The organism is Streptomyces albidoflavus, assembly GCF_000719955.1.
Lineage (GTDB): Bacteria > Actinomycetota > Actinomycetes > Streptomycetales > Streptomycetaceae > Streptomyces > Streptomyces albidoflavus.
In genome coordinates this window covers 1-44,322 of record NZ_JOII01000040.1, presented here as the reverse complement: position 1 = coordinate 44,322, position 44,322 = coordinate 1, and the positions used below count along the sequence as shown (strand labels likewise).

41 protein-coding genes are annotated in these 44,322 nt (G+C 73.2%); 29 read left to right on the top strand and 12 right to left on the bottom strand.

Going from position 1 to position 44,322, the window contains the following annotated elements; all coding sequences use genetic code 11:
- Positions 1-40 precede the first annotated feature (40 nt).
- From IF45_RS0127805 to IF45_RS0127780, 6 genes are all read left to right on the top strand, one after another.
- Positions 41-976: a J domain-containing protein gene (locus IF45_RS0127805; protein WP_030310199.1), complete on the top strand. Its 936-nt coding sequence runs from the start codon at positions 41-43 to the stop codon at positions 974-976.
- A 43-nt stretch (positions 977-1,019) separates the two neighbouring features.
- Positions 1,020-1,367 carry a rhodanese-like domain-containing protein gene (locus IF45_RS0127800; protein WP_003949330.1) on the top strand — a complete coding sequence of 116 codons (348 nt, stop codon included), beginning with the start codon at positions 1,020-1,022 and terminating at the stop codon, positions 1,365-1,367.
- Positions 1,368-1,477: 110 nt separating this feature from the next.
- Positions 1,478-2,488 carry a DUF5819 family protein gene (locus IF45_RS0127795; RefSeq protein WP_078842943.1) on the top strand — a complete coding sequence of 337 codons (1,011 nt, stop codon included), beginning with the start codon at positions 1,478-1,480 and terminating at the stop codon, positions 2,486-2,488.
- The gene (locus tag IF45_RS0127790; protein ID WP_030310196.1) at positions 2,485-3,702 is read left to right on the top strand and encodes an HTTM domain-containing protein; all 1,218 of its coding nucleotides are present in this window, start codon (positions 2,485-2,487) and stop codon (positions 3,700-3,702) included. The genes IF45_RS0127795 and IF45_RS0127790 overlap by 4 nt, the downstream gene beginning before the upstream one ends.
- Before the next feature lie 10 nt (positions 3,703-3,712).
- Complete coding sequence (locus IF45_RS0127785) at positions 3,713-4,498, top strand: TrmH family RNA methyltransferase (protein ID WP_030310194.1); 786 nt, start codon at positions 3,713-3,715, stop codon at positions 4,496-4,498.
- Between the two features lie 115 nt (positions 4,499-4,613).
- Positions 4,614-5,315 carry a TetR/AcrR family transcriptional regulator gene (locus IF45_RS0127780; RefSeq protein WP_003949326.1) on the top strand — a complete coding sequence of 234 codons (702 nt, stop codon included), beginning with the start codon at positions 4,614-4,616 and terminating at the stop codon, positions 5,313-5,315.
- Positions 5,316-5,504: 189 nt separating this feature from the next.
- On the opposite strand, the gene IF45_RS0127775 is transcribed toward IF45_RS0127780, so the two are convergent.
- Positions 5,505-5,969 (bottom strand): Lrp/AsnC family transcriptional regulator, encoded by a 465-nt coding sequence (locus IF45_RS0127775; protein WP_008413264.1) that lies wholly within the window; start codon positions 5,967-5,969, stop codon positions 5,505-5,507.
- A 204-nt stretch (positions 5,970-6,173) separates the two neighbouring features.
- On the opposite strand from IF45_RS0127775, the gene pdhA (IF45_RS0127770) reads away from it, so the two are divergent.
- From pdhA (IF45_RS0127770) to IF45_RS0127725, 10 genes are all read left to right on the top strand, one after another.
- Positions 6,174-7,370: a pyruvate dehydrogenase (acetyl-transferring) E1 component subunit alpha gene (gene pdhA / locus IF45_RS0127770; RefSeq protein ID WP_030310192.1), complete on the top strand. Its 1,197-nt coding sequence runs from the start codon at positions 6,174-6,176 to the stop codon at positions 7,368-7,370.
- Complete coding sequence (locus IF45_RS0127765; protein WP_003949323.1) at positions 7,367-8,416, top strand: alpha-ketoacid dehydrogenase subunit beta; 1,050 nt, start codon at positions 7,367-7,369, stop codon at positions 8,414-8,416. Before pdhA (IF45_RS0127770) ends, IF45_RS0127765 begins: the two co-directional genes overlap by 4 nt.
- Positions 8,416-9,846, top strand: coding sequence for a dihydrolipoamide acetyltransferase family protein (locus IF45_RS0127760; protein WP_030310190.1), 1,431 nt, complete (start codon positions 8,416-8,418; stop codon positions 9,844-9,846). Before IF45_RS0127765 ends, IF45_RS0127760 begins: the two co-directional genes overlap by 1 nt.
- A 103-nt stretch (positions 9,847-9,949) precedes the next feature.
- The gene (locus IF45_RS0127755) at positions 9,950-10,867 is read left to right on the top strand and encodes an NTP transferase domain-containing protein (RefSeq protein WP_051720744.1); all 918 of its coding nucleotides are present in this window, start codon (positions 9,950-9,952) and stop codon (positions 10,865-10,867) included.
- Positions 10,864-12,561, top strand: a complete 1,698-nt coding sequence (locus IF45_RS0127750; protein ID WP_030310186.1) for a molybdopterin molybdotransferase MoeA — start codon at positions 10,864-10,866, stop codon at positions 12,559-12,561. The genes IF45_RS0127755 and IF45_RS0127750 overlap by 4 nt, the downstream gene beginning before the upstream one ends.
- The gene (locus IF45_RS0127745; protein WP_003949319.1) at positions 12,558-13,664 is read left to right on the top strand and encodes a potassium channel family protein; all 1,107 of its coding nucleotides are present in this window, start codon (positions 12,558-12,560) and stop codon (positions 13,662-13,664) included. The genes IF45_RS0127750 and IF45_RS0127745 overlap by 4 nt, the downstream gene beginning before the upstream one ends.
- A gap of 146 nt (positions 13,665-13,810) precedes the next feature.
- Complete coding sequence (locus IF45_RS0127740; protein WP_030310185.1) at positions 13,811-14,794, top strand: NAD(P)H-quinone oxidoreductase; 984 nt, start codon at positions 13,811-13,813, stop codon at positions 14,792-14,794.
- Between the two features lie 182 nt (positions 14,795-14,976).
- Positions 14,977-15,363: a hypothetical protein gene (locus IF45_RS0127735; RefSeq protein ID WP_003949317.1), complete on the top strand. Its 387-nt coding sequence runs from the start codon at positions 14,977-14,979 to the stop codon at positions 15,361-15,363.
- 228 nt (positions 15,364-15,591) lie between these two features.
- The gene (locus IF45_RS0127730; RefSeq protein ID WP_234479279.1) at positions 15,592-16,416 is read left to right on the top strand and encodes a hypothetical protein; all 825 of its coding nucleotides are present in this window, start codon (positions 15,592-15,594) and stop codon (positions 16,414-16,416) included.
- A 19-nt stretch (positions 16,417-16,435) separates the two neighbouring features.
- Complete coding sequence (locus IF45_RS0127725; protein WP_003949315.1) at positions 16,436-16,984, top strand: bacterial proteasome activator family protein; 549 nt, start codon at positions 16,436-16,438, stop codon at positions 16,982-16,984.
- 81 nt (positions 16,985-17,065) lie between these two features.
- Here the strand turns inward: IF45_RS0127725 and IF45_RS0127720 are convergent, their stop codons facing one another.
- Positions 17,066-18,715: a protein kinase domain-containing protein gene (locus tag IF45_RS0127720; protein WP_018896046.1), complete on the bottom strand. Its 1,650-nt coding sequence runs from the start codon at positions 18,713-18,715 to the stop codon at positions 17,066-17,068.
- Positions 18,716-19,114: 399 nt separating this feature from the next.
- Between IF45_RS0127720 and IF45_RS0127715 the strand changes: the two genes are divergently transcribed.
- On the top strand, positions 19,115-20,686 hold the full coding sequence (locus IF45_RS0127715; protein ID WP_003949313.1) for a protein kinase domain-containing protein: 1,572 nt from the start codon (positions 19,115-19,117) through the stop codon (positions 20,684-20,686).
- A 102-nt stretch (positions 20,687-20,788) separates the two neighbouring features.
- Here the strand turns inward: IF45_RS0127715 and IF45_RS0127710 are convergent, their stop codons facing one another.
- Positions 20,789-21,451, bottom strand: coding sequence for a response regulator (locus tag IF45_RS0127710; protein ID WP_003949312.1), 663 nt, complete (start codon positions 21,449-21,451; stop codon positions 20,789-20,791).
- Between the two features lie 341 nt (positions 21,452-21,792).
- On the opposite strand from IF45_RS0127710, the gene pdhA (IF45_RS0127705) reads away from it, so the two are divergent.
- Genes pdhA (IF45_RS0127705) through IF45_RS34315 form a run of 3 tightly spaced genes read left to right on the top strand, consistent with a single transcriptional unit; the run spans position 21,793 to position 25,561 of the window.
- Positions 21,793-23,142, top strand: a complete 1,350-nt coding sequence (pdhA, locus tag IF45_RS0127705; protein WP_030310176.1) for a pyruvate dehydrogenase (acetyl-transferring) E1 component subunit alpha — start codon at positions 21,793-21,795, stop codon at positions 23,140-23,142.
- A 2-nt stretch (positions 23,143-23,144) separates the two neighbouring features.
- On the top strand, positions 23,145-24,125 hold the full coding sequence (locus tag IF45_RS0127700) for an alpha-ketoacid dehydrogenase subunit beta (protein WP_003949310.1): 981 nt from the start codon (positions 23,145-23,147) through the stop codon (positions 24,123-24,125).
- A gap of 20 nt (positions 24,126-24,145) precedes the next feature.
- Positions 24,146-25,561, top strand: coding sequence for a dihydrolipoamide acetyltransferase family protein (locus tag IF45_RS34315; protein ID WP_030310174.1), 1,416 nt, complete (start codon positions 24,146-24,148; stop codon positions 25,559-25,561).
- Positions 25,562-25,730: 169 nt separating this feature from the next.
- Here the strand turns inward: IF45_RS34315 and IF45_RS0127690 are convergent, their stop codons facing one another.
- On the bottom strand, positions 25,731-26,672 hold the full coding sequence (locus IF45_RS0127690; RefSeq protein WP_018470213.1) for a D-alanyl-D-alanine carboxypeptidase family protein: 942 nt from the start codon (positions 26,670-26,672) through the stop codon (positions 25,731-25,733).
- 283 nt (positions 26,673-26,955) lie between these two features.
- Between IF45_RS0127690 and IF45_RS0127685 the strand changes: the two genes are divergently transcribed.
- The gene (locus IF45_RS0127685; RefSeq protein WP_003949307.1) at positions 26,956-27,624 is read left to right on the top strand and encodes a GntR family transcriptional regulator; all 669 of its coding nucleotides are present in this window, start codon (positions 26,956-26,958) and stop codon (positions 27,622-27,624) included.
- On the top strand, positions 27,621-28,973 hold the full coding sequence (locus IF45_RS0127680) for an MFS transporter (RefSeq protein WP_003949306.1): 1,353 nt from the start codon (positions 27,621-27,623) through the stop codon (positions 28,971-28,973). Before IF45_RS0127685 ends, IF45_RS0127680 begins: the two co-directional genes overlap by 4 nt.
- 105 nt (positions 28,974-29,078) lie before the next feature.
- Here the strand turns inward: IF45_RS0127680 and IF45_RS0127675 are convergent, their stop codons facing one another.
- Positions 29,079-29,903, bottom strand: coding sequence for a maleylpyruvate isomerase family mycothiol-dependent enzyme (locus IF45_RS0127675; protein ID WP_030310172.1), 825 nt, complete (start codon positions 29,901-29,903; stop codon positions 29,079-29,081).
- A 383-nt stretch (positions 29,904-30,286) separates the two neighbouring features.
- Here IF45_RS0127675 and IF45_RS0127670 point away from each other — a divergent pair, with 383 nt between their 5' ends.
- Positions 30,287-31,090, top strand: a complete 804-nt coding sequence (locus IF45_RS0127670) for a carbon-nitrogen family hydrolase (RefSeq protein ID WP_030310170.1) — start codon at positions 30,287-30,289, stop codon at positions 31,088-31,090.
- A 51-nt stretch (positions 31,091-31,141) separates the two neighbouring features.
- On the opposite strand, the gene IF45_RS0127665 is transcribed toward IF45_RS0127670, so the two are convergent.
- The 3 genes from IF45_RS0127665 to IF45_RS0127655 form a co-directional block, all read right to left on the bottom strand.
- Positions 31,142-31,633, bottom strand: a complete 492-nt coding sequence (locus IF45_RS0127665) for an LURP-one-related/scramblase family protein (RefSeq protein ID WP_003949303.1) — start codon at positions 31,631-31,633, stop codon at positions 31,142-31,144.
- Between the two features lie 111 nt (positions 31,634-31,744).
- Positions 31,745-32,320, bottom strand: a complete 576-nt coding sequence (locus IF45_RS0127660) for a phospholipase D-like domain-containing protein (RefSeq protein WP_030310169.1) — start codon at positions 32,318-32,320, stop codon at positions 31,745-31,747.
- Entirely contained in the window at positions 32,321-33,427 is a 1,107-nt protein-coding gene (locus IF45_RS0127655) for a helix-turn-helix domain-containing protein (protein ID WP_030310167.1), read from the bottom strand.
- 140 nt (positions 33,428-33,567) lie between these two features.
- Between IF45_RS0127655 and IF45_RS34115 the strand changes: the two genes are divergently transcribed.
- Positions 33,568-33,765: a hypothetical protein gene (locus tag IF45_RS34115; RefSeq protein WP_030310165.1), complete on the top strand. Its 198-nt coding sequence runs from the start codon at positions 33,568-33,570 to the stop codon at positions 33,763-33,765.
- 86 nt (positions 33,766-33,851) lie between these two features.
- Complete coding sequence (locus tag IF45_RS0127645; RefSeq protein WP_030310157.1) at positions 33,852-35,693, top strand: NHL domain-containing thioredoxin family protein; 1,842 nt, start codon at positions 33,852-33,854, stop codon at positions 35,691-35,693.
- A 9-nt stretch (positions 35,694-35,702) separates the two neighbouring features.
- On the opposite strand, the gene IF45_RS0127640 is transcribed toward IF45_RS0127645, so the two are convergent.
- The gene (locus IF45_RS0127640; RefSeq protein WP_003949299.1) at positions 35,703-35,933 is read right to left on the bottom strand and encodes a DUF6458 family protein; all 231 of its coding nucleotides are present in this window, start codon (positions 35,931-35,933) and stop codon (positions 35,703-35,705) included.
- Between the two features lie 197 nt (positions 35,934-36,130).
- Positions 36,131-37,423 carry a M18 family aminopeptidase gene (locus tag IF45_RS0127635; RefSeq protein ID WP_030310156.1) on the bottom strand — a complete coding sequence of 431 codons (1,293 nt, stop codon included), beginning with the start codon at positions 37,421-37,423 and terminating at the stop codon, positions 36,131-36,133.
- 514 nt (positions 37,424-37,937) lie between these two features.
- Between IF45_RS0127635 and IF45_RS0127630 the strand changes: the two genes are divergently transcribed.
- Positions 37,938-38,552 carry a DUF6083 domain-containing protein gene (locus IF45_RS0127630; RefSeq protein ID WP_018470207.1) on the top strand — a complete coding sequence of 205 codons (615 nt, stop codon included), beginning with the start codon at positions 37,938-37,940 and terminating at the stop codon, positions 38,550-38,552.
- Positions 38,553-38,564: 12 nt separating this feature from the next.
- Here the strand turns inward: IF45_RS0127630 and IF45_RS0127625 are convergent, their stop codons facing one another.
- Positions 38,565-39,542 carry a zinc-binding dehydrogenase gene (locus IF45_RS0127625; protein ID WP_030310153.1) on the bottom strand — a complete coding sequence of 326 codons (978 nt, stop codon included), beginning with the start codon at positions 39,540-39,542 and terminating at the stop codon, positions 38,565-38,567.
- 137 nt (positions 39,543-39,679) lie between these two features.
- Between IF45_RS0127625 and IF45_RS0127620 the strand changes: the two genes are divergently transcribed.
- A complete protein-coding gene (locus tag IF45_RS0127620; protein WP_030310151.1) occupies positions 39,680-40,207 on the top strand; it encodes a GNAT family N-acetyltransferase in 528 nt (175 codons plus the stop codon).
- A 179-nt stretch (positions 40,208-40,386) separates the two neighbouring features.
- On the opposite strand, the gene IF45_RS0127615 is transcribed toward IF45_RS0127620, so the two are convergent.
- Positions 40,387-42,213, bottom strand: coding sequence for an acyl-CoA dehydrogenase (locus IF45_RS0127615; RefSeq protein ID WP_018470204.1), 1,827 nt, complete (start codon positions 42,211-42,213; stop codon positions 40,387-40,389).
- A 140-nt stretch (positions 42,214-42,353) separates the two neighbouring features.
- On the opposite strand from IF45_RS0127615, the gene IF45_RS0127610 reads away from it, so the two are divergent.
- Both IF45_RS0127610 and IF45_RS0127605 read left to right on the top strand, forming a co-directional pair.
- A complete protein-coding gene (locus IF45_RS0127610; protein ID WP_003949293.1) occupies positions 42,354-42,848 on the top strand; it encodes an SseB family protein in 495 nt (164 codons plus the stop codon).
- Positions 42,849-43,252: 404 nt separating this feature from the next.
- Positions 43,253-44,209, top strand: a complete 957-nt coding sequence (locus IF45_RS0127605) for a pirin family protein (RefSeq protein WP_026282572.1) — start codon at positions 43,253-43,255, stop codon at positions 44,207-44,209.
- Positions 44,210-44,322 lie beyond the last annotated feature (113 nt).

Genomic DNA, 44,322 nt, shown 5'->3' with positions numbered 1-44,322 from the left:
TTTAAAAGAGACAGCCCCCAAAAGGGCCTACGCTGGACGAGTGACGAGCCCGGAAGCCGAATCTCTGCCCGCCGACCCCGCCCCGGAAGAGCCTTCCCAGGGCGCGCCCTCCGCAGCGAAGCCCGCCGCCGAACCCCCCGCCGACGCCCCCGGCCCCGCCGATGCGGCCGCCCCCACCGACGCGGCCCCCGCCGACCCCCCGCCTCGCCCCGAGGAGCGCCTCGAGAAGGCGGTCCGGGCTGCGGAGCAGGCGTTGATCGAGTTCGAGATCGCGGTGGAGACCTTCCGGGTGGAGGTCGAGAACTTCTCCCGGCTGCATCACCAGAAGCTCGGCCCGATGTACACCCGGCTCGATGAGCTGGATGCCCAGATCGCCGAGGCGAAGGCGGCGCGGACCGGGGACGCCGAGGATCTGCGGCTGGCGCGGGAGGCGAGGGCGCGGGTCATGCCGATGCCGGGGGTGGAGGAGCTGTTCCACGGCTGGATCGACTCCGAGGGACTCTCCCCCGAGGGCGCCTCCATGCTCAACGACCAGCCGGTGCGCCCGCCGCAGCGGGTGCGTCCCAGCGCGGACGCCCGCCGGCTCTACCGGGACCTGGTCCGCAAGGCCCACCCCGATCTGGCGCAGGGGGAGGCCGAGCGGACGCGTCGGGACGCGTTCATCGCCCGGGTCAACCACGCGTACACCCTCGGTGACGAGGAGGCGTTGCGGGCGCTGACGGCCGAGTGGGAGGCGGGACCTGCTTCCGAGGAGCAGCCGCCGAGCCGGAGCGAGGAGCTGTACGCGCGGCTGGAGTGGCTGGCCGAGCGCAAGGAGATGCTGACGCTGGTCGCGAAGAGGCTGGAGGACGGGGCCATCGGCTCGATGCTGCGGGTGGCGCAGGACGACCCCGACGGGCTGCTCGACCAGATCGCCGAGCAGCTTCTGGCCGAGGTCGCCGGGCGTGAGCGGGAGCTGGCCGCGCTGCTGGAGTGAGCGGCGCCGGTCCGGGCGGAGGGCGTCCGGTAGCGTCGGGGCCATGCATTTCGGATCTGCGGTACCCACGGTCGAGGTCGGAGCGTTGTCCGGCGAGGACTTCCTGCTGGACGTCCGGGAGGACGACGAGTGGAACGCGGGCCACGCCGCCGATGCGCTCCACATCCCGATGAGCGCCTTCGTGGAGCGGTACGGCGAGCTGACCGAGGCGGCGCCGCAGGACGGCCGGGTCAACGTGGTGTGCCGGTCCGGGGCCCGGTCGGCGCAGGTCACGATGTATCTGCGGCAGCAGGGGATCGACGCGGTGAACGTCGAGGGCGGCATGCGGGCCTGGGAGATCGCGGGCCGGCCGCTGGTCGACGAGAAGGGGCAGCCGGGCTTCGTCGCCTGAGGCGGACACCGGAGTCGTCCGTGGCCCTGCGGCCCGGCCCGTGCCGTGAGTACGGTTTCTGCGCGGGGCGGCCCTTGAGCGCCGCCGTTCGGTGAACGGGGACGGTTCGGATGGACGCATACGGCGGCGCCGGGGACGCGGAGGCGGACCCCGAGGAGGAGACGCGGGGGCGCGACGAGGACCGTACGCCTTCGCGGCGGCCGGGGATCGGCGCCCAGCGGGCGGCGTCCCCGGAGCACCTTCCCGACCCTTCCCCGCCTGCCGGCCGGACCGCGCACACGCTCGGTTCCGCGCCCGGTCTCGCAGGCGCCGCCCCGGTTCCGGCCGGGTCCCGGCCCGCTCCCCCGCCCGTCGCGGCGGACCCCGCCGCCGATTCCGCACCCGCCCCCGGCTCCGCAGAACCGGACCTCGTCCCTGTCGTCTCCCCGGGCGCCGTGGGCCCCGGTATCGGGGCGTTGCGGGTGGGGAATCAGGTGGTGGCGGCTGTGGTGATGGCGTTGGTGGCGGCGGGGGTGGGGGTGCATCTGCTGATGGTGTTCCTGCATGTCGCGCCGGCCAACACGGTGACCAAGCAGCACGGGCAGGCGGTCGACGACTACATCTACCCGGAGTTCGAGCAGAACTGGAAGCTGTTCGCGCCCAACCCCCTGCAGCAGAACATCGCCGTGCAGGCGCGCGCCGAGATCCTGGCGGAGGACGGGACGCTGGACCGGACCCGCTGGGTCGACCTGTCGGCGCTGGACGGTGAGGCGATCGACGGGGACCCGTTGCCGAGCCACACGCGGCAGAACCTGCTCCGCCGGGGCTGGGACTTCTACGTCAACTCGCACGACACCGCCGGGGTGCCGAACGGCATGCGCGGCGACCTCTCCGAACGGTACGTGCGCCGGATCGTGCTGGCGCGGCTGGTGACGGAGCTGGAGGGCACGCGGGACGGGGTGATCGACCGGATACAGGTGCGCTCGCGGACGACGCCGGTGCCGCCTCCTCCGTGGAGCGACGAGAAGGTGAGCCGGAAGCCCGTCGACCGCGAGCTCACGTGGTGGTCGGTGACGGATTCGGATGTTCCGCTCGACGGGAGCCTCCAGTTGCGGCGCGACGGCGAGGGGGGCGCGCGGTGAAGGCGTCCCTGGGCCGGTGCGCGCGGGGCGTGCAGCTGGTGACCTCGCGGTCGCTGGGCCCGTACCAGACGGCGGCGGTGCGGATCGGGCTGGCGGGGACGTGGCTGCTGTTCCTGCTGCGGGAGTTCCCGCACCGGCAGTTGCTGTACGGGCCGGACGGGCCGTGGGGCTGGTCGATGGCGCGGCGGCTGATCGCGGGGAACGACGCGTTCACGCTGCTCATGTGGTCGGACGGGCGGCTGTGGTTCGAGGCGGTGTACGCGCTGGCGGTGGTGGCGAGCGCGCTGCTGCTGTTCGGCTGGCGGACGCGGACGATGTCCGTGCTGTTCATGGTGGGCGTGCTCTCGCTGCAGAACCGGAACATCTTCGTCGGCGACGGCGGTGACAACGTCGTCCACCTCCTCGCGATCTACCTGGTGCTGACCCGCTGCGGCCAGGTCTGGTCGCTGGACGCGCGCCGGGCGGCGCGGGCCGGCGCGGCGGGGCGGGAGCCGTGGGCGGACCGTGCCGGGCCGGTGCTGTGGGCGGGCGGCGCGGCGGCGCTGGCGGCGGTGACGGTCCTCGGGGTGGCCGGGTGGGGCTGGCTGCTGTTCTTCTGGACGCTGCTGACCGGGCAGGCGCTGTGGTGGTGGCTGGGCCGGCGGGCGCCGGACGGGCAGGCGTACCTGCTCAGTGACGTGGTGGCCCATCTGGTGCACAACGGGGCCCTGCTGGTGATCATGGTGGAGACCTGCCTGATCTACGCGACGGCCGGCTGGTACAAGATCCAGGGCAGTCGTTGGCAGGACGGCACGGCGGTCTACTACCCGTTGCAGCTGGAGTCGTTCTCGCCGTGGCCCGGGATCTCCGGGATGCTGGCCGGGCAGGGGCTGCTGGTGCTGGTGGTGACGTACGGGACGGTGCTGACGCAGGTGGCGTTCCCGTTCGCCCTGCTCAACCGGCGGGCGAAGAACGTGCTGCTGGCGCTGATGATGGCCGAGCACCTGGCCATCGCGGTGCTGCTGGGGCTGCCCTTCTTCTCGCTGGCGATGATCGCGGCCGACGCGGTCTTCCTGCCGACGGTCTTCCTGCTGTGGGCGGGCGCCCGGTGCGCGAGGGCGCGGGCCGGGGTGGTGCGCCGGGCGCGTGCGGTGTTCGGGCGGGGCGCGGACGGCGTACCCGGGGACGAGGAGCCCGCCGGGCCGGCGCGGAAGCTGCCCGTCCGGCCGTCGTAGGCTTCCCGCCATGGACGTGTACGAGGCGCTGGAGCGCTGGCGGGGGCTGGCCCCTGAGGCGGGCTCCGGGAGCGCGGGCGCGCCCCGGTACGTCCTGCTGGAGGGGTTCCACGCGCTGAAGCACGCGCTCCGGTTCGGGGCGGTGGTGCCGGTGGCGCTCTGCGCGGACCGCGCGGCGGCGCTGGAGCTCGCGGCGGAGCTGGCGCCGGACCTCGAAGGGGTGCTGGCGGGGCTGCTGGTGGAGGTGGACGCGGAGACGCTGCGCGGGCTGGTGGCGCGGCCGCATCCGACCGGGGTGGCGGCGCTCGCGGAGCGGCCCGCTCCGGTGGCGGTCGAGGCGGCGTTGCGCGGGGCGCGGCGGACGCCGGTGGTCGTGCTGGACCAGCCGCGCCATCTGGGCAACGCGGGGGCCGTGGTGCGGCTCGCGGCCGGGTTCGGGGCGAGCGGGGTGGTGACGACCGGGCCGCTCGATCCGTGGCATCCGACGGTGGTGCGCGGTGGCGCGGGGCTGCACTTCGCGACGGCGGTGGCGCCGCTGGAGGTGCCCGAGCTGCCGGACGGGCCGCTCTTCGCGCTGGACCCGGAGGGCGCCGACATCCGGGGTCTCACCCTGCCGGACGACGCGCTGCTCGCCTTCGGCTCCGAGCGGCACGGGCTGACGGCGGAGCTGCGGGCCCGCGCCGACCACCTGGTCGCCCTGCCGATGCGCCCCCAGGTCTCCAGCTACAACCTGGCGACCAGCGTCGGCATGACGCTCTTCCACTGGGCCTCGGCCTCGGGGGCGGCGCCCGCCTGAGGGTTCCGGGTGGGCCGTGGGGCGAGGATCGCGTTAGATTGCCCGAACGATCGGTCGGTTCGGCGGGGGCACCCCGTTGCCGGGCCGCCGGTATCCGTACGGGAGGATCGCGGGCATGACAGCACACCAGGGCGGCGGCTCGCCGGGCGCGGCCACGGCCGGGCAGCGGGGGCGGGGCGCGGGGCGCGCCCCACGGAGCGGGCGCGACACGTACACGCCCCAGACGCTGCTCTCGGTGGCGGTGCGCGTCTTCAACGAGCGCGGGTACGACGGCACCTCGATGGAGCACCTCTCGCAGGCGGCCGGGATCTCCAAGTCCTCGATCTACCACCACGTCTCCTCCAAGGAGGAGTTGCTGCGCCGGGCCGTCAGCCGGGCCATCGACGGGCTCTTCGCCGTCCTGGACGAGGAGGGCGCGGTCACCGGGCGTCCGCTGGAGCGGGCCCAGTACGTCACCCGCCGGACCGTCGAGGTGCTCGTCGCCGAACTCCCCTACGTGACGCTGCTGCTGCGGGTGCGCGGCAACACCGACACCGAGCGGTGGGCGCTGGAGCGGCGCCGCGAGTTCGACCACCGGGTGGCCGGGCTCTTCGCGGCGGCCGTGCGGGAGGGGGAGCTGCGCGGGGACGTGGAGGTGCGCATGGCCACGCGGCTGCTCTTCGGGATGATCAACTCGGTGGTCGAGTGGTATCGGCCGGACGGGGTCCGGCAGGGGGACGGGGGGTCGCCCTACGAGGAGGGGCCGCTCGGGAGTGGGGCCGAGATCGCCGATGCGGTGGTGCGGATCGCCTTCTCTGGGCTGCGCGCCCAGGGGTGACCTCGGCTTGGCCCGGGCCTCAGCCGGCCGGGGTGCCGTGGTGAGGGGCGGCTGCGGGCCGTCCCGGCGGCCGGTCAACGATGGCCTCAAGCGCCGGCCGGGCTGGAGGTGTGGCCTCGAACGCCGGCCGGGCTGGAGATGTGGCCTCAAGAGCCGGCCGGGCTGAAGGTCACTGCGGCCCGGTTCGCGTCACCCCTCCGGTGACAGTTCCTCTTCCTCGAAGACCAGGAGGGTTCTGGTCGAGAGGACGTCGGGGATGGACTGGAGGCGGGTGAGGACGAGTTCGCGCAGGGCGCGGTTGTCGGCGGCGTGGATCATGAGGAGGACGTCGAAGTCGCCGCTGACCAGGGCGATGTGGGCGGCGCCGGGGAGCCGGCGGAGTTCCTCGCGGATGGTGCGCCAGGAGTTCTGGACGATCTTCAGGGTGATGTAGGCGCAGGCGCCCTGCCCGGCGCGCTCGTGGTCGACGCGGGCGCCGAACCCCCGGATGACGCCGTCCTCCATGAGGCGGTTGATGCGGGCGTAGGCGTTGGCGCGCGAGACGTGGACGGTGTCGGCCACCGACCGGATCGAGGCGCGGCCGTCCGCCTGGAGCAGTCGCAGGATGTCCCTGTCGACGGCGTCCAGTGGTCTGGGTGCCGGCTGTTCGGCCATTCGTATCGCTCCCCACTCCCGGCGGGCCCGCCCTATGGACGACCTGTGCCCGGTCCGCGCCGTGCAGAACCGTTCGTCCACATCCTGGGGCCGCCCGTAGCCAAAATGCCTCGGCGACCGAACAATCGGTAGGTGAGGCGCGTCACAGCACGCCGTGCGGACGCTCCTTCCCTGTGTGACCGTTCGTGACAAGGAGGAGGCGACGTGTCGAAGAAGCGGCAGAGTACGCCGGTCGTCGACCGGCGCCGGCCCACCGGCCCCGAGGACGTACCCGAGGCGGCGGAGCACACCGTCACGCCGCCCGCCTGGCGCCCGCGGGTCGACCCGGGGCCGCTGCTGCCCGACGAGTCCCCGTTCCGCCTGCTCGGGACCGAGGCGGCCCAGGAGGCCGATCCGGCCCTGCTGAAGCGCCTCCACCGCGAGCTGGTCCTCGGCCGCCGCTACAACACGCAGGCCACCGCCCTGACCAAGCAGGGCCGCCTCGCCGTCTACCCCTCCTCCACCGGCCAGGAGGCGTGCGAGGTCGCCGCCGCCCTGGTGCTGGAGGAGCGCGACTGGCTCTTCCCCAGCTACCGCGACACGCTCGCCGCCGTCGCCCGGGGCCTGGACCCGATGCAGGCGCTCACCCTGCTGCGCGGTGACTGGCACACCGGGTACGACCCGCGTGCCGTGCGGATCGCGCCGCTCTCCACGCCGCTCGCCACCCAGCTGCCGCACGCGGTCGGCCTCGCCCACGCGGCGCGGCTCAAGGGCGACGACGTGGTGGCGCTCGCCATGGTCGGCGACGGCGGGACCAGCGAGGGCGACTTCCACGAGGCGCTCAACTTCGCCGCCGTCTGGCAGGCGCCCGTCGTCTTCCTGGTGCAGAACAACGGCTTCGCCATCTCGGTGCCGCTCGACAAGCAGACCGCCGCGCCCTCCCTCGCCCACAAGGCCGTCGGGTACGGGATGCCGGGCCGCCTGGTCGACGGCAACGACGCCCTCGCCGTTCACACCGTCCTCGCCGAGGCGGTGGCCGGGGCCCGCGCGGGCGGCGGCCCCACCCTGGTCGAGGCGATCACGTACCGCATCGACGCCCACACCAACGCCGACGACGCCACCCGCTACCGGGGCGCCGAGGAGGTCGAGGCGTGGCGCGCCCACGACCCGGTCGAGCTGATGGAGGGCGCGCTGCGGGCCCGGGGCCTCGCCGACGAGGCGGCGTTCGCGGCGGTCCGTGAGGACGCCGAGCGGTTCGCCGCCTCGCTGCGCGAGCGGATGAACGCCGACGCCGAGCTGACCCCCGCCGACCTCTTCGACCACGTCTACGCCGAGCCCACCCCGCAGCTGCGGGAGCAGGCCGCGCAACTGCGCGCCGAACTCGACGCCGAAGCCGCCAGCCACGGGGAGGACCTCCGATGACCGCCTCCGCCCCCGAGACCACCGGCACGGCCCGCCCGGCCCGCCGCGCCAAGGCCGCCAAACCCGCCACCATGGGCCAGGCCATCGGCCGCGCGCTGCGCGACGCCATGGCCGAGGACCCTGCCGTCCACGTGCTGGGCGAGGACGTCGGCACGCTCGGCGGTGTTTTCCGGATCACCGACGGCCTGGCCGCCGAGTTCGGCGACGACCGCTGTACGGACACCCCGCTCGCCGAGGCCGGCATCCTCGGCACCGCCGTCGGCATGGCCATGTACGGCCTGCGCCCGGTGGTGGAGATGCAGTTCGACGCCTTCGCCTACCCGTCGTTCGAGCAACTCGCCTCGCACGTCGCGAAGATGCGCAACCGCACCCGGGGCGCCATGCCCCTGCCGATCACCATCCGCGTCCCCTACGGCGGCGGCATCGGCGGCGTCGAGCACCACAGCGACTCCTCCGAGGCGTACTACGTGGCCACGCCCGGCCTGCACGTGGTCACCCCGGCGACCGTCGAGGACGCGTACGGGCTGCTGCGTGCCGCCATCGCCTCGGACGACCCGGTCGTCTTCATGGAGCCCAAGCGGCTGTACTGGTCGAAGTCCGACTGGTCGCCCGAGGCGCCCGCCGAGGTCGAGCCGATCGGGCGGGCCGTGGTCCGCCGCGCCGGCACCGACGCGACGCTGCTGACCTACGGGCCCTCGCTCCCCGTCTGCCTGGAGGCGGCCGAGGCGGCGCGCGCCGAGGGGCGGCAGCTGGAGGTGGTCGACCTGCGGTCGCTGGTCCCCTTCGACGACGAGACGGTCTGCGCCTCGGTGCGCAGGACCGGGCGGGCCGTGGTGGTCCACGAGGCCACCGGCTTCGGCGGGCCCGGCGCGGAGATCGCCGCCCGGGTCACCGAGCGCTGCTTCCACCACCTGGAGGCGCCCGTGCTGCGCGTCACCGGGTTCGACATCCCCTACCCGCCGCCGATGCTGGAGCGGCACCACCTGCCCGGCGTCGACCGGGTCCTCGACGCGGTCGAGCGGCTGCAGTGGGAGGCGCGGAGCTGATGGCCGAGGTCAAGGAGTTCACGCTGCCCGACCTCGGTGAGGGGCTGACCGAGGCGGAGGTCGTGCGCTGGCTGGTGGAGGTCGGCGAGGTCGTCGCCGTCGACCAGCCGGTGGTCGAGGTCGAGACGGCCAAGGCGATGGTCGAGGTGCCGTGCCCGTACGGCGGTGTGGTCACCGCGCGGTACGGCGCGGAGGGCGAGGAGCTGGCCGTCGGGGCGCCGCTGCTGACGGTCGCGGTCGGCGCGGACGCCTCCGCCCCGGCCGCCGCCGAGGGTTCCGGTTCCGGCGGCGCGGACGGTGTCGTGGCGGAGGCCGACGGTGCGGACGCGGCCGAGGACGGCGGCGCGGGGGAGACCTCCGGGGCCGTCCTGGTCGGCTACGGCACGGGCGCGCCGCCCGCCCGGCGCCGCCGGGTCCGGCCCACGCCGGTCCCCGCCGCCGCTGCCGGTCAGGTCAACGGCGTGGCCTCCGGTTACGGGCGCCACGCGGTCACCCCCGAGGTGCCCGTACGGGCGGAGGCGGCCGAGCCCGCGCCGGGGCCGGTGCCGGTCATCTCCCCGCTGGTACGGCGGCTGGCCCGGCAGAACGGGGTCGAGCTGCGGACGCTGACCGGGTCCGGCCCCGACGGGCTGATCCTGCGGGCCGACGTCGAGCGGGCGATCGGGGCGGCCGGCGCTCCCGCCGCCGCCGAGCCGAGTGCCGCCGCTGCTTCGGCCCCGGCCGCCGACGCCGGTGAGGTGCGGATTCCGCTGCGCGGGCTGCGCGGGGTCGTCGCCGACAAGATGAGCCGGAGCCGGCGGGAGATCCCCGAGGCGACCTGCTGGGTCGACGTCGACGCCACCGAACTGCTCGCCGCCCGGCGGGCGATGAACGCGGCCGGGGGCCCGGACGCCCCCAAGATCTCGCTGCTGGCACTGCTGGCCCGGATCTGCACGGCCGCGCTGGCCCGGTACCCGGAGCTGAACGCGCGGGTCGACACCGAGGCCCGCGAGATCGTCCGGCTGGAGCGGGTCCACGTCGGCTTCGCGGCGCAGACCGACCGGGGGCTGGTCGTGCCGGTGGTCCGCGACGCCCACGCGCGGAGCGCCGAGTCGCTCAGCGAGGAACTGGGCCGCCTCACCGGGGCGGCACGGGACGGGTCGCTGACGCCCGGGGAGCTGACCGGCTCCACCTTCACGCTCAACAACTATGGCGTCTTCGGGGTCGACGGCTCGACGCCGATCATCAACCACCCCGAGGCCGCGATGCTCGGCGTGGGACGCATCGTCCCCAAGCCGTGGGTGTACGAGGGGGAGCTGGCCGTCCGCCAGGTCACGCAGCTCTCGCTCACCTTCGACCACCGCGTCTGCGACGGCGGCGTCGCCGGGGGGTTCCTCCGGTACGTGGCCGACTGCGTGGAGCAGCCCGCGATGCTGCTGCGGGGGGTCTAGCCGCAGGCGCCGGCCGGGCTGAGCTGGCCGGCGCCGAGCGGGTACGCCCGGTCGGCGGTAGTCGGGGGTCGGGCGAGGCGCGGGGCCCCGCATACTCGGGGCCATGAGTTTCGGGTCTGGTGGTTCTGGGGTGTCCGGGCGGGGTGTGGGGGTGTTCGACGCCGTCGTGCTCGCGGGGGGTGGGGCGCGGCGGCTCGGGGGCGTGGACAAGCCGGGGTTGCGGGTCGGGGGGCGGGCGCTGATCGACCGGGTGCTGGCGGCGTGCGGCCAGGCCCGGACGACGGTGGTGGTGGCGGCGCCGAGGGAGGTGGCGCGCGAGGTGGTGTGGGCGCGCGAGGAGCCCGCGGGCGGGGGGCCGCTCGCGGCGCTGGCGGCCGGGATCGCGGCGGCGGGCGGTGCCGAGGGGGCGCCGGCCGTGGTCGTGGTCTCGGCCGATCTGCCGTTTCTGGACGAGGCGGCGGTGCGCGCGCTGCTCGCCCGGCTCGCGGAGGGCGGCGCGGACGCCGTGCTGGCCCGGGACGCGGAGGGCCGGGACCAGCCGCTGGTCGGCGCGTACCTCAGGGCGCCCCTGGTACGGGCGCTGGCGGAGATCCGGGCCGGGGAGGGCGAGCTGACGGGGCTTCCGCTGCGGCGGCTGACCTCGCGCCTGACACTGGACCACCTGGCCGAGGAGGCCGGTGCGCCGGTCTCCTTCGACTGCGACACCTGGGGGGACCTCGCGGCGGCCCGTGCGCGGATCAGGGAGCATGGACACGTGTTGAACGAATGGATCTTGGCAGCCAAGGAAGAACTCGGTATCGACCTGGACGTCGACATCCGTGTCCTTCTCGACCTCGCCCGTGACGCCGCCCACGGCGTCGAACGCCCCGCGGCCCCGCTCACCACCTTCCTGGTGGGATACGCGGCAGGCCGTGCGGGCGGCGGGCCCGAAGCGGTGGCCGAGGCGGCGCGCAAGGCCGCCGCCCTCGCCGAGCGCTGGGCGGCCGAGGTACCGCCCGAGCCCGGGGCAGGCACCGGGTGAGCGGCTCCCCGGCCCCCGACCCGGACGGCTTCGACTCCCTCCTGGCCCTGGTCAACGACGCCTCCGCACGCCGCACCCGCGACGAGCCCGCCGCCCCGTACGACCAGGAGGCCGACGGCCGGACCGGTGACGCACCGCAGTCCACCGGGGACGACCGGACGGCGGCCCCCCGCCCGTCGGCCGGGGAACCGGCCGGCACGCCGTGGCCGCCGGAGTACGGCCCCGAGCCGCCCGGCCGGGCGACGCCGCCCCCCGCCCGGAGCGGTGGCGCGCCCCGGCCGCACGAGACCCCGGACGGCGAGACGCCCGGGCGGGCTTCCGCCGCTGCGGCCTCCCACGGGCAGTGCGGCGCGCGGCCCCACGGTTCCGCCGTCACCGGCTGGGCCGAGGCGGTACGGGTGGCCGGGCGGGCGGGGCAGGCGGTCCGGGAGCGGACCTCGGCGGTGCGGCCCCCGCTGGAGCTGCCGCCGGCCGAGGCGCTCGGGCTGGTCCTGGCGCGCCCGCTGGCCGCCCTCACCGATCTGCCGCCGTTCGACACCTCGGCGATGGACGGCTGGGCGGTGGCCGGGCCGGGCCCCTGGCGGGTGCGGCCCGACGGCGTGCTGGCCGGGCAGTCCGGAGAGGCCCTGGCCGACGGGGAGGCGGTGCCGATCGCGACCGGCGCCCGGGTCCCGAGGGACGTGACGGCCGTCATCCGCAGCGAGCACGGCCGCCTCGACGCCCACGGCGGGCTCCACCCGGAGCGCGAGGTGGTCCACGGTCAGGACATCCGGCCGCGCGCCCAGGAGTGCCGCACCGGTGACACCCTGCTGCCCGCCGGGAGCGCGGTGACCCCGGCGGTCCTCGGGCTGGCGGCCGCCGCCGGGTACGACACGCTGGCCGTGCACGCCCGTCCCACCGTCGACCTCTTCGTCCTCGGCGACGAACTGCTCACCCGGGGCCTGCCCCGGGACGGCCTGATCCGTGACGCCCTCGGCCCGATGCTGCCGCACTGGCTGCGCGAGGCCGGGGCGGAGGTCCGGACCGTGGAGCGGCTCGGGGACCGGCCCGACGCGCTGGCCGAGGCGGTGGCCGCCTCCGAGGCGGACCTCGTCGTCACCACCGGCGGGACGGCGGCCGGGCCGGTCGACTTCGTCCACCCGACGCTGGAGCGGCTCGGCGCCGACCTGCTGGTCGACGGGGTCGCGGTCCGGCCCGGCCATCCGATGCTGCTGGCGCGTACCGCCCCCGGCCAGCACCTGGTCGGCCTGCCGGGCAACCCGCTCGCCGCGGTCTGCGGCCTCCTCACCCTCGTCGTACCGCTGTTGCGCGGTCTCGCCGGGGCGCCGCTGCGGCAGGGGGCGGCTGCCGGACATACCCCCGGCAGCCGGGCCGTCCCGGACGTGTACGAGACTCGCCGGGTGCAGCTCTCCTCCGATCCGCTCGTGGCCACCGCTCCGCCGGGGCCCGACGTCGCCGCCCCGACCGCCGTTCTGGACGCGCCCGTTCAGGGGCATCCGTCCGACACGCGGCTGGTGCCGGTGCGGGTGGACGCGGGGTGGGCGCGGCCGCTGAGCTTCGGCGGTCCGGCGATGCTGCGCGGTGTGGCCACCGCCGACGCGCTGGCCGTGGTGGTCCCCGGCGGGGCCGAGGCCGGTCACCCGGTGGAGCTGCTGGCTCTGCCGTGGGCGGGCGGGGGCGGCGGTTTCACGTGAAACTGCCCGGCCAGGACGCCATGGCGCGGGACGCGGACGAACACCTCGTCACGCACCGCGTGAAGCTCCCGCACCGCGTCGTCGAACGCCCGCTCCTCCAGGTCGCCAAGCGCCTGTCGATGGCGCTCGTCGTCCTGCTCGTCACCGTCTTCATCGTCTATCTGGACCGCGACGGCTACGGGGACAACTCCGACGGCTCCGTGGACTTCCTCGACGCCTTCTACTACGCCACCGTCACGCTCTCCACCACCGGTTACGGCGACATCGTGCCGGTCAGCGACAGCGCGCGGCTCATCAACATCCTCGCCGTCACCCCGCTGCGGGTCGCCTTCCTGATCATCCTGGTCGGCACCACGCTGGAGGTCCTCACCGAGCGGACCCGCGAGGAGTGGCGGCTGAACCGCTGGAGGTCCTCCTTGCGCGAGCACACCGTCGTCGTCGGCTTCGGCACCAAGGGCCGCTCGGCGATCCAGACCGTGATCGCCTCCGGCCTCTCCAAGGACCAGATCGTCATCGTCGACCCCAACGAGAAGGTGATCGACGCGGCCGCCGCCGAGGGGTTCGTCGGGGTCGTCGGCGACGCCACCCGCAGCGACGTCCTGCTCCGTGCCGAGGTGCAGAAGGCGCGCCGGATCATCATCGCCACCCAGCGGGACGACACCGCCGTCCTGGTCGCCCTGACCGGCCGCCAGCTCAACCGGGGTGCCAACATCGTCGCCGCCGTCCGCGAGGAGGAGAACGCGCCGCTGCTCCGCCAGTCCGGCGCCGACGCCGTCATCACCAGCGCCAGCGCGGCCGGCCGGCTCCTCGGCCTCTCCGTCCTCAGCCCCAGCGCCGGCACGGTGATGGAGGACCTGATCCAGCAGGGCAGCGGTCTCGATCTGGTCGAACGGCCGGTGATAAAGGCCGAGGTGGGCAAGACGCCCCGGGAGACCGGCGACCTGGTGGTCAGCGTCCTGCGCGGCCACCGGCTCCTCGGCTACGACGATCCGGCCATCGGCACGCTCCAGCTGACCGACCGGGTGATCACGATCATCCACAACAAGCCCGGCACCGCCCCGGTCCGGCCCACGGCGGCCGGCCCGAAGCGCCCGCTGCCCTGAGCCGGACGATGTTTCACGTGAAACATGAGGCGAAATGCCGCCGAAGTCATGATGTTTCACGTGAAACATCGCGAGCGGGGAGCTAGCGCCCGCAGCCGCATGTTTCACGTGAAACATCCGCCAGGCCCTGGCGTAGCCTCGCGGCTATGCATGCGATCACGATTCCCGAACCCGGTGGACCCGAGGCCCTGGTCTGGGCCCCTGTCCCCGACCCGGTGCCCGGCGAGGGCGAAGTGCTCGTCGAGGTCGTCGCGGGCGCCGTCAACCGAGCCGATCTGCTCCAGCGGCAGGGCTTCTACGACCCGCCGCCCGACGCTTCCCCGTACCCGGGCCTGGAGTGCTCCGGCCGGATCGCGGCGATCGGCCCTGGGGTCTCGGGGTGGGCCGTGGGGGACGAGGTCTGCGCCCTGCTGTCGGGCGGCGGGTACGCCCAGAAGGTCGCCGTGCCGGCGGGCCAGCTGCTGCCGGTGCCGGCCGGTGTCGGCCTGAAGACGGCGGCGGCCCTGCCCGAGGTGGTCTGCACGGTCTGGTCCAACGTCTTCATGGTCTCCCAGCTCCGTCCGGGTGAGACGCTGCTGGTGCACGGCGGGGCGAGCGGCATCGGGACCATGGCGATCCAGCTGGCCAAGGCGGTCGGCGCCAGGGTCGCGGTCACGGCGGGGAGCCCGGAGAAGCTCCAGTACTGCGGCGAGCTGGGCGCGGACTTCCTCATCAACTACCGCGAGCAGGACTTCGTGGAGGAGATCCGCGAGGTCACCGCCGGGGCGGGGGCGGACGTCATCCTCGACATCATGGGCGCCAAGTACCTGGACCGGAACGTGAAGGCGCTGGCGACCAACGGCCGGCTCGCCATCATCGGGATGCAGGGCGGCACCAAGGCCGAGCTGGACATCGCCACGCTGCTCAGGAAGCGCGGCGCCGTCACCGCGACCTCGCTGCGGGGGCGTCCCGCCTCCGAGAAGGCCGCCATCGTGGCCGCCGTCCGTGAGCACGTCTGGCCGCTGATCGACACGGGACGGGTGCGGCCGATCGTCGACCGCGAGGTGCCGATGCGTGACGCCGCGGCCGGACACCGGGTCCTGGAGGAGAGCAGCCACATCGGCAAGGTCCTCCTCGTCACCGGCGAGTGAGCCGCACGCCCTGATCGGCCGGGCGGTCCCGGGCCGTGCGTGACGCGCGGTCAGCCCAGCCCGCCCGTACGACTGTTCCCCGCGACCGCTATCGTCCACGGACGGTCGCGGGGAACCGTACCGGTGGTTCCCGGCCCCTGCGGGGGCTCCGAGGGGCCGGCCGGACACGGGGGACAGCCGAGATGCATCCAGCAGCCGTCGAACGGGACTTCCACGCGCAGTCGAACCGGCTGGTCGGCTGGGGGTGGTTCCTGCTGGTGGTCGCCTTCCTGGCCTGGGGCTGGGCCGCCTGGCAGGTGTTCGTGCCCCACGGGGCGGACGGGACCTCCGAGACCTGCGCCCCGCCCGCCCTCGCGGACCGCCCGGACCCGTACAGCGCCGCTACGGCGACGAGCGACGAGGCGCGGCACGAGCGGAACTGCGCCGCCGCCCGCGACTGGGCGACGCCGGTGTCGCTCCTGGTCGTCTCCGTCCCCGCCTTCGCCGCGGGCTCCGGACTCTTCGCCGCCGGCTGGGCCATGGACCGCGCCCGCCGCCTCACCGTCGACCTGGAGCAGGCCAGGGGCTGACCCGGCCCCGCCCTGCTCGGGCACCGCCCGCACAAGCCGGGCCCCGCTCACTCGTACGCGGGGCTTCGGCGGGGGAGCGCTGGGTACCGAGATGCCGGGGCGCGGGGGCCGTGTGACGCTGGTGAGGTCGATCGATCCATGGGGGGCCGGGGCACAACGGCTCAGGCCCGTGAGCGCGGTCGTCTTCCCGGACGGCCCAGCGACCCGGCTCCGACAGGGGGCAATGACGTGATCACCGGCGTGAACCTGCGCATGCCCGCACGGCGTACCGCACTCCCCGCACTCCTGCTCACCGCCACCGCCCTGCTCGCCGTCCCGGCGTCCCCCGCCCTCGCGGTGCCACCCTCCCGCCCGGACTCCGGCGCAGCCACCCTGGGCGAGGCGTACGGCCCCGGAGGCGAGCGGCCGGACCGCAGGGACGCCGCCGCTCCCCGGGAAAACCACGGCTCCGGCGAGGCCACCGCCCGGACCCCGGCGCCCGAGCAGCCCGGTGGCCGCCGCCACGACCCCGGGCCGCACCCCGGCGGACCGCAGGACCACCGCGTCCACGGCATGCCCGACCCGCCGGCGCCTCCCACGGGCCCGCCGCCGCCGGACCGTACTCCGGCGTCCGGCGTCCTTCCCCCGCTCCGGCCCGGCGCCCCGGCGGCCCCCACCGGGCCTCCCCCGGCGCCGCACCCGGAGACGGCCCCGCAGCAGCCCGCGCCGAGCCCCTCGCCGTCGGTGCCGCCGTCAGTGGCCCCGCGCTCCCCGGAACACGGCCGGACCCCCGCGCGCTCCCTCCCGGCGGCGCACGCGGAGACCGCCCACCGGGCCGCGCCCGACACCCGGCCCGTCCCCCGCGAGGAGGCGACCGTGCCGGGCCCCGCCGAGGAGGACGCCGTGGCGGACGACGGCACCGAGGCGGGGGAGGCCGGGCAGGGCACCGGGCAACAGGAGCTGGCCCGCAGCTCGGGGCGTTCCCTGCACGTCCTGCCCCTGGGAGGCGGTTTGATCATGGTCGGTCTCGGCCTCGGCCTGGTCTTCCTCGCCCTGCGCGTGCGTCGGATCTGAGTGCGACAGAATGGCTGCCATGGAGATGCCCAGGAACGAACGGTCGTCACGCTCGACGGAGAACCCGCAGGTCCTGATCGTGGGCCAGGACGGGATGGCGCTGGGCGGCGGCGACGACGAAACCCCCGAAGTACCGGTGACCGAGATGGTCGAGCAGCCCGCGAAGGTCATGCGCATCGGCAGCATGATCAAGCAACTGCTGGAGGAAGTGCGCGCGGCTCCTCTCGACGAGGCGAGCCGGAACCGTCTCAAGGACATCCACTCCAGCTCCGTCAAGGAGCTGGAGGACGGCCTCGCCCCGGAGCTGGTCGAGGAACTGGAGCGGCTCTCGCTGCCCTTCACCGACGAGGCCACCCCGAGCGACGCCGAGCTGCGCATCGCCCAGGCGCAGCTGGTGGGCTGGCTGGAGGGCCTCTTCCACGGCATCCAGACCACCCTCTTCGCCCAGCAGATGGCGGCCCGCGCCCAGCTGGAGCAGATGCGCCGCGCCCTGCCGCCCGGCGTCGCCCCCGAGGAGGCCGACGGCGCCTCCCCGGCCGCCGGCCGCACCGGAGGCCCGTACCTGTAGGCCCGCCCACCCCAGGCAGCACAGCGAAAGGGCCGGGAGGCGCGTCGGCGCTCCCGGCCCTTCGGCCTGTTCAGGGGAGGGTCAGCTCGGGTTGCCGCTGGAGACGTCGAGCTGGATGGAGGGCATGTCGTCCGGGTCGACCTCGGTGCCGGCCTTCGGCGACTGCCGCATGACGGTGTCCTTGCCGTAGGCGTTCTCGTCGACCGAGGTCGTGTCGTACTTCCACTTCGCTGCCTGGAGGCACTTCTTCACGAAGGTGATGTTGGTGAAGGTGAAGTCGGGGACGCGAATCTTCTCGGGGTCGTTGTACGACTCGTCCGGGTCGGTGCACTCCTCGGTCTCCATCGTCTTGGTGAGGTCCGGACCGCGGAAGCCGGGCTTCTCGCCGTCCTTCCCCTCGCCCTGCGAGGAGCCCGGGTCGCCGGAGCCGCCCGCCTGCGAGTCGTCGTCCTTCTGGAGGGCGAGCGCGGTGACCAGTCCGCCTATCGCCAGCAGCGCCACCACGATCGACCCGACGATCAGCGGCATCTGCCGCTTGCCGCCGGTGCTGCCGCTGCCGCTCTGCTGGACGGTCGCGTACGGCGGCGGGGTCGCCGGGGCCTGCTGGTGGCCGTAGGGCTGCGGGGTGCCGTAGCCGGACTGCTGCGGGTAGCCGTAGCCGGGCGTCGGGGTGGGGGCCGGGTGGTGCTGGGCCGGGGCCGGGGTCTGCGCGCCGTAGGGGCCGGGCTGGTACGGGGTCTGGACCGGGCCCGTGCTGGGCGGCTGCTGGCCGACCGGCGGGAAGACGGCCGAGCCGACGCCCGCGCCGCTCTGCGTCTGCTGGCCGGGGACGATGCTCGGGGCGGCCGGCTGGAGCGACTGGGCGATCCGCAGGCACTCGTCGCGCATCGCCTCGGCGGTGGGGAACCGCTCGTTCGGGTTCTTCTTCAGCGCGCGGGCCACCAGCGCGTCCACCGCCGGGGGCAGCGCGCGGTTGACCGAGGACGGCGCGACCGGCTCCTCCTGGACGTGCGCGTAGGCGATGGCCAGCGGCGAGTCCGCCTCGAACGGGAGCCTGCCGGTCACCAGCTGGAAGAGCATGATGCCGACCGAGTACAGGTCGGAGCGGGCGTCCACACCGCGGCCGAGGGCCTGCTCGGGGGAGAGGTACTGCGGGGTGCCGACGACCATGCCGGTCTGTGTCATGGAGGTGACGCCGGACTGCATGGCGCGGGCGATGCCGAAGTCCATGACCTTCACGACGCCGCGCTTGGTCATCATGACGTTGCCCGGCTTGATGTCGCGGTGGACCAGCCCCATCTCGTGGCTGATCTCCAGCGCCGCCAGCACGTCCGCGGTGATCTTCAGCGCCTGGTCGGCGGGCATCGCGCCCTGCCGGGAGACCGCCTCGTCGAGGACTGAGCCGAGCGGCCGCCCCTCGACGTACTCCATGACGATGTACGGCGTGGCCGTGCCGTCGAGGTCGTCCTCGCCGGTGTCGAAGACGGAGACGATGTTGGTGTGGGTGAGCTTCGCCACGGACTGCGCCTCGCGGCGGAACCGCTCGCGGAAGGCGGCTTCGCGGCCCAGCTCCGTGTGGAGGGTCTTGATGGCCACCTGCCGGTCGAGGACCGTGTCGTAGGCCAGGTGCACGGAGGCCATGCCGCCCTCGCCCAGCAGATCCCGGAGCTGGTAGCGCCCGCCGGCCACCGCCCGCCCCGCGTAGCGGCCCTGCGCGCCGTCCTGGCTCATGTCGTGCGTCCCCCATCGGCACGGTGAGTGCCCGCCGGTACGTGATCCCTACATTCTGGCCAAGTCTGCCGCAGGCCACGGACACGTCAAGCCGGGTGGCCGTTCCGTGACCGTACGACAACAGGGCCCGCACCTGGAGGCCAGGGGTCGCGCACACCCCTGGTGGGCGGGTGCGGGCCGTGCGGGAAGGGCCGGGCCGAGGGGTGGGGGATTTGCCCCGTAGGGGGTTTTCGGGGTTTGATGGCCGGTCCATCTCGGAACGGCGGGGCCTCACGAGGCTGTAGCGTGACCCGTCGGAGCACCCGCGCGACTCTCCGGGCGAGACCGAGTATCTCCGTACCCCGGGGTGCGTACCCGAGCGCGCGGACAGTGACGATCAAGACACGACGGCGAGGACCGATGGCACAGACGCAGCGCGCTCAGGGCCCGTCCGACCCCGAGGCGACTGGCGGCGACATGTCGGACTCCCATGACGCGCCGGAACTGTGGGGCAACGGCGGTCTCGTTGGCGACGGCCGTTACCGGCTGACGCGCAGACTCGGCCGGGGCGGTATGGCGGAGGTCTTCGCGGCCGAGGACGTCCGGCTCGGCCGGACCGTCGCTGTGAAGCTGCTCCGCTCGGACCTGGCGGAGGACCCCGTCTCCAAGGCGCGCTTCACGCGTGAGGCGCAGTCGGTCGCGGGCCTCAACCACCACGCGGTGGTCGCGGTCTACGACTCGGGCGAGGACCGGGTCGGCAACAGCACCGTCCCCTACATCGTGATGGAGATCGTCGAGGGCCACACCATCCGCGACCTGCTGGTCAACGCGGAGGCGCCCGGCCCGGAGCAGGCGCTCATCATCGTCTCCGGTGTCCTGGAGGCGCTCGCCTACAGCCACCAGCACGGCATCGTCCACCGCGACATCAAGCCGGCCAACGTCATCATCACCCACGCCGGCGCCGTCAAGGTCATGGACTTCGGCATCGCCCGCGCCCTGCACGGCGCCCAGTCGACGATGACGCAGACCGGCATGGTGATGGGCACCCCCCAGTACCTCTCCCCGGAGCAGGCGCTCGGCAAGGCCGTCGACCACCGCTCGGACCTCTACGCCACCGGCTGCCTCCTCTACGAGCTGCTGGCGCTGCGGCCCCCGTTCACCGGCGAGACGCCGCTCTCGGTGGTCTACCAGCACGTCCAGGACCAGGCGGTCCCGCCCTCCGAGGTCTCCGACGCGGCGCCGCCGGAGCTGGACGGCCTGGTCATGCGCTCCCTCGCCAAGGACCCGGACGACCGGTTCCAGAGCGCCGAGGAGATGCGCGGCCTGGTCCAGTACGGCCTCCAGATGCTCCAGCAGCAGGGCGGCCACACCCGGACCTGGAACACCGGCCCCGTCGACCTGCACGAGGGCGGCCACACCCCGGCCATGGGCGTCGGCGGCATGGGCGGCCACGGTGGCCTCCCCCACCCCGACCCGGGCACGATGCAGCAGCCGATGATCCGGCAGCCGGGCGTGCACGACGGCGGCTACGAGGGCGGCGGCCGGCCCGGCGGGTCCGGGCGCGGCCGGATGTGGCTGATCGCGGTGCTCGCGGTGCTGGCCATCGTCGGCGGCGTGGCCTTCGCCATGAACGGGCTCAACGACGACGAGGGCAACAAGCCCCCGGTGAAGCCCTCCCCCAGCTCCACCAAGGATTCCTCCTCGCCGTCCGCCTCGCCCTCCGACGAGGAGACCGACGGGGAGACCGCGCCGGGCGACACCGGCGGCAACCAGCAGCCGTACCCGCCGGAGCAGACCGGCGACTCGGGCTGGTCGAACGAGCAGCCCACCGAGAACACCCCGGAGTCCCCGGCCAACCCGACGCCGACGGACGAGCAGCCCTCGCAGACCGAGGAGCCGCCGCCGACCGAGGAGGAGCCGCCTCCGACGACTGAGGAGCCGCCGGGTGAGGACTCGCCGCCGGCGGAGGGCGAGACCACCGGCGGTCCGTGAGCCCGCGGGCTCCGTACCCGCCCCGCTCCCGCAGCACGCGACACCGACGGGCCCCTGTTCATCACGACCGGGGGCCCGTCCGCGTACCGCCGCCGTGCGGCGCTACTCCCCGCGTTCCGCGTGCATCCGGGCCACGTAGGCGGCCGCCTGGGAGCGGCGCTCCATGCCGAGCTTGGCGAGGAGGGCGGAGACGTAGTTCTTGATGGTCTTCTCGGCGAGGTGGAGGCGCTCGCCGATGGCGCGGTTGGTCAGGCCCTCGCCGATCAGGTCGAGGATGCGGCGTTCCTGCTCGGTGAGGCCGCTGAGGCGGTCGTCGTCCCCGGGGGTGCCGTGGCCGCGCAGCCGCTCCAGAACGCGGGCGGTGGCGGCCGGGTCGAGGAGGGAGTGGCCGGCGGCGACCTGGCGGACGGCGTCGAGGAGGTCGGCGCCGCGGATGGCCTTCAGGACGTAGCCGGAGGCGCCCGCCATGATCGCGTCGAAGAGGGCTTCGTCGTCGGCGTACGAGGTGAGCATCAGGCACTTGACCGACTCGTCCCGCGAGCGGACCTCGCGGCAGACCTCCACCCCGCTGCCGTCCGGCAGCCGTACGTCCAGGACGGCGACGTCAGGGCGGGTGGCGGGGATGCGGGTCAGGGCCTCGGCGGCGGTGCCCGCCTCGCCGACGACCTCGATGTCGTCCTCGGCCGACAGCATCTCGTGCACGCCCCGGCGCACCATCTCGTGGTCGTCGAGCAGGAATACAGTGATTTTTCCGTTTTCACGCACGGACGGAGTCTCGCACGCGAAGTCTTCCCGCACCCGGGGTGACCGGGATAACGTGCCGGTGTTCCGGCACCCTGCGAGGCTGTGACCTGGAGCTGCGCGCCGCTTTCCGGATTTACTTGGACTTCCGAGGAAAATCGCAGGTCAGGTAGGGTTTCGCGGATTTGTGCAGCACTGGGTAACGTGCATGTCACAGGCGTTCGCCGGGGCACCTGTCACGCCTTGTTCCCGGGCTCGCACCCACCCCGTGCGCGAACGGGGACGGGCGAGCCTCCCCCCGTCATCGACGAGGGGGCACCAGGCTCCCGGTGGACCCCGGGGGCCGGACCGACGGAGGAGCACACGTGACCGTGGAGAGCAGTGCCGCGCGAGGGACGCGCCGCGGCGGGACCGAGACCGGCGGCGACGCCGGGCGGACCGCCCGGGCAGCCGAGTCCCCGAAGCCCGCCAAGCGGGCGACGGCGAAGGCGCCCGCCAAGACCGCTGCCAAGGCCCCCGCCCGGAAGGCCCCGGCCAAGCGGACCCCCGCCAAGGCCACGAAGGCCGCGAAGACGGCGAAGACCGCCGGGCAGGCCGGCCCCGCGGCGCCCGCCACCCCCGCCGAGCCGCAGCTCGTGCAGCTGCTGACGCCCGAGGGCAAGCGGGTCGCCGACGCCGAGTACGACCCGTACGTCGCCGACATCACGCCCGAGGAGCTGCGCGGCCTCTACCGCGACATGGTCCTCACCCGGCGCTTCGACGCGGAGGCCACCTCGCTCCAGCGCCAGGGCGAGCTGGGCCTGTGGGCCTCGCTGCTCGGCCAGGAGGCGGCGCAGATCGGCTCGGGCCGGGCGACCCGCGAGGACGACTGGGTCTTCCCGACCTACCGGGAGCACGGCGTGGCCTGGTGCCGGGGCGTCGACCCGGCCAACCTGCTCGGCATGTTCCGCGGCGTCAACCACGGCGGCTGGGACCCGAACAGCAACCACTTCCAGCTCTACACGATCGTCATCGGCTCCCAGACGCTGCACGCCACCGGGTACGCCATGGGCATCACCAAGGACGGCGCGGACTCCGCCGTCATCGCCTACTTCGGTGACGGCGCCTCCTCGCAGGGCGACGTGAACGAGGCGTTCACCTTCTCCGCGGTCTACAACGCACCGGTCGTCTTCTTCTGCCAGAACAACCAGTGGGCCATCTCCGAGCCCACCGAGAAGCAGACCCGCGTACCGCTCTACCAGCGCGCCAGCGGCTTCGGCTTCCCCGGCGTCCGCGTCGACGGCAACGACGTCCTCGCCTGCCTCGCCGTGACCAAGGCGGCGCTGGCCCGCGCCCGGCGGGGCGAGGGCCCGACGCTGGTCGAGGCGTTCACCTACCGGATGGGCGCCCACACCACCTCCGACGACCCGACCCGCTACCGCTCCGACGACGAGCGGGAGTCGTGGGAGGCCCGCGACCCGATCCAGCGGCTCCGCGCCCACCTGGAGGCCGAGGGCCACGCCGACGAGGCGTTCTTCACGGCGCTGGAGGAGGAGAGCGAGACGCTCGGCCGCCGCGTACGGGAGGCGGTACGGGCGATGCCCGACCCCGACCCGATGGCGATGTTCGAGCACACCTACGCGGACGGGCACGCCCTCGTGGACGAGGAGCGGGCCGAGTTCGCGGCGTACCAGGCGTCGTTCGAGGACGCCGACGTGACCGGGAAGGCGAACTGATCATGGCCACGGAGAAGCTCGCGCTCGCCCGCGCCCTCAACGAATCGCTGCGCACCGCCCTGGAGAGCGACCCGAAGGTCCTCATCATGGGCGAGGACGTCGGCAAACTCGGCGGTGTCTTCCGCGTCACCGACGGTCTGCAGAAGGACTTCGGCGAGGACCGGGTGATCGACACCCCGCTCGCCGAGTCCGGCATCGTCGGCACCGCGATCGGCCTGGCCCTGCGCGGCTACCGGCCGGTCGTGGAGATCCAGTTCGACGGCTTCGTCTTCCCCGCGTACGACCAGATCGTCACGCAGCTCGCCAAGATGCACGCCCGTTCGCTGGGCACGGTGAAGCTGCCGATCGTCATCCGCATCCCCTACGGCGGCGGCATCGGCGCCGTGGAGCACCACAGCGAGTCCCCGGAGGCGCTGTTCGCGCACGTCCCCGGCCTCAAGGTGGTCTCCCCGGCCAACGCGGCCGACGGCTACTGGATGCTCCAGCAGGCCATCCAGAGCGACGACCCGGTGATCTTCTTCGAGCCGAAGCGCCGTTACTGGGACAAGGCCGAGGTCGACCGCGAGGCGATCCCCGCCCCGCTGCACGGCGCCCAGGTGGCCCGTGCGGGCACCGATCTGACGCTGGCCGCCTACGGCCCGATGGTGAAGGTCTGCCTGGCGGCGGCCGACGCCGCCGCCGAGGAGGGCAAGTCGGTGGAGGTGCTGGACCTGCGGTCGATGTCGCCGGTCGACTTCGACGCGATCCAGCGCTCGGTGGAGCGCACCCGCAGGCTGGTCGTGGTCCACGAGGCCCCGGTCTTCCTGGGGACGGGGGCGGAGATCGCCGCCCGCATCACCGAGCGGTGCTTCTACCATCTGGAGGCGCCCGTGCTGCGGGTCGGCGGCTACCACGCGCCGTACCCGCCGGCGCGGATCGAGGAGGAGTACCTTCCGGGCCTCGACCGGGTGCTCGACGCCGTCGACCGCTCGCTGGCGTTCTGAGGGAGAGGGACGTGACGACGATGACGGAATCCGCCCAGGCGGTACGCGAGTTCAAGATGCCCGACGTGGGCGAGGGCCTCACCGAGGCCGAGATCCTCAAGTGGTACGTCCAGCCGGGCGACACGGTCACCGACGGCCAGGTCGTCTGCGAGGTGGAGACGGCCAAGGCGGCGGTGGAGCTGCCGATCCCCTTCGACGGGACGGTGCGCGAGCTGCGCTTCACCGAGGGCACCACGGTCGACGTCGGCCAGGTGATCATCTCGGTGGCCACCGGCGGCGGCGGGGCTCCGGCCCCGGAGCCTGAGGCGGCCCCCGCCGAGGCCCCCGCGGCCGAGGCGGAGAGCGCCGAGCCCCAGGGCCGCCAGCCGGTCCTGGTCGGCTACGGCGTCTCCGAGTCCTCCACCAAGCGCCGGGCCCGCCGCCCGGCCGAACAGGCCCCGGCCGCCCAGGCACCGGCTCCCGAGGCGCCCGCCCCGGCTCCGGCGCCCGCCCCGGCCGCCCCCGTGGCCAACGGCACCCCGGTCTCCGGCGCCGACCGGCCGCTGGCCAAGCCGCCGGTGCGCAAGCTGGCCAAGGACCTCGGGGTCGACCTGGCCACCGTGGTGCCGACCGGCGAGGGCGGCGTGGTCACCCGGGAGGACGTCCACGCGGCGGCCGCCCCGCAGGCCCCCGCCGAGCCCGCCCCGGCCCCGCAGGCTGCTCCGGCTCCCCAGGCCGCCGCCCCCGCCCCGGACGCCCGCGAGACGCGCATCCCGGTCAAGGGCGTACGGAAGGCCACGGCCCAGGCGATGGTCGGCTCGGCGTTCACCGCGCCGCACGTCACCGAGTTCGTCACGGTGGACGTGACGCGCACGATGAAGCTGGTCGAGAAGATGAAGGCCGACAAGGACCTGGCCGGGGTGCGGGTCAACCCGCTCCTCATGGTGGCCCGCGCCCTGCTGGTCGCCATCCGCCGCAACCCGGACGTCAACGCCGCCTGGGACGAGGCCAACCAGGAGATCGTGCGCAAGCACTACGTGAACCTGGGCATCGCCGCCGCCACCCCGCGCGGCCTGATCGTCCCGAACATCAAGGACGCCCAGGCCAAGACCCTGCCGGAACTGGCCTCCGCCCTCGGTGAGCTGGTCTCCACGGCCCGCGAGGGCCGTACCTCCCCGGCGGACATGCAGGGCGGCACGGTGACCATCACCAACGTCGGCGTCTTCGGCGTCGACACCGGTACGCCCATCCTCAACCCGGGGGAGTCCGCCATCCTCGCCTTCGGCGCGGTGAAGTGGCAGCCCTGGGTCCACAAGGGCAAGGTCAAGCCCCGCCAGGTCACCACCCTGGCGCTCTCCTTCGACCACCGCCTGGTCGACGGCGAGCTGGGCTCCAAGGTCCTCGCCGACGTGGCAGCGGTCCTGGAACACCCCAAGCGGCTGCTGACCTGGACCTGAGTCACCGGCGGCAGCACCGCCTGAACGCCTGGAGGGGCGCCCGCACTTCGCGGGCGCCCCTCGTGGTTTCACGTGAAACATCGGGCGGTTGAGGAGGGTTTCACGTGAAACATCGCCATGTTTCACGTGAAACGTCACTGACGCCTCGTCGCAGAAGCGCCCTGTTGCCTCAGTCCTGCTGTGCGCCCTGCGGCAGCGGCTTCACCTTGAGGGTGCTCGTGGTCTTCTTGCCGAAGCCGTAGTCGAGCATCTTGCCGGCGTCCGCGTACCGGTTGCTGTCGTTGAGGATGACCCCGACGAGCGACTTGCCGTTCTTGGTCGCGGAGAAGATCAGGCACGGCCCGGCGGCGGTCCCGGTCCCGGTCTTGGCCCCGGTGGCGCCCTTGTAGGAGCCGAGCAGCTTGTTGGTGTTGTACCAGGTGTAGGTGCGGGTCCCGCCGCCCTTCGCGGTCGCCTTCTGCTTGGTGGAGGCGGCCTTCACCACGGTCTTGAAGGTGCTGTTCTTCATGGCGTGCCGGGCCAGCTTGGCCAGGTCGCGCGGGGTCGAGTAGTTGTTGCCGGCCTTGGAGATGCCGTCGAAGGAGTCGAACTTGGTGTTCGTCATCCCCAGCGACTTGGCCTTGGCGTTCATCTTGGAGATGAACGACTTGGTGCGGGCGGAGACGGTGGAGCCGCTGCCGAAGGTGTCGGCCAGGGCGTAGGCGGCGTCGCAGCCGGAGGGCAGCATCGTCCCGTAGAGCAGCTGGCGGACGGTCAGCTTGTCGCCGGTGCGCAGGTCGGCGGTGGAGGCGCCGTTCTTGGTGACGTAGTCACGGTAGGTCTGCTTGACCGTGACCTTCTTGTCCAGATTGACGCCCTTGGTGTCGAGGACGACGGCGACGGCCATGGTCTTGGTGGTGCTGGCCATCTGCCGCTTGGTGTCGGCGCTCTTGCTGAAGACCGTTTTCCCGCTGGAGGCGTCCATCAGGAAGGCGCCCTTGGCGCTGACCTTGGGCGCCGCGGTGGCCGAGGCGGCCGCGGCGGGGCTGACGAGGGGGCCGGCGGCCAGGACGGCGCCGGTGGTGAGGAGGACGGCGGCCGCGCGGCGACCGCCCGAAATGCCGAAAGTCACAGGGGAAGCTCCGAGTTCGCGTTCCTTGCCCGGGATCTCCCTGGATTCCGGACGCGCAGAGCAGACTCTCGAACGAGGTGAAGGGTTGTACAGCCAAGGGCCGCCCGAGCCGCGGGAGGCAGGGGTTCTGTCCGGTGCCGCACGGGCCGGTCACGGGGAACCCGCAGGTGGGGCCTGGTGTCCTCGCGTGCCCCTCGCACATGTGACCAAAGTCATCGTCCACATCGCGGGAAGGCCCGACGGCCCGCTGATGGTGTACGCGTCATGTATCTATCCTGTGTGCATGCCTTCAGCACCCCCCGCCGCCGCTGCCGAGAAGAAGCCGCCCGCCGCCGACCGCGTCTACCGGCACGTGAAGCAGGCCGTCTTGGACCGCAGCTACGCGGGCGGCACCCTCCTCACCGAAGGCGGCCTCGCCGAGGCTGTGGGGGTCTCCCGCACCCCGGTCCGCGAGGCACTGCTGAAGCTGGAGGTCGAGGGGCTGCTGAAGCTCTACCCGAAGAAGGGCGCCCTGGTCCTGCCGGTCTCCGCCCAGGAGATCGCCGACGTGGTCGAGACCCGGCTGCTGGTCGAGGAGCACGCCGCCCGCCGGGCCGTCCCCGCCCCCGCCGCCCTCATCACCCGCCTGGAACGGCTCCTCGCCGAGCAGCGTGAACTCGCCGAGGCCGGCGACCTCGCCGCCGTCTCCGACAAGGACCGCTCCTTCCACGCGGAGATCGTCCGCAACGCGGGCAACCAGATCCTCTCCCGCCTCTACGACCAGCTCCGCGACCGCCAGTTGCGGATGGGCGTCGCCGTCATGGAGGCCCACCCCGGCCGGATCGCCGCCAACCTCAACGAGCACGCCGAACTGCTGGAGGCGATCCGCTCCGGCGACGCCGAGGCCGCCGCCGCCTGCGTCCGCAGCCACGTCGGCCGCGTCCGCGAGCTGATCCGGGGGGAGGACCGGTGACCAGCTCGACCCCCACCCCGTCCGGCGCCGCCGGCTCCCCGGACGACTCCCCCGGCCCCGGCCTGCGCCCGCTCGACCCGCCCGGCGGCCGCCGCGCGGTCCTCGTCTGGTCGGCCGGCGTCTCCGTCTACTTCGTCGCGATCATCTTCCGCACCTCGCTCGGCGTCGCCGGACTCGACGCCGCCGACCGGTTCGAGATCAACGCCTCCGCCCTGTCGACCTTCTCCATCCTCCAGCTGCTGGTCTACGCCGGCATGCAGATACCCGTCGGCCTGATGGTCGACCGGCTCGGCACCAAGCGCGTCCTCACCTTCGGCGTCATCCTCTTCACCCTCGGCCAGCTCGGCTTCGCCTTCTTCCCGCACTACGGCATGGCACTGGTCTCCCGCGCCCTGCTCGGCTGCGGCGACGCGATGACCTTCATCTCCGTGCTGCGGCTGGGCTCCCGCTGGTTCCCCGCCCGGCGCGGTCCGCTCGTCGGGCAGCTCGCCGGACTGGTGGGCATGGCCGGCAACCTCGTCTCCACCCTGGTCCTCGCCCGGCTGCTGCACGGCATCGGCTGGGAGGCGGCCTTCGGCGGCAGCGCCCTCCTCGGCCTCCTGGTCCTCGCCGTGATGCTGGTCTTCCTCAAGGACCACCCCGAGGGCCACGCCCCGCCGCCCGTTCCCAAGGAGCACCGCGGCGCCGCCTTCGTCCGCCACCAGATCGCCCGCAGCTGGTCCGAACCCGGCACCCGGCTCGGCATGTGGACGCACTTCACCACGCAGTTCCCCGCCATGGTCTACCTGCTGCTCTGGGGGCTGCCCTACCTCGTCGAGGCGCAGAGCATGACTCGCGCCGAGGCCGGCGAACTCCTCACCCTCGTCGTCCTCTCCAACATGGTGATCGGCCTCGTCTACGGCCAGCTGATCGCCCGTAACCACCGGGCCCGCAGCGTCATCGTGCTGGGCACCATCCTCGCCACCGCCGTCTGCTGGGCCGCCGTGCTCAGTTGGCCCGGCACCGCCCCGGCCTGGCTGCTGTTGGTGCACGCGCTGGTGCTCGGCGCCTGCGGGCCCGCCTCGATGGTCGGCTTCGACTTCGCCCGGCCGGCCAACCCGTCCGAGCGGCAGGGCACCGCCTCCGGCATCGTCAACATGGGCGGCTTCACCGCCTCCATGACCTCGCTGCTCGCCATCGGCATCCTGCTCGACCTCACCGGCGACAACTACCGGGTCGCCTTCTGCGCCCTCTTCGTCCTTCAGGCGCTCGGCACCGCGCAGATCCTCCGGCTGCGCCGCGCCGCCCTGCGCCGCGAGAGCGAACGCCTGGTCGCCAGCCGCGTCGAGACCGTCCACGTCCCCGCCTGACGGGTACACCGTCGACACCGACGGCACCGACGAAAGGCCCCGGCCCCGGTGCGAACCGGGACCGGGGCCTCAACGCGTACACGCCGCCCGTGACCTGACGGTCCGCTACGGCGTCACCGCGAAGTTGTCCAGGATCGCCTGGGCCAGCTCCGCGTCACCCTCGGTCTTCACCCGGTCCCCGACGGCCTGGTGCCGCACCCGCCCGGCCGCCAGCCTGATGTACGTCTCCCAGTCCAGGCTCAGCGTGACCGCCGGGCCGAGCGAGGGCGAGCCGTCGACCGAGCCGCGTCCCTCGGCGTCGACCCGTACCGTCCGCAGGAACTCCACCGGGCCCTGCACGTCCACGACGACGGCGGTGCCGGGAGGCGCGCCCGCCTCGCGGGCCACCACCTTGGCGAGGCCCGCCAGCAGCATGTCGCGGGTGATGAGCGCGCCGGGCGAGTCGAGGTTGCCGGGCTGTCCGAGCGCCGTCCGCAGGTCCTGCTCGTGGAGCCAGACGTCGAAGGCCCGCAGCCGCATGGCCGCTTCGAGGGTCGTCTCGGTGCCCAGCGGGCCGCGCAGCGCCGCCGAGGGCTCACGCGTCTCGTTCCGCAGCTGGCGCGAGCGCCGGATGATCGTGTACTCCAGCTCCGCCGTCATCTCCGGCCCGGTGTGGTGGCGCCGGACGTCCACCTGCATCTCCATGTACCGCTGGATGTCCGTCCGTACGTGGTACAGGTCCCGCGGCAGGGTGTGGATCGGCCGCGGATCGCCGAGCATCTCGCAGTCCTGCCCTATGACATGGGAGACCACGTCGCGCACCGACCAGGCCGGGCAGGGCGTGGCGAGGTTCCACTGCGCCTCGGGGAGGGGCTGGACCAGCTCCAATATCGCTTCGACGGAGTGGGTCCAGGCATCGGCGTAGGACTGAAGGCTGGGATGGAGACTCACGTGATCCCTCGGGCGAGTGGTGCGCGGGCGGTCGGATGGCGGCGGGTACGGGCGAACGGCGGTGCGAGCGGCCCGTACGGTCGTACGGGACCTCTCCGTACGCGCATCGTACGGACCACCGGTCCCCGGTCGCTTCGGACCAGGGCAGTCGGGCAACGGGCAGCGGGCGGGCGGACGGCTGACGGCTGGCTGACATCGTGCGGGCGGCGGACGGGCGGGCGGCGTCTGCTCAGGACGAGGGGCGGGCATGCCGGGTGATCGGTCCCCTCCGACGCGCCCCTTCGTGGAACAGCACAGTACGCTGCCCCATGGCACCCCGGCAGTGCTTTCGTGTGACGATCGTAGGCCCGTGTTGACGGCCCGAATGCCAGGACGGTGGTAGTGTGCGCGCCTCGCTCATCCAGATCTGTGTGGACCCGGCCGAATCGGTGGACGCCCGCAGGGACCGCGCGGTCGGCCTGATCCGCGAGCGATCCGGCTCCGACCTGGTCGTCCTCCCCGAACTCTGGACCACCGGCGCCTTCGCCTTCGACCAGTTCGGCGAGCACGCCGAGGAGTTGCGCGGCCCCACCTTCCTCGCCCTCTCCGAGGCCGCCCGCGACGCCGGGGTCTGGCTGCACGGCGGGTCCATCCCGGAGCACGACTCCGAGGGCCGCCTCTACAACACCTCGCTGGTCTTCGCCCCCGACGGCACCCTCGCCGCCTCCTACCGCAAGATCCACCGCTTCGGCTTCGACCAGGGCGAGGCCGTCCTGATGGGCGCCGGCGACCGCCTGGTCACCGTCGACCTGCCCGAGACCACCCTCGGCCTCGCCACCTGCTACGACCTGCGTTTCCCCGAGCAGTTCCGCAGCCTGGTCGACGCGGGCGCCGAGACCATGGTGGTCCCCGCCGGCTGGCCCGCCCGCCGTGCCGCCCACTGGTCCCTGCTCGCCCGCGCCCGCGCCGTCGAGAACCAGGCGTACGTCCTGGCCTGCGGCACCGCCGGCACCCACGCCGGGACCGAACAGGCGGGCCGCTCCGTCGTCGTCGACCCCTGGGGCGAGGTGCTGGCCGAGGCGGGCACGGACGAGGAGATCCTCACCGTCGACTTCGACCCGTCGACGGTCGCCGCCACCCGCGACCGCTTCCCGGCCCTGAAGGACCGCCGGCTGGGCCTGGCCGAGCCGAAGGAGCCGCGGCCGTAGCGCTGCGACGGCCGCAGCACTGCGGCAGGGGCGGCGAGGGGGGACGGGGTCTCAGTCGTCCCGTTCCTTCTCGGCCAGCGTGATCACGCAGACCGCGATGGCGATGACCAGCGCCGGGTCCATGTCGTCCCGGACGACGTCGACGCCGTAGGTGTCCCGCACGGTCAGCCAGCGCCGCGAGATCTGCGCCAGCAGCTCCCCGTCGTACTCGACCGCGAACTCCCGGTCGAGGATGCGCCCGCTGACGTCCAGTTCGGTCCCGTCGACCATGGAGACCCGGAAGTGGTTCCGCAACAGCGAGAGCCGCTTCCGCTTCACGGTGGCGAGCTTCTCGTCGCCCCGCTCGATCACCATCGTGTCCCGCAGACTCACCAGCTTCTGCCGGATGTCGACGAGCACCCGCCCGTCCACATCCTTCAACTCGAAGGTGTCCCGCAGCCGCATGGCCTTGCCGTCGACCAGATAGACCTTCCGCCCGTCGGCATCCTCGATCCAGTAGTCGTCGCCGACCCCGAAGATCCGTTCACGCACTTGGAATCTCATGGGGGTCAGGTTCCCGCTGGGGGCGGGGGAATGCGCGGGCGGCGCGCGGGGAGGCGGCGGAGTCCGCCGCAGCGCCTCCCGGTGTGCGCGGCCCCGCCGACTCGCGGGGCCCTACCGCGTACGCAGGGGAAGCGCAGCCTGCCACAACTCCTCGGCATGCTCGCCGAACCGCTCGAACATGCCCTTCTCCCCGTGCCTGCGGAGATGCAACAACGGCGAGTCGTGGCCCACGAGCCGGGCGAGGTGCGGGGTGACCAGGGCCTCGTGGTCGAAGCGGAAGACGGAGAGGCTCACGTGGTTGGTGGCGTCCTCGGGCGCGCTGAACCGGGTCTCCAGTCCGTCCAGCTTTCCCAGCCGGTCGAGGTTCTCCAAGGTGATGCGGATGCGCGTCGAGACGGAGAGAGCCGCATCCTCCACCACCTCCCGCTCCCGCGTCACCTGCCCTTCCGGGTCGCCCAGGAGGAAGCGCACCCGGCACCCCTCGGCCGCCTTCCGCCGCAGGGTGTCCGCGAAGGCAGGGACCTGCGTCCAGAGGAAGTAGTTGGTGTACCCGGCGAAGAACAGTTCCTCGCCCGCCGAGCCGATCAGGTCCGCCCACACGGTCGACGGGCACGCCGACCGGTACGGGTAGCTCTGGACGAGTTCACGGTCGTGGCCGCTCTTGATGCGGTCCGTCAGGAATCTCATTCAGCCCCGCTCCACTTCACTCATCAGCAGCCGCAAGGTCAGCGAGTGCTTCTCCGGCGGCAGGGCATCGAGCGCGGCCCGCGCATGCGCGACGCCCCCGGCCGTGTCCCCGGACCTGGCGAGCATCAGGCCCCGGTGCATCTCCAGGTGGGTCGCGAAGCGGGGCAGTTCGGCGGGGAGTTCGCGTACGGACGCCTCCTGGGCCGTCGCTGCCGCGTCCTCGTCGCCGAGCCGGGCCGTCAGCAGCGACACGAAGACGTTCATCCGCCACCAGGGCACGGCGTAGTCCGAGGTCTGCTCGTACGAACCCGCCCGGTCGAAGAGGGCGCGGCCCTGATCCAGCAGCGCCCGCGCCGTGCCCTCGTCCCCGCGCAGGGCGGCCGCGTGTGCCTTGCCCATGACGGCGTTGAGCAGGCCCAGCGACGGCCGGGCGCTGATCGCCATGGCCTGGTCGGCCAGGACGTCCGCGACGCCGAGCGAGGCGCCTTCGTACCCCAGCGCGATGGCGGCCCGCCCGCGCACCCAGACCCGCGTGGCCTCGTCCTCGGACCGGTCTGCCGCCTCGGCCGCCATCCGGTACCACCCCACCGCCTTGGCCCCGTCCGAGCCCGGGAACGTCTTCGCGTACAGGGTCATGAGCCGCGCCGCCACCGACCAGAGCCGGTCTTCCTCCAACTGCTGCTGCACGGCGACCAGCTCCCCGGAGATCCGCCGCTGGATGTCGGCGGCCCCCAGACTCATGTACTCCGTCCCGTACGTGGCGAGCTTCGCCTCCCACTCCTCCACACTCGGCCCGCCCCGTAGCCGCGCGGCGAACCCCGCGCTCAGCAGCTCCGAGGCAACCACCGGTGCTATCGCCGTGGCGGCGGCGTCCGACAGGAACGTACGGCGGTTCACTTCACCCTCCAGCACAGCGAGCGGCACATCGAGCACAGCCGACAGACACCGCAGGTAGTACGGCCCCGGCACCACCTTCCCGCGCTCCCACCGACTCACGTACTCCCGGTCCAGCCCGGTCCCGAACGCCTCGTTGACGGCACCGGCAAGGCGCCCCTGGGACCAGCCCCGGGCGGTGCGGAGGTCTTTGATGAGGGTGGCGACGGCCATGACTTCATCCTGCCTCGCGGGAGGGCGGGGGCGGCGGGAATTCCTGGGTGCGGAGATGGCTGCCCCTACGGATGCCCCTACCTGACGGCCTTTCACCGGCCGAACGTTGTCGTGGGACACGCATCTCCGAGAGGTGACCGATGACCGAGCCGACGCGCTGCACCACAGGCCCGCTGGAACTCCCCTTACGTATGGACCCGGAACCGCTGCCGGCCGCCGGCTGCCCCTACTGCACCGAGCTGGCCCGTGTGCGGAGCTGGGCGCGGGCCGGTGGGGACATGACGACCGTCAGTGACTGCAACGTGTTCCTGCGGCGGCATCCTGAGGGACACGGGTGAGTCCGGCGCGGGCCGTGACTGTGTCACCCCCGTGAACGGAAGGCCGGGATGCGTCCCTCGTCGCCGGTGGATGGCACCCTTGTCGTATGAGTAAGCGTGCACGTGTCCGCGCCCCTGAGCTGGTGGGAAAGGGTGGCTGGCTCAATACGGGTGGCGATGAGCTGAGTCTCCAGGATCTTCGCGGGAAGATCGTGATCGCCGATTTCTGGACGTTCTGCTGTGTGAACTGTCTGCATGTTCTCGACGAGCTGCGGGAGCTGGAGGAGCGGCACCGGGACACCGTGGTGATCGTGGGGGTGCACTCGCCGAAGTTCGTGCACGAGGCGGAGCATCAGGCCGTGGTGGACGCGGTCGAGCGGTACGGGGTGGAGCACCCGGTGCTGGACGATCCGGAGCTGGTGACCTGGAAGCAGTACGCGGTGCGGGCGTGGCCGACGCTGGTGGTGATCGACCCCGAGGGGTACGTGGTCGCGCAGCACGCCGGTGAGGGGCACGCGCACGCCATCGAGAAGCTCGTCGAGGAGCTGGAGGCGGAGCACGCGGCGAAGGGGACGCTGCGGCGCGGCGACGGGCCGTACGTGGCGCCGGAGCCGGTGGCGGGGGCGCTGCGGTTCCCGGGGCGCGCGGTGCTGCTGCCCTCGGGGAACTTCCTGGTCAGCGACACGACCCGGCACCAGCTGGTGGAGCTGGCGGAGGACGGGGAGAGCGTCGTCCGGCGGATCGGCGGCGAGGGCGAGCGCGGGCTGGCCGACGGCGGCCCGGCCGAGGCGCGGTTCAGCGAGCCGCAGGGTCTGGCGCTGACCCCGGAAGGCGACGCGGTGATCGTCGCGGACACCGTCAACCACGCGCTGCGCCGGGTCGAGCTGGCGAGCGGGGTGGTGACGACGCCGGCCGGGACCGGGCGGCAGTGGTGGCAGGGGTCGCCGACCTCGGGCCCGGCCCGTGAGGTGGATCTCTCCTCGCCGTGGGACGTGGCCTGGTTCGGCGGCAAGCTGTGGATCGCCATGGCGGGGACGCACCAGCTGTGGACGTACGACCCGCAGGCCGGGACGGTCGCCGTGGCGGCCGGGACCACCAACGAGGGGCTGGTCGACGGGCCCGGGGCCGAGGCGTGGTTCGCGCAGCCCTCGGGGCTCGCGGCGGACGGGGACGCGCGGCTGTGGGTGGCCGACTCGGAGACCTCGGCGCTGCGCTGGGTCGACCCGGAGGGCACCGTGCACACGGCGGTCGGCACCGGTCTCTTCGACTTCGGGCACCGGGACGGCGAGGCCGCCCAGGCCCTGTTCCAGCATCCGCTGGCGGTGACCGTGCTGCCCGACGGTTCGGTCGCGGTCAGCGACACGTACAACCACGCGCTGCGCCGCTACGACCCGGCCTCCGGTGAGGTGAGCACCCTCGCCACCGATCTGCGGGAGCCCTCGGGGGCGGTGCTGGTGGGCGAGGAGATCGTGGTGGTCGAGTCGGCGCGGCACCGGCTGACGCGGCTGCGGCTGCCCGAGGAGGCGGTACGCGTGGAGGCGGTCGCGCACCGCACGCAGCGGGCGGCCACCGAGATCGCGCCGTGCACGCTCCGCCTCGACGTGGTCTTCCAGGCGCCCGCCGGGCAGAAGCTGGACACCCGGTACGGGCCCTCCACCCGGCTGCTGGTCTCCTCGACCCCGCCCGAGCTGCTGCTCGACGGGGACGGCGCGGGCACGGACCTCTTCCGGGAGCTGCCGCTCAACCCGGAGATCACCGAGGGCGTGCTGCACGTCTCGGCGATGGCGGCCTCGTGTGACGACGACCCGGCCAACGAGTATCCGGCGTGCCACGTCCATCAGCAGGACTGGGGTGTCCCGGTGCGGGTCGTGGCCCCGGGTGAGGGGGACGGCACGGACCGGCTGGCGCTCGTCCTCGCCGGGATGGACGAGGACGGGGCCGGCTCCTGACCGCCGTCCTCAGATGAGGCGGTCGTCGTGGGTGCGGCCGCCCTCCACGACCGGCGGCGTCTGCGTCATGAGCAGCCGCCGGCGGCGGGCGATGCTGGTGAACGCGATGGTGCCGATCACGCCGACGAGCATGAGGATCGCGCCGACCAGGGTGACGTTGATCCCCTCCAGCTCGAAATCGGTCGCGAAGGTGAGGATCGCCCCCACCGCGATGAGGATGATGCATCCGCCGAGGCCCATGGCTGTCGCCTCCTGTGAGTGGACGGTGGGCCGTCCGCCCCGGTTGGGCGGCTGCTCGCGCGTCCTGTCGTAAGCCTGTGCAAGGGGCGCGTACCCCCGCGTGCGGCGGACAAGCGGCGTCCATGCGAAAGGCGGTGCCGACCGGGCCTGTTGAGCCTCGGTCAGCACCGCCTTGCTGCGTCGGGGGCAGCCCCCGGTCAGTTCTCCAGGAACGCCGTCAGGGCGTTGGCCAGCAGGAACGGGTCGTCGGCCCCGCACAGCTCGCGGGCGCTGTGCATGGAGAGGATGGCGACGCCGATGTCGACCGTCTTGATGCCGTGGCGGGCCGCGGTGATCGGGCCGATGGTGGTGCCGCAGGGCATCGCGTTGTTGGAGACGAAGTTCTGGAAGGGAACCCCGGCCTTCTCGCACGCCTCGGCGAAGACCGCGCGGCCCGAACCGTCGGTCGCGTAGCGCATGTTGACGTTGACCTTGAGGATCGGTCCGCCGTTGGCGCGCGGGTGGTGGGTCGGGTCGTGCTTCTCCGGGTAGTTGGGGTGGACGGCGTGGCCGGTGTCCGAGGAGAGGCAGATCGTCCCGGCGAGGGCGCGGGCGCGGTCCTCGGGGGAGCCGCCGCGGGCGTGGACCGAGCGTTCCAGGACGGAGCCGAGGAGCGGGCCGTCGGCGCCGGTGTCGGACTGCGAGCCGTTCTCCTCGTGGTCGAAGGCGGCCAGCACCGGGATGTGCGGCAGCTCCCCGGAGGTGGCGGCGGCCGCGAGCGCGGCGGCGCCCGCGTGCACGGAGAGGAGGTTGTCCATGCGGGGCCCGGCGACCAGTTCGCGGTCCCGCCCCAGGTAGGCGGGGGCCTCGACGGGGTGCGGCATGAGGTCCCAGCCGGCCACGTCGGCGGCGTCGACGCCCGCCTCCTCGGCGACGAAGGCGATGAGGTCACCTTCCTGGACGTCGTCCCCGAGTCCCCAGATCGGCTGCATGTGCTTCTGCCGGTCCAGCTTCAGGCCGTCGTTGGCGCCGCGGTCCAGGTGGATGGCGAGCTGCGGGACGCGCAGCAGCGGCCGGTCGATGTTGACCAGGACGTCACGGCCGTCCCGCAGGGTGATCCGCCCGGCGAGGCCGAGGTCCCGGTCGAGCCAGGTGTTGAGCAGCGTGCCGCCGTACAGCTCCACGGCGACCTGCCGCCAGCCCGCGGCGCCGGTGTCCGGCAGCGGCTTGACCCGCAGGTTGGGGGAGTCGGTGTGCGCGCCGACGATCCGGAAGGGGGTGTGGGGCTCGGCGCCCTCCGGGACGAACCAGGCGATGAGCGCGCCGCCCCGCAGGACGTACTTGCCGCCGGTGGTCCCGTCCCAGGCGTCGGTCTCCTCGACCTGGCGGAAACCGGCCTTCTCCAGCCGCTCGGCCGCGTTGGCCACCGCGTGGTACGGGGACGGGCTCGCCGCCAGGTAGGTGAGGAGGTCGTCGGTGTGGCCGCGGTCGAAGCGGGCGGGTCTGCTCATACGTCCAGCCTAACCAGGCGTCTCGCCCCGTGGACCGGGGGCGGCGGAGACCGGGCGATTCCGCGCGAAGCGACGGGCGGGCGGCACAAGGCCCGGTCGTTCCTTCCGGCATGTTTCACGTGAAACAACGCCCCGGCCGGTACGCCTCGCGGGCCGGAAAGCCTCGCGGAGGTCTCAGGGCGGATGTTTCACGTGAAACCAGATGTTTCACGTGAAACATCCGGGGCCGGGTGGGCAGGCCGGGGCGGCAGAGGGTGAGGGCAGGTGGTGGCGGCAGGCGGCGCCGCGCCTACGCACGCCCGGACCGGGGAAGCCTTCCGAGCGTGCCCCTCACCGCCAACTCCACCCCCGGTCCCCGCTGTTCATCCTCGCGCCCCGGCGTTGTCAGTGCCCCGTGCCACCATCGCGGCAGGCGCGTGGGACCGGGCAGGTCGGGGGTCCGGCCCGGGCCCGCGCGCTGTCGGGCCGCCACCGGAGGCGGGCCGGCGGTGACCGCCGACCGAGGGGGGACCAGGTGACCTCGCAGACCTACCGCTCCGCGTACACCGCCCGTGAGCCCGGTGTCCGGGCTCTGCCCGAGGACTCCCGGCTGCGGCCGCCCGCGGTCCCGCGCCAGGCCGGGCCGCCCGGCCCCGCCTGCCCGGCCTGCGGGGCGCCCGGGGCGCGGTGGCACGGCCCGCTGGCGCTGCCGCTCTGCCCCAGCTGCACGGGGGCGGCCTCGCCCGCGCCGGCCGGTGACCCGGTCCGGCTGGGGGACCTGCTGCCGGTGATGACGGCGACGCTGGTCCGCGCCGAGCACGGCCAGCCGCTGCCCGAGCGGTCGAAGGCGGTGCCGTCCCCGGGCGAGGGCAAGCCGATGACCTGCCGCTACTGCCTGGCCCCCGGCCGCTGGCACACCACGGTCGGCGGGGCCTGGATCCCGATGGAGCCGGACCCGTTCCCCGCGTACCGGGTCCCGGCGCGGCACCGGTGGCGGATCGCCCCGGACGGGACGGCGGTGCCGCTGGGCCGGGCGGTCCCGGCGGACACCTGCCGGGTCAGCCACTTCTCGGTCTGCCCGGCCCGCCCGGCCCCGGTGGAGTCCCCCGAGCTGATGGCGCGCTGGCGCTCGCACGGCGGGCGGGGCTGAGCCGCGCCGGGCTCACGGGAGCAGGACGACCTTCCCCGTGGTCCGGCGGGCGGCCATCTCCGCGTGGGCGTGGGCCGCGTCGCTGAGGGCGAAGGTCTGGTAGGCGGCCTCCAGGCTGCCGTCCGCCCCCGCCTCCAGGGCCCGGGTGCGGGAGAGGCGGCGGTCGACGTCGGCGGCGGCCCAGCGGGCGATGGCCGGGACGACCTCGACCGAGCGGGCGGCGGCCTCCTCCGAGTCCGGGACGAACCACTCGCCGGAGGCGCAGCCGATGGTCACCAGGCGCCCGCCGTCGGCCAGCAGCCCGTACGCCTCGGCGGCCTTGGTCCCGCCGACGCCGTCGAGGACGGCGGTGACGGGCCGGGCGGTGCCGAAGTGGGCGCGGACGTCCTCGCTCCACCCCGGCCGGTCGTAGTCGACGGCGAGGTCGGCGCCGAGCCCCCGGACCGTCGCGGTCTTGGCGGGGCCACCGGCCGCGCCGACCACGGTGGTGCCGAGCCGGCGGACGTGCGGGACGGCGAGGCGGCCGATGCCTCCGGCGGCGGAGAGGACCAGCAGGACGTCCTCCGGCGCCGGGGCGACCTGGTCGAGGAAGTCGAGGGTGATGGCTCCGGTGCCGATCAGGGTGACGGCGGCCTCGTACCCGAGGGAGTCCGGGAGGTGGTGCAGTTCGGAGACGGGCGAGGTGACCAGCGAGGCGTAGCCGCCGGGGCTCGGGGACCGGGTGACCACCCGCCGCCCGAGCCATTCGGCGCCGACCCCGTCCCCGACCGCGTCGACCGTGCCCGCCGTCTCGCTGCCGATGATCGCGGGCAGCCCCGGCGCGGGCGGCAGCCCCTCGGCGCCGCCCGCCCGCAGGTGCCCCTCGATGAAGTGGACGCCACTGGCCCGGACGGCGATCCGGACCTCGCCCGCCCCCGGAACCGGGTCGGGGACCTCCTCGTACCGCAGCACCTCGGGGCCGCCGTACTCGTGCATGACCACTGCCTTCATCGTCCTTCTCCTTCGTGCGTGCCGTCGTGGACACCGGCCGCCCCCGTGGTGGCCGGTCGTACGGCCACCCTGTGACCTCGACCGGACTTCAGGTCAAGGAGCGCGGTGTGCGGGCGCCGGGCGGTTAACGTCCTCCCATGCCGCAGCTGATCGAGCCCTCCCCCGCCCTGCACGCCTCCTGGCTGGCCGCCGAAGCCGAGTGGGAGGCGCTGGGCACCCAGGACGGAGCGGGCCGGCACCTCGTACCGGACCAGGGGCTGGAGACGGAGGAGGGGTTCCGGCGGTGGACCGAGACCCTGCGGGAGCAGGAGACGAACCCGGTCGGCGGGTACGTGCCGGCCACCCACCGCTGGATCGTCGAGGACGGCATCTTCCTCGGCGCGATCGACCTGCGCCACCGGCTCAACGGCTTCCTCTTCGAGGCGGGCGGCCACATCGGCTACTCGGTGCGTCCCTCGGCACGCGGCCGGGGCGTCGCCACCTGGGCGCTCGGCGAGATGCTGGAGGAGGCCAGGGCGCGCGGCATCGGCCAGGTACTGATCACCTGCGACGAGGACAACGAGGCGTCGGCACGGGTCGCCGAGCACCTCGGCGCGGTCCTGGAGGACGTCCGTGACACGGTGCTGGGCCGCAAGTGCCGGTTCTGGATCACCCTCGACGCCTGAGGGAGCGGACCTTCGGGCCACCACGCGAACAGGAGCAGGAGCGGGAGGAACGCAGAAGGCCCGCTCCCCCGCGAGAGGGGAGCGGGCCTTCACCCGGTACTGCTACGGCCCTGCGCGCGGACCGTCAGCGGCGCTGATCAGGCGGCGCTGATCAGGCGGCGCTGATCAGGCGGCGCCGATCAGAAGGACGCCTCGTCCAGCTCCATGACGTCCAGGTCGACGGCCTCGGAGAGGGCGCGGGCCTGGGCGACGCCGGGCAGGACGTTGGCGGCGAAGAACTTCGCGGCCGCGATCTTGCCCTCGTAGAACGCCTTGTCCTTGGCGGAGGCGGTCTCCAGCGCGGCGGCGGCCACGGCGGCCGACTTGACCAGCAGGTAGCCGACGACGACGTCACCGGAGGCCTGGAGCAGGCGCGTGGTGTTGAGGCCGACCTTGTAGATGGACTTGACGTCCTTCTCGGTGCCGGCGAGGTCGGTCAGCATGACGCCGACCAGCGCCTCCAGCTCCACGGCGGCCTTGGCGAGCTGCTCGCGGGCACCGGCCAGGGCGTCGCCGCCCTGGGCCTCGGCGAGGAAGCCCTTGATCTCACCGGCGAGGGTGTTCAGGGCGGCGCCCTGGTTGCGGACGATCTTCCGGAAGAAGAAGTCCTGGCCCTGGATCGCGGTGGTGCCCTCGTAGAGGGTGTCGATCTTGGCGTCGCGGATGTACTGCTCGATCGGGTACTCCTGCAGGTACCCGGAGCCGCCGAAGGTCTGGAGCGACTGCGCGAGCTGCTCGTACGACTTCTCCGAGCCGTAGCCCTTGACGATGGGCAGGAGCAGGTCGTTCAGGGCGTGGTCGGCCGTGGCGTCCTCGCCGGCGGCCTCCTTGACCTGGATGGTGTCCTGCACCGCGGCGGTGTAGAGCACCAGGGTGCGCATGCCCTCGGCGTACGCCTTCTGCGTCATGAGCGAGCGGCGCACGTCGGGGTGGTGGGTGATGGTGACCTTGGGCGCGGTCTTGTCCATGAACTGCGCGAGGTCGGGACCCTGCACGCGCTCCTTGGCGTACTCCAGGGCGTTGAGGTAGCCGGTGGAGAGGGTGGCGATGGCCTTCGTGCCGACCATCATGCGGGCGAACTCGATGATGCGGAACATCTGGCGGATGCCGTCGTGCTTGTCGCCGATGAGCCAGCCCTTGGCGGGGTGCTTGTCGCCGAAGGTCATCTCGCAGGTGTTGGACGCCTTGAGGCCCATCTTGTGCTCGACGTTGGTGGCGTAGGCGCCGTTGCGGGCGCCGATCTCGCCGGTCTCCCAGTCGAACTCGTACTTCGGGACGAGGAAGAGCGAGAGGCCCTTGGTGCCGGGGCCGGCGCCCTCGGGGCGGGCGAGGACGTAGTGGAGGATGTTCTCCGACATGTCGTGCTCACCCGAGGTGATGAAGCGCTTCACGCCCTCGATGTGCCAGCTGCCGTCCGCCTGCTCGACGGCCTTGGTGCGGCCGGCGCCGACGTCCGAACCGGCGTCCGGCTCGGTCAGGACCATCGTGGAGCCCCACTGGCGCTCGACGGCGATCTCGGCGGCCTTCTTCTGGACCTCGTTGCCCTCCTCGAAGAGGATGCCGGCGAAGGCCGGGCCGGAGGAGTACATCCAGATGGCGGGGTTGGCACCGAGGATCAGCTCGGCGTGGGCCCAGATGAGGGAGCGGGGCGCGGTCGTGCCGCCGATCTCCTCGGGCAGGCCCAGGCGCCAGTACTCCGACTCCATGAAGGCCTTGTAGGACTTCTTGAAGGACTCGGGCAGCGGCGCGGTGTTCGTCTCGGGGTCGAAGACCGGCGGGTTGCGGTCCGCGTCCGCGAAGGAGTCGGCAAGGTCGTTCTCCGCGAGGCGGGCGACCTCCTCCAGGATGCTCTTGGCGGTGTCGACGTCCATCTCCGCGAACGGGCCCGTGCCGTACTGCTTGTCGCGACCGAGCACCTCGAAGAGGTTGAACTCGATGTCGCGGAGGTTCGACTTGTAGTGGCCCATGGCGCAAGGCTCCGTCTGTCTCGGGAGGCAAGATCCTCGATGCAATACCGGGTGGTAACTACCGATGATGCTACCGGTCAGTAATAAGAAGCAACCCCTAACCGCCCATCTGTGACTCGATACTCGTTACCCTTCTGAACATGTACGGCTACGACCAGAACGCGGGCGCCCAGCAGCACTACGCTCCGCCCCAGGCGGGGGGCTACGGCGACCCGCAGCAGGCCGGCGGGATCGGCGGGTACGGGCAGCCGCAGCAGCCCGCCTACCCGGAGCCGTCGCCGCCCTCCCTGGCCGAGGCCGTGCGCGCCTTCACCACCGGGGCGATGGGGGGCGAGGACTTCCAGCAGGTCTTCGCCACGTCGAAGGTGTACTGCCCCCGGGGGGACAACCCGGGGTTCCTGGCGCTGCACAACACCCAGCAGCCGGTCATCCCCATGTTCACCTCCCTGAAGGAACTTCGCAGGTACGCGGGGAAGGACTCCAAGTACTTCGTGATCACCGGGGCCGAGGTGATCGATCTGCTGCCGACGGGGTACGGGTTCGTCCTCGACATGGAGGGGGAGCACCGCATGGTGTTCGACGCCAAGGCCGTCGAGGAGATGGTCGATTTCGCCATGCGGCGGATGTACGGGTAGCGCTGCGCGCTCGGGTCCGGGTCTGCTTCTGGCTTGCCCCTGGCGGGGCTGGGGCTAAACCCGGTTTCCCCGGTGTGGGGGACCCTTTCTGTGGGGGTGTCGCCGGCCTCCGGCCGAGCTCGTCCTCAAACGCCGGACGGGCTTGAGTGTCCTCAAGCGCCGGACGGGCTGATTTTTTCGGGCTGGGCACTGATCATCAGTGCCCAGCCCGCTTTGGTGTCCGGCTGCTCCGGAGCCCAGACGTTCCGGAGCCCGGCCGTTCCGGAGTCCGGGCGCTCCTGGAGTGCAGCCGTTCCCCGCCCTCTTCGCCTCCCGTCGCCGGGAATGGTTTCGGGGGTGGTGGGGTTGTGGGTGGCAAGTAGTTCATTCTTCAACTACTCTGAGGTTGGCCTAGGAGGTCCGAGATGCCCGCAGTGACCGTTGAGAATCCGCTGACCCTGCCCCGAGTGGTCGCCGACGCCGATGCCGTGCAGCGGCCGGTGCTGGCGGTGACGACCGCGCCGAGCGGTTTCGAGGGGGAGGGGTTCCCGGTGCGCCGCGCGTTCGCCGGGATCAACTACAAGCACCTGGATCCGTTCATCATGATGGACCAGATGGGTGAGGTGGAGTACGCGGCCGGGGAGCCGAAGGGGACGCCCTGGCACCCGCACCGGGGCTTCGAGACGGTCACCTACATCATCGACGGGACCTTCATCCACCAGGACTCCAACGGTGGCGGCGGCACCATCACCAACGGCGACACCCAGTGGATGACCGCCGGGTCGGGGCTGCTGCACATCGAGACGCCGCCGGAGTCGCTGGTCATGTCGGGCGGGCTCTTCCACGGGCTGCAGCTCTGGGTCAACCTGCCCGCCAAGGACAAGATGAAGGACCCGCGCTACCAGGACATCCGCGGCGGCCAGGTCAAGCTGCTGACCACCGGGGACGGCGGGGCGCTGCTGCGGGTCATCGCGGGCGACTTCGACGGCCACGAGGGTCCGGGCATCACCCACACCCCGATCACCATGATCCACGCCTCCGTCCGCCCCGGCGCCGAGGTGACCCTGCCCTGGCGCGAGGAGTACAACGGCCTGGCGTACGTCCTCGCCGGGCGCGGCACCGTCGGTACCGACCGCCGGCCGGTCCGCACCGGCCAGACCGCGGTCTTCGGGGCCGGGTCGGCGCTGACCCTGCGGGCCGACGAGAGCCAGGACGGGCACGCCCCCGACCTGGAGGTCGTCCTGCTCGGCGGCAAGCCGCTGCGCGAGCCGATGGCGCACTACGGCCCGTTCGTCATGAACACCCGCGCCGAACTCCAGCAGGCCTTCGAGGACTTCCAGGCCGGCCGCCTCGGCACCGTCCCGGCGGTCCACGGCATGTAGCCCGGCGGGCCCTGACGCCCCGTCACCCGAGCGGACACGCTCCGGGGGACGGGGCGTCCGTGCTGTGGTGGGGTCGGGGGATGAGTGAGCGCAGTGGTGGCGAGGGCGGGGGC

Coding starts and splice junctions, on each gene's coding strand:
- IF45_RS0127615 (WP_018470204.1), bottom strand. CDS start 42,213: ATGGGCCACTACAAGTCGAACCTCCGCGACATCGAGTTCAACCTCTTC.
- IF45_RS0127800 (WP_003949330.1), top strand. CDS start 1,020: ATGCATTTCGGATCTGCGGTACCCACGGTCGAGGTCGGAGCGTTGTCC.
- IF45_RS0127660 (WP_030310169.1), bottom strand. CDS start 32,320: ATGAGATTCCTGACGGACCGCATCAAGAGCGGCCACGACCGTGAACTC.
- IF45_RS0127755 (WP_051720744.1), top strand. CDS start 9,950: ATGAGTTTCGGGTCTGGTGGTTCTGGGGTGTCCGGGCGGGGTGTGGGG.
- IF45_RS0127720 (WP_018896046.1), bottom strand. CDS start 18,715: ATGAGCCAGGACGGCGCGCAGGGCCGCTACGCGGGGCGGGCGGTGGCC.
- IF45_RS0127665 (WP_003949303.1), bottom strand. CDS start 31,633: ATGAGATTCCAAGTGCGTGAACGGATCTTCGGGGTCGGCGACGACTAC.
- IF45_RS0127635 (WP_030310156.1), bottom strand. CDS start 37,423: ATGAGCAGACCCGCCCGCTTCGACCGCGGCCACACCGACGACCTCCTC.
- IF45_RS0127605 (WP_026282572.1), top strand. CDS start 43,253: ATGCCCGCAGTGACCGTTGAGAATCCGCTGACCCTGCCCCGAGTGGTC.
- IF45_RS0127735 (WP_003949317.1), top strand. CDS start 14,977: ATGCATCCAGCAGCCGTCGAACGGGACTTCCACGCGCAGTCGAACCGG.
- IF45_RS0127640 (WP_003949299.1), bottom strand. CDS start 35,933: ATGGGCCTCGGCGGATGCATCATCCTCATCGCGGTGGGGGCGATCCTC.
- IF45_RS0127760 (WP_030310190.1), top strand. CDS start 8,416: ATGGCCGAGGTCAAGGAGTTCACGCTGCCCGACCTCGGTGAGGGGCTG.
- IF45_RS0127655 (WP_030310167.1), bottom strand. CDS start 33,427: ATGGCCGTCGCCACCCTCATCAAAGACCTCCGCACCGCCCGGGGCTGG.
- IF45_RS0127740 (WP_030310185.1), top strand. CDS start 13,811: ATGCATGCGATCACGATTCCCGAACCCGGTGGACCCGAGGCCCTGGTC.
- IF45_RS34115 (WP_030310165.1), top strand. CDS start 33,568: ATGACCGAGCCGACGCGCTGCACCACAGGCCCGCTGGAACTCCCCTTA.
- IF45_RS0127625 (WP_030310153.1), bottom strand. CDS start 39,542: ATGAAGGCAGTGGTCATGCACGAGTACGGCGGCCCCGAGGTGCTGCGG.
- IF45_RS0127725 (WP_003949315.1), top strand. CDS start 16,436: ATGGAGATGCCCAGGAACGAACGGTCGTCACGCTCGACGGAGAACCCG.
- IF45_RS0127765 (WP_003949323.1), top strand. CDS start 7,367: ATGACCGCCTCCGCCCCCGAGACCACCGGCACGGCCCGCCCGGCCCGC.
- IF45_RS0127780 (WP_003949326.1), top strand. CDS start 4,614: ATGACAGCACACCAGGGCGGCGGCTCGCCGGGCGCGGCCACGGCCGGG.
- IF45_RS0127715 (WP_003949313.1), top strand. CDS start 19,115: ATGGCACAGACGCAGCGCGCTCAGGGCCCGTCCGACCCCGAGGCGACT.
- IF45_RS0127785 (WP_030310194.1), top strand. CDS start 3,713: ATGGACGTGTACGAGGCGCTGGAGCGCTGGCGGGGGCTGGCCCCTGAG.
- IF45_RS0127645 (WP_030310157.1), top strand. CDS start 33,852: ATGAGTAAGCGTGCACGTGTCCGCGCCCCTGAGCTGGTGGGAAAGGGT.
- IF45_RS0127685 (WP_003949307.1), top strand. CDS start 26,956: ATGCCTTCAGCACCCCCCGCCGCCGCTGCCGAGAAGAAGCCGCCCGCC.
- IF45_RS34315 (WP_030310174.1), top strand. CDS start 24,146: ATGACGGAATCCGCCCAGGCGGTACGCGAGTTCAAGATGCCCGACGTG.
- IF45_RS0127700 (WP_003949310.1), top strand. CDS start 23,145: ATGGCCACGGAGAAGCTCGCGCTCGCCCGCGCCCTCAACGAATCGCTG.
- IF45_RS0127795 (WP_078842943.1), top strand. CDS start 1,478: ATGGACGCATACGGCGGCGCCGGGGACGCGGAGGCGGACCCCGAGGAG.
- IF45_RS0127610 (WP_003949293.1), top strand. CDS start 42,354: ATGTACGGCTACGACCAGAACGCGGGCGCCCAGCAGCACTACGCTCCG.
- IF45_RS0127620 (WP_030310151.1), top strand. CDS start 39,680: ATGCCGCAGCTGATCGAGCCCTCCCCCGCCCTGCACGCCTCCTGGCTG.
- IF45_RS0127775 (WP_008413264.1), bottom strand. CDS start 5,969: ATGGCCGAACAGCCGGCACCCAGACCACTGGACGCCGTCGACAGGGAC.